The 43146-nt window shown below is 61.0% G+C and carries 41 protein-coding genes (2 of these 41 cut by a window edge); 14 read left to right on the top strand and 27 right to left on the bottom strand.

What is annotated here, in order from left to right:
* Positions 1-60, top strand: the 3' portion of a protein-coding gene (locus tag AC3Z8Y_RS00275; protein WP_490087969.1) for an SCO family protein. 573 nt of this gene lie to the left of the window's left edge; the window shows 60 of its 633 coding nt (coding positions 574-633); the start codon falls outside the window, past its left edge; the stop codon is at positions 58-60.
* 3 nt (positions 61-63) lie between these two features.
* On the opposite strand, the gene AC3Z8Y_RS00280 is transcribed toward AC3Z8Y_RS00275, so the two are convergent.
* The 3 genes from AC3Z8Y_RS00280 to AC3Z8Y_RS00290 all read right to left on the bottom strand — a co-directional run bounded on the left by AC3Z8Y_RS00280 (position 64) and on the right by AC3Z8Y_RS00290 (position 2553).
* A complete protein-coding gene (locus AC3Z8Y_RS00280) occupies positions 64-837 on the bottom strand; it encodes a MetQ/NlpA family ABC transporter substrate-binding protein (protein WP_490087970.1) in 774 nt (257 codons plus the stop codon).
* A gap of 46 nt (positions 838-883) precedes the next feature.
* Entirely contained in the window at positions 884-1483 is a 600-nt protein-coding gene (locus AC3Z8Y_RS00285) for a methionine ABC transporter permease (protein ID WP_181111293.1), read from the bottom strand.
* 62 nt (positions 1484-1545) lie between these two features.
* Positions 1546-2553, bottom strand: a complete 1008-nt coding sequence (locus AC3Z8Y_RS00290; RefSeq protein ID WP_490087971.1) for a methionine ABC transporter ATP-binding protein — start codon at positions 2551-2553, stop codon at positions 1546-1548.
* A 219-nt stretch (positions 2554-2772) separates the two neighbouring features.
* Between AC3Z8Y_RS00290 and katE the strand changes: the two genes are divergently transcribed.
* Positions 2773-4899, top strand: a complete 2127-nt coding sequence (katE, locus tag AC3Z8Y_RS00295) for a catalase HPII (protein WP_490087972.1) — start codon at positions 2773-2775, stop codon at positions 4897-4899.
* Positions 4900-4933: 34 nt separating this feature from the next.
* Here katE and AC3Z8Y_RS00300 read toward each other — a convergent pair whose 3' ends face one another.
* From AC3Z8Y_RS00300 to AC3Z8Y_RS00315, 4 genes are all read right to left on the bottom strand, one after another.
* The gene (locus tag AC3Z8Y_RS00300; RefSeq protein WP_490087973.1) at positions 4934-5641 is read right to left on the bottom strand and encodes a PA5502 family lipoprotein; all 708 of its coding nucleotides are present in this window, start codon (positions 5639-5641) and stop codon (positions 4934-4936) included.
* Positions 5642-5723: 82 nt separating this feature from the next.
* Positions 5724-6509, bottom strand: a complete 786-nt coding sequence (znuB, locus tag AC3Z8Y_RS00305; protein WP_181111241.1) for a zinc ABC transporter permease subunit ZnuB — start codon at positions 6507-6509, stop codon at positions 5724-5726.
* The gene (znuC, locus tag AC3Z8Y_RS00310; protein ID WP_490087974.1) at positions 6502-7275 is read right to left on the bottom strand and encodes a zinc ABC transporter ATP-binding protein ZnuC; all 774 of its coding nucleotides are present in this window, start codon (positions 7273-7275) and stop codon (positions 6502-6504) included. Before znuC ends, znuB begins: the two co-directional genes overlap by 8 nt.
* Positions 7275-7757, bottom strand: coding sequence for a Fur family transcriptional regulator (locus tag AC3Z8Y_RS00315; RefSeq protein WP_490087975.1), 483 nt, complete (start codon positions 7755-7757; stop codon positions 7275-7277). The genes znuC and AC3Z8Y_RS00315 overlap by 1 nt, the downstream gene beginning before the upstream one ends.
* 65 nt (positions 7758-7822) lie before the next feature.
* Here AC3Z8Y_RS00315 and AC3Z8Y_RS00320 point away from each other — a divergent pair, with 65 nt between their 5' ends.
* Positions 7823-8743, top strand: a complete 921-nt coding sequence (locus AC3Z8Y_RS00320) for a zinc ABC transporter substrate-binding protein (protein ID WP_490087976.1) — start codon at positions 7823-7825, stop codon at positions 8741-8743.
* A gap of 1 nt (position 8744) precedes the next feature.
* Here the strand turns inward: AC3Z8Y_RS00320 and AC3Z8Y_RS00325 are convergent, their stop codons facing one another.
* The gene (locus AC3Z8Y_RS00325; protein WP_490087977.1) at positions 8745-9695 is read right to left on the bottom strand and encodes a homoserine kinase; all 951 of its coding nucleotides are present in this window, start codon (positions 9693-9695) and stop codon (positions 8745-8747) included.
* 65 nt (positions 9696-9760) lie between these two features.
* Complete coding sequence (locus AC3Z8Y_RS00330; protein ID WP_181111246.1) at positions 9761-10048, bottom strand: DUF2782 domain-containing protein; 288 nt, start codon at positions 10046-10048, stop codon at positions 9761-9763.
* Between the two features lie 74 nt (positions 10049-10122).
* On the opposite strand from AC3Z8Y_RS00330, the gene polA reads away from it, so the two are divergent.
* Positions 10123-12885, top strand: coding sequence for a DNA polymerase I (polA, locus tag AC3Z8Y_RS00335; protein WP_490087978.1), 2763 nt, complete (start codon positions 10123-10125; stop codon positions 12883-12885).
* Positions 12886-13116: 231 nt separating this feature from the next.
* Here the strand turns inward: polA and yihA are convergent, their stop codons facing one another.
* Entirely contained in the window at positions 13117-13755 is a 639-nt protein-coding gene (yihA, locus tag AC3Z8Y_RS00340) for a ribosome biogenesis GTP-binding protein YihA/YsxC (protein ID WP_490087979.1), read from the bottom strand.
* Between the two features lie 174 nt (positions 13756-13929).
* On the opposite strand from yihA, the gene AC3Z8Y_RS00345 reads away from it, so the two are divergent.
* From AC3Z8Y_RS00345 to AC3Z8Y_RS00355, 3 genes are all read left to right on the top strand, one after another.
* Positions 13930-14571 carry a thiol:disulfide interchange protein DsbA/DsbL gene (locus tag AC3Z8Y_RS00345; protein ID WP_490087980.1) on the top strand — a complete coding sequence of 214 codons (642 nt, stop codon included), beginning with the start codon at positions 13930-13932 and terminating at the stop codon, positions 14569-14571.
* A gap of 90 nt (positions 14572-14661) precedes the next feature.
* Positions 14662-16755, top strand: coding sequence for a GGDEF domain-containing protein (locus tag AC3Z8Y_RS00350; RefSeq protein ID WP_490087981.1), 2094 nt, complete (start codon positions 14662-14664; stop codon positions 16753-16755).
* 74 nt (positions 16756-16829) lie between these two features.
* Positions 16830-17609 (top strand): N-acetylmuramoyl-L-alanine amidase, encoded by a 780-nt coding sequence (locus tag AC3Z8Y_RS00355; protein ID WP_490090086.1) that lies wholly within the window; start codon positions 16830-16832, stop codon positions 17607-17609.
* On the opposite strand, the gene AC3Z8Y_RS00360 is transcribed toward AC3Z8Y_RS00355, so the two are convergent.
* Together AC3Z8Y_RS00360 and algB are read right to left on the bottom strand one after the other, a co-directional pair.
* Positions 17602-19374, bottom strand: coding sequence for an ATP-binding protein (locus AC3Z8Y_RS00360; protein WP_490087982.1), 1773 nt, complete (start codon positions 19372-19374; stop codon positions 17602-17604). The two genes, AC3Z8Y_RS00355 and AC3Z8Y_RS00360, sit on opposite strands and share 8 nt — an antisense overlap.
* An 8-nt stretch (positions 19375-19382) precedes the next feature.
* Complete coding sequence (algB, locus tag AC3Z8Y_RS00365; protein WP_490087983.1) at positions 19383-20729, bottom strand: sigma-54-dependent response regulator transcription factor AlgB; 1347 nt, start codon at positions 20727-20729, stop codon at positions 19383-19385.
* Positions 20730-20889: 160 nt separating this feature from the next.
* On the opposite strand from algB, the gene AC3Z8Y_RS00370 reads away from it, so the two are divergent.
* From AC3Z8Y_RS00370 to AC3Z8Y_RS00395, 6 genes are all read left to right on the top strand, one after another.
* Positions 20890-21732: a BON domain-containing protein gene (locus AC3Z8Y_RS00370; RefSeq protein WP_490087984.1), complete on the top strand. Its 843-nt coding sequence runs from the start codon at positions 20890-20892 to the stop codon at positions 21730-21732.
* A gap of 197 nt (positions 21733-21929) precedes the next feature.
* A complete protein-coding gene (locus tag AC3Z8Y_RS00375; RefSeq protein WP_490087985.1) occupies positions 21930-22211 on the top strand; it encodes a hypothetical protein in 282 nt (93 codons plus the stop codon).
* Between the two features lie 37 nt (positions 22212-22248).
* Positions 22249-22413 carry a DUF1328 domain-containing protein gene (locus AC3Z8Y_RS00380; RefSeq protein WP_040260491.1) on the top strand — a complete coding sequence of 55 codons (165 nt, stop codon included), beginning with the start codon at positions 22249-22251 and terminating at the stop codon, positions 22411-22413.
* Position 22414: 1 nt separating this feature from the next.
* Positions 22415-22879: an inhibitor of vertebrate lysozyme family protein gene (locus AC3Z8Y_RS00385; protein ID WP_490087986.1), complete on the top strand. Its 465-nt coding sequence runs from the start codon at positions 22415-22417 to the stop codon at positions 22877-22879.
* Between the two features lie 541 nt (positions 22880-23420).
* Positions 23421-24749: a glutamate/aspartate:proton symporter GltP gene (gene gltP, locus AC3Z8Y_RS00390; protein WP_490087987.1), complete on the top strand. Its 1329-nt coding sequence runs from the start codon at positions 23421-23423 to the stop codon at positions 24747-24749.
* 90 nt (positions 24750-24839) lie between these two features.
* Positions 24840-26069, top strand: a complete 1230-nt coding sequence (locus AC3Z8Y_RS00395) for a nucleoside recognition domain-containing protein (RefSeq protein ID WP_490087988.1) — start codon at positions 24840-24842, stop codon at positions 26067-26069.
* Here the strand turns inward: AC3Z8Y_RS00395 and AC3Z8Y_RS00400 are convergent.
* The 15 genes from AC3Z8Y_RS00400 to AC3Z8Y_RS00470 all read right to left on the bottom strand — a co-directional run bounded on the left by AC3Z8Y_RS00400 (position 26051) and on the right by AC3Z8Y_RS00470 (position 42244).
* Positions 26051-27106 (bottom strand): DUF5924 family protein, encoded by a 1056-nt coding sequence (locus AC3Z8Y_RS00400; protein WP_490087989.1) that lies wholly within the window; start codon positions 27104-27106, stop codon positions 26051-26053. The two genes, AC3Z8Y_RS00395 and AC3Z8Y_RS00400, sit on opposite strands and share 19 nt — an antisense overlap.
* Before the next feature lie 55 nt (positions 27107-27161).
* Entirely contained in the window at positions 27162-28562 is a 1401-nt protein-coding gene (locus AC3Z8Y_RS00405; protein WP_490087990.1) for a M16 family metallopeptidase, read from the bottom strand.
* A gap of 73 nt (positions 28563-28635) precedes the next feature.
* Complete coding sequence (locus AC3Z8Y_RS00410; protein ID WP_490087991.1) at positions 28636-30291, bottom strand: Na/Pi cotransporter family protein; 1656 nt, start codon at positions 30289-30291, stop codon at positions 28636-28638.
* Between the two features lie 141 nt (positions 30292-30432).
* Positions 30433-31167: a TerC family protein gene (locus tag AC3Z8Y_RS00415; protein WP_490087992.1), complete on the bottom strand. Its 735-nt coding sequence runs from the start codon at positions 31165-31167 to the stop codon at positions 30433-30435.
* A gap of 58 nt (positions 31168-31225) precedes the next feature.
* Entirely contained in the window at positions 31226-32533 is a 1308-nt protein-coding gene (locus tag AC3Z8Y_RS00420; protein WP_490087993.1) for a CitMHS family transporter, read from the bottom strand.
* Between the two features lie 104 nt (positions 32534-32637).
* Entirely contained in the window at positions 32638-34599 is a 1962-nt protein-coding gene (locus AC3Z8Y_RS00425; RefSeq protein WP_490087994.1) for a DUF7844 domain-containing protein, read from the bottom strand.
* Complete coding sequence (locus AC3Z8Y_RS00430; protein ID WP_490087995.1) at positions 34596-34916, bottom strand: DUF2388 domain-containing protein; 321 nt, start codon at positions 34914-34916, stop codon at positions 34596-34598. The genes AC3Z8Y_RS00425 and AC3Z8Y_RS00430 overlap by 4 nt, the downstream gene beginning before the upstream one ends.
* A 35-nt stretch (positions 34917-34951) precedes the next feature.
* A complete protein-coding gene (locus tag AC3Z8Y_RS00435) occupies positions 34952-35245 on the bottom strand; it encodes a DUF2388 domain-containing protein (protein WP_490087996.1) in 294 nt (97 codons plus the stop codon).
* Positions 35246-35351: 106 nt separating this feature from the next.
* Entirely contained in the window at positions 35352-35678 is a 327-nt protein-coding gene (locus tag AC3Z8Y_RS00440; protein WP_490087997.1) for a DUF2388 domain-containing protein, read from the bottom strand.
* Positions 35679-35891: 213 nt separating this feature from the next.
* Complete coding sequence (locus AC3Z8Y_RS00445; protein WP_490087998.1) at positions 35892-36107, bottom strand: DUF1127 domain-containing protein; 216 nt, start codon at positions 36105-36107, stop codon at positions 35892-35894.
* A 320-nt stretch (positions 36108-36427) separates the two neighbouring features.
* Positions 36428-37921 carry a succinyl-CoA:acetate CoA-transferase ScpC gene (gene scpC / locus AC3Z8Y_RS00450; protein WP_490087999.1) on the bottom strand — a complete coding sequence of 498 codons (1494 nt, stop codon included), beginning with the start codon at positions 37919-37921 and terminating at the stop codon, positions 36428-36430.
* A 173-nt stretch (positions 37922-38094) separates the two neighbouring features.
* Positions 38095-39531, bottom strand: coding sequence for an NAD(P)(+) transhydrogenase (Re/Si-specific) subunit beta (locus AC3Z8Y_RS00455; protein WP_490088000.1), 1437 nt, complete (start codon positions 39529-39531; stop codon positions 38095-38097).
* Positions 39528-39845 carry an NAD(P) transhydrogenase subunit alpha part 2 gene (locus tag AC3Z8Y_RS00460; protein WP_181111269.1) on the bottom strand — a complete coding sequence of 106 codons (318 nt, stop codon included), beginning with the start codon at positions 39843-39845 and terminating at the stop codon, positions 39528-39530. Before AC3Z8Y_RS00460 ends, AC3Z8Y_RS00455 begins: the two co-directional genes overlap by 4 nt.
* Before the next feature lie 14 nt (positions 39846-39859).
* The gene (locus AC3Z8Y_RS00465) at positions 39860-40981 is read right to left on the bottom strand and encodes a Re/Si-specific NAD(P)(+) transhydrogenase subunit alpha (RefSeq protein ID WP_490088001.1); all 1122 of its coding nucleotides are present in this window, start codon (positions 40979-40981) and stop codon (positions 39860-39862) included.
* Positions 40982-41335: 354 nt separating this feature from the next.
* Positions 41336-42244: a LysR family transcriptional regulator gene (locus AC3Z8Y_RS00470; protein WP_490088002.1), complete on the bottom strand. Its 909-nt coding sequence runs from the start codon at positions 42242-42244 to the stop codon at positions 41336-41338.
* Between the two features lie 143 nt (positions 42245-42387).
* On the opposite strand from AC3Z8Y_RS00470, the gene AC3Z8Y_RS00475 reads away from it, so the two are divergent.
* Positions 42388-43146 carry the 5' portion of an acyl-CoA dehydrogenase gene (locus AC3Z8Y_RS00475; RefSeq protein WP_490088003.1) on the top strand. The gene runs 423 nt beyond the window's last position, so only the first 759 of its 1182 coding nucleotides appear in the window; it begins with the start codon at positions 42388-42390; its stop codon lies beyond the right edge, outside the window.

Raw genomic sequence — 43146 nt, forward strand, 5'->3', positions numbered from 1 at the left:
GCGCCGTTCGACACGGCCCTGCTGGTGAAGCGTTTGCCACAGTTGCTGGAAAGCGACTGACCTTCAGAAGGCTGGCAGCACCGCGCCTTTGTATTTATCCAGGATGAATTGCTTGAGTTCTGGGCTGTGCAGGGCCGCAGCAAGCTTCTGCATAGCTGGAGCGTCCTTGTTCTCCGGGCGAGCGACCAGAATATTCACATAGGGCGAATCGTTGCCCTCGATCACCAGCGCGTCACGAGCCGGGTCCAGTTTGGCTTCCAGGGCGTAGTTGGTATTTATCAGTGCCAGGTCTACCTGAGTGAGCACCCGTGGCAGGGTGGCGGCTTCGAGGGCGCGGATTTTAAGGTCTTTGGGGTTTTCGATGATGTCCTTCGGCGTGGCCAGGATGTCCCGCGGGTTCTGCAACTTGATCAAGCCTGCCGCTTGCAGCAACAGCAGCGCTCGGCCGCCATTGGTAGCGTCGTTGGGAATGACCACGTTGGCACCGCCCGGCAACTCGTCGAGCTTCTTGTACTTGCTCGAATACGCGCCCAGCGGTTCCAGGTGCACACCAGTCACGGCAACCAGGTTGGTGCCCTTGCCGTTATTGAATTCGTTCAGATAGGGCTGGTGCTGGAAGAAGTTGGCGTCCAGGCGGCCCTCAGCGACCTGAACATTGGGCTGTACGTAATCGGTGAATATTTTCACGTTGAGGTCCACGCCTTGTGCGGCCAGTGCTGGCTTCACGAATTCGAGGATTTCGGCATGGGGCACCGCTGTTGCGGCAACGGTAAGCGTTTCGTTGGCGTGTGCGGCCAGGCTGAGAACAGTGGCGAATGCCACCAGCAGTTTTTTCATGGTCAGTGCTCCTTCAAGCCGCCGAAGGATAAGGGCGGCTTTACTTTTATTTACGGGAATAATGAATCACCAGGCGGTCGCCGATGCTTTGCAGCACCTGCACCAGTACGATCAGCAACACCACGGTAACGATCATCACGTTGGTCTGGAACCGCTGGTAGCCGAAGCGAATGGCCAGGTCGCCTAATCCGCCCGCGCCCACCAGGCCCGCCATGGCGGTATACGAAACCAGTGTGATCGCCGTGACGGTAATGGCCGCGAAGATACCTGGCCGCGCTTCTGGCAACAGCGCGTTGAGGATGATCTGCCGGGTAGTGGCCCCCATAGACTGGGTGGCCTCGATAATGCCGCGGTCCACTTCTCGCAAGGCGGTTTCGACCAGGCGGGCAAAGAACGGCGTGGCGCCCACGACCAGCGGCGGAATCGCGCCTGCGATGCCCAGCGAGGTGCCGGTGATCAGGATGGTCAGCGGGATCATCACAATCAGCAGAATGATGAACGGGAGGGAGCGCAGTACGTTCACCACGAATGACAGCAAGGCGTACATGCCGCGTTGTTCGAACAGCTGCCGCGGGCCGCAGAGGAACAGCAGCACGCCCAGCGGCAAGCCGAGCAATACCGTGAACAGCAGCGAGCCGCCGAGCATCAGCAGGGTGTCGACTGTGGCAAGCCAGATGTCGCTCCAGTCGATGTTGGCAAAGAATTCAATCACCGCAATACCTCCATATGTACGTCCGCTTGTGCGAAGCGGGCGAACGCTGCGTCCATGTCGCCGCCCGTGATCGCCAGCGTCAGCTGCCCGTAAGGGGCATCCTTGATGCGGTCGATACGGCCAGCGAGGATGCTGTAGTCCACGCCCGTTTCCCGGGCTACGGTACCCAGCAGTGGTGCATAGGTGGCTTCGCCCTGGAAGGTCAGGCGCACGATGCGCCCTGGCACATGAGCGAAATCGTCGCGCTGCTCGCTTTCGTCGATCTGCTCGTCCTCCTGCACAAAGCGCTTGGTAGTGGGATGGGTGGGGTGCAGGAACACCTCGGCTACCGGCCCCTGTTCCACGATGCGCCCGGCATCCATCACGGCTACCTGATCACATACACGCCGGATCACGTCCATCTCGTGGGTGATCAACACGATAGTGAGGTTCAGTTCGCGGTTGATCTCGGCCAGCAGGCGCAGCACCGAGGCTGTGGTTTGAGGGTCCAGTGCGCTGGTGGCCTCGTCGCACAGCAGAATTTTCGGCTGGGTGGACAACGCGCGAGCGATGCCTACCCGTTGCTTCTGCCCGCCAGACAGTTGCGCCGGAAACTTGCGCGCATGTTCGCTCAAACCGACCCGCGCGAGCAGGCTGGCGACGCGCTTGTCGATTTCAGCAGACGGAAGTTCGCCCGCCAGGCGCAGCGGCAGCGCAACGTTGTCGGCCACGGTTTTCGACGCCAGCAGGTTGAAGTGCTGGAAGATCATGCCTACCTGCTGGCGCAGCCGGCGCAGGCGGTCTGCGCCATAGGCAGTCACGTCTTCGCCATCGACGAGGATGGTACCGCCGCTGGGCTGCTCCAGGCGGTTGATCAGGCGCAGCAAGGTGCTTTTGCCAGCGCCGGAATGGCCGATCAGGCCGAATACCTGGCCTGAAGGGATCAGTAACCGGGTGGGGTGCAAGGCGGGAATATCCCGGCCTGCCACCCGGTAGGTCTTGTGGACGTCTTGAAACTCGATCACGGGTCACCTGCGTGCCACGCACCCTGAGGTACGTATGGAGGGCGGTTGGCCAAAACCGCGCATTTTAGCCTGAGCAGGCCGCCGCATCAGTATTTCTTTCATGACGGGTTGCCGCAGCCGCTGCGATTCAACGGAACGGGCACCGCCCATGGTGAGTCACTAATCCACGAACCACCATGCGAAGCCCCGAACGGGCATAGCCAGCGAGGATACAACCACATGGCAACCGAAAGCGGAAAACCCAGCGAACTGGCAGGCACCGATGCCCCTGATCGGGCGAACACCAACGACAAGCTGGAACAACTTGAAGCGTTTCGTTCAGACGCCACCGGGCAGGCGCTGCGTACCAATCAGGGTGTGAAGATCAGCGATAACCAGAACACGCTCAGGGTTGGCCCGCGCGGCCCCTCGCTGCTTGAAGACTTCATCATGCGCGAGAAGATCACCCACTTCGACCATGAGCGTATTCCCGAGCGTATCGTGCATGCGCGGGGTTGCGCGGCCCACGGTTACTTCCAGAGCTATGGCTGCCATGCCAGCCTGACCAAAGCCGCGTTCCTGCAGGACCCGAACAAGCAAACCCCGGTGTTCGTGCGCTTTTCCACCGTGCAAGGCCCGCGCGGCTCGGGTGATACCGTGCGCGACGTGCGCGGTTTTGCGACCAAGTTCTATACCGACGAGGGCAACTTTGACCTGGTCGGTAACAACATGCCGGTATTCTTTATCCAGGACGCGGTGAAATTCCCCGACTTCGTTCATGCGGTCAAGCCCGAGCCTCATAACGAGATCCCTACCGGCGGTTCGGCGCACGATACCTTCTGGGATTTCGTGTCGCTGGTGCCGGAGTCCGCTCACATGGTCATCTGGGCGATGTCCGACCGTGCCATCCCCAAAAGCCTGCGTACCATGGAAGGCTTCGGTATTCACACCTTCCGGTTGATCAATACCGAAGGCAAGGCGAGCTTCGTGAAATTCCACTGGAAGCCCAAGCAGGGGGTGTGCTCGTTGGTGTGGGACGAGGCTCAGAAACTGGCAGGCAAGGACACCGACTACCACCGCCGGGACCTGTGGGAAGCCATCGAGATGGGCGACTACCCCGAGTGGGAGCTGGGTGTGCAGATCGTGCCGGAGGAGGACGAGCATAAATTCGAGTTCGACCTGCTCGATCCCACCAAGATCATCCCCGAAGAACTGGTACCCGTGACGCCGCTGGGCAAGCTGGTGCTGAACCGCAATCCGGATAATTTCTTCGCCGAAACCGAGCAGGTCGCGTTCTGCCCCGGCCATATCGTGCCCGGTATCGACTTCACCAACGACCCCCTGCTGCAAGGCCGGCTGTTCTCGTACACCGATACCCAGATCAGCCGCCTCGGCGGGCCGAACTTCCATGAAATTCCTATCAACCGCCCTGTTGCGCCCAACCATAACGGCCAGCGTGATGGCATGCACCGCATGACCATCGACCGCGGCCGGGCTGCGTACGAGCCGAATTCCATTGATGGTGGCTGGCCGAAGGAAACCCCGGCTGGCCCTAAAGACGGCGGGTTCGAGACGTACCAGGAGCGGGTGGAAGGCTACAAGATTCGCGAGCGCAGCGAATCGTTCGGCGATCACTTCTCTCAGGCACGGTTGTTCTTCCACAGCATGAGCGAGCCGGAAAAGGAACACATCATTGCCGCCTACAGCTTCGAGCTGGGCAAGGTCGATCGGGAGTTCATCCGCGCCCGGCAGGTGAATGAGATCCTCGCCAATATCGACCTCACCTTGGCCCAGCGCGTGGCGGCCAACCTGGGCTTGCCTGCGCCCACGGCTGGCACGGTTGACGTGAAGGAGCAGACCCTCAAGGCATCACCCGCGTTGAGCCAGCTGAACCTGCTGGTCGATAACATCAAGGGCCGCAAGATTGCGGTACTAGTGGCCAACGGGGTGGACGACCAGGCGGTAGCCAGCGTGAAAGCCGCGCTTGAAGCCGAAGGTGCCCATGCCAAGGTGCTAGGGCCTACCTCGGCGCCGGTGAAAACCGCGAGTGGCGCTCCATTGGCGGTGGACGCCTCCATGGAAGGGCTGCCCTCCATTGCGTTCGATGCGGTGTGGATTCCCGGCACCCAGCAGTCGGTACAAGCGATGAGCACTGATGGCGTGGCGCTGCACTATGTGCTGGAAGCCTATAAACACCTCAAGGCGATTGGCGTAAGCGACCAGGCCAGGGCGCTGATCGACCAGCTCAAGCTGGAAGAGGATGCAGGCTTGTTGATCGGCGACAACAAGGTCGCGGATTTCATCGCCGCGATCAAGCAGCACCGGGTATGGGCGCGGGAGCCGAAGGCCAAGGCCGTTCCAGCCTGACCGATAGCAGCCAGGCCGGGCCCTGTCGCTACGATCAGGGCTTGGCCGGGCTTAGGATGATCATCGCCGGCTGGTGCTGTTCAATGCGGTGGCCCAGCTTCCACTGCAGGCCTGGCGCACGGCGGTTAACCCGGGTACGGATCAGGGTTCCGAGCCAGGGGATATCGGCCTGGCGCGGCGCCTGCACCACCACGTCACAGTGATAATTCACGATATCAGTCGTGATGTCGTCCAGCTGCGCCCACAACTGATGCAGGTCGCGGGTGGCCAGGGTGATCGGTGTGCTGTTGGCGGCCGGGTCGATCACCCTCGCCACTGGTTTTGCTTCGGCGGCCTTGAGGGCGGCCTCGGCTTTTTCCAGCTCTGCCTTGCGGGCCTGCGCGATGGCACCGTTTACGCCACCAACCAAAGCCGGCGCCTGAGGCATCAGGGAGCGCGCCCGGGCCAGTGCGGTGGCCGCGGCATTCACATCGCCTTTCTGCAGCACGATCTGGCTACGCTTGAGGTAGGCCTCGGCCAGCTGCCGTTGAAGGTTTTCCAGTTGCGGGTCGTCGGGCGTCTTCGCTTGCAACGCCGCCAGTTGGTCCTCGGCGGTGGCCAATTCATTGCTGGCAATGCTTTGCTGCAGTATTTCGACCGCGCTGGGTGGGGCCGGCGGAGCTTCCACCGGCGCGCTCTGGCACCCGGCGAGCGCCAGGGAAAGTGCCGCGATCAGCAGACAACCAGACATGAAAGGCTTCATTGCGCCACTCTCTTTATGGGCAAAATCGAGCAAGTCTACACGCCGGACGGTCGTGCGAAAAAGCCCCCTTTGCACGAGCGTCTCAGGCGCGGCGCGGCAGCGCATAACTGAGCAGGAACAAGGCAGCCGCGCACACCACGATCGAGGGCCCGGCGGGTGTGTCCTTGAACCACGAGGCTGCCAGCCCGCCACACACGGCCACTACACCCAGCAGGCTCGCCCCAAGGGCCATTTGCTCGGGTGAGCGAGCATGTCGCTGGGCGGCTGCCGCCGGGATGATGAGCAACGATGTGATCAACAGCACGCCCACGATCTTCATGGCCACGGCGATCACGATCGCGATGAGCAGCATAAGGCCCATGCGTAACGGCGCCACCGGAAGGCCCTCTACCCGGGCCAGCTCTTCGTGAACCGTGATCGCGATAAGCGGGCGCCAGAGCACGAACAGCAGCACAAGGACCAGGGCGCTGCCGCCCAGTATCCAGCCAAGGTCGGTGGCGTTCATGGCCAGCAGATCCCCGAACAGGTACCCCATGAGGTCAATGCGCACGTCGCGCATGAAGCTGAGTGCTACCAGCCCCAACGAGAGCGTGCTTGGCGCCAGTATGCCCAGCAGCGTGTCGGACGCCAAAGGCTGGCGCTGTTGCAAGGTCACCAGCACGACCGCCAGCAGCAGGCAGCCGGCCGTGACCGCCAGTGTGGGGCTTACTTGCAAGGCCAGGCCCAGCGCCACGCCCAGCAGCGCGGCGTGGGACAAGGTGTCGCCGAAATAAGCCATTCGCCGCCATACCACAAAAGAACCCAGCGGGCCGGCCACTACCGCCAGGGCCAGGCCGGCGGCGAGCGCGTAAATCAGGAAGTCATCCATGCTTGCACTGCTCCCCGTGCTGGTGGGCGTGCCCTTCTACCACTTCGCCGTGCAGCGTGTGGGCATGATCGTGATGGTGGTGATAGATCGCCAGCCCAGGCGCGTGTTCGCCGAACAATTCGATGAACGCCGGGTCGCCGCTGACCTGTTCCGGGTGGCCAGAGCAGCACACGTGGTGGTTCAGGCACACCACTTGGTCGGTGGTGCTCATCACCAGGTGAAGATCATGAGACACCATCAGCACGCCGCAGCCATGGCGGTCGCGCAAGCGGGTGATCAGCCGGTAAAGCTCCGCCTGCCCGGCGACATCTACCCCTTGCACCGGCTCGTCGAGCACCAGCAGTTCTGGTTCGCGCAACAAGGCGCGCGCCAGCAATACCCGCTGCATTTCGCCTCCGGAGATGGTTTGTACCGGCTTGTCGATCACCTGCGCAGCGCCTACCTCATCCAATGCGGCCTGGGCCTTCGCTCGATTGACGCCTGGGAGCAACCGCAGGAAGCGGACTACCGTCAGTGGCAGGGTTTGCTCGACCTGAAGTTTTTGCGGCATGTAGCCGATGCGTAGCCGCGGCCTGCGCCACACCGAACCGCTGGTGGGCTGCAACAAGCCGAGTACCGCTCGCACCAGCGTTGTTTTGCCAGCGCCATTGGGGCCGATCAGGGTCACGATTTCTCCCGGGCGCACGCGCAGGTCGATGCGCTCCAGGGTGGGTTGGCCGGCAAAGGTGACCGACACCTGGTCCAGGCGGATGAGAGCGTCGTTCATCAGGCCGCCTTGCAGCTGGCGCAGAGGCCCACCACCTCGACCGTCTGGGCCTCGACCGCGAAGCCGATACCGGCAGCGCCGTGGTTGATTGCCTCGCTGATGGGAGCGTCTTCCAGCTCCACTGCCACATGGCATACCCGGCAGATCAGGAACTGCCCCTGGTGTGCATGTTCGGGATGGGCGCATCCCATGAAGGCATTGAGCGACGCGATGCGGTGAACCAGGCCATTCTCGAGCAGGAAATCCAGCGCGCGATACACGGTGGGCGGTGCAGCGCGGCGGCCGTCCTGCTCACTCAATACGCCCAGGATATCGTAGGCTCCCAAGGGCTTGTGGCTCTGCCATACCAGTTCCAGCACGCGGCGCCGCAGGGCAGTGAGGCGCAAGCCTTTCTGTGCGCACAGTGTGTCGGCTTCCGTGAGAGCGGAATGCACGCAGTGGGAGTGGTCGTGGGGGCGGTTGGCCAGGGGCGTGATAAACATGAGCGGGACGCATCGGTATGGAGACGTTATTATGTTACCCCTTTCTGCGTCTGAAGGTGTCTACCGTGTCTCGGCTTTTTTCATGGGTTGCAGGCTGCATGCTCGGCTTGAGTATCAGCCCCTTCGCTTGCGCGGACCTGAACGTGCTGACCAGTATCAAACCGCTGCAGCTGATTGCCGCCGCGGTGCAGGATGGCGCGGGCACACCTGACGTGCTGCTGCCTCCGGGCGCATCGCCTCATAACTACGCACTGCGGCCCTCCGAAGTTCGCAAGCTGGCTGGCGCCGACCTGGTGTACTGGATCGGCCCGGACCTCGAAGGGTTCCTGCAACGCCCCTTGTCACAGCGCACATTGCCCAGCGTGGCGGTGCAGACCTTGCCTGGCTTGCACCTGCGCCACTTCAGCAAAGACAGCCATTCTCATGAAGAGGACGCCGACGAGCACGATCACGATCATCGGCCGGGCTCGCTGGACGCGCACCTGTGGCTCGATACCGTCAACGCCCGGGTGATTGCCGAAAAAATGGCCTCGGATTTTGCCAAGGCGGACCCGGCCAACACGCAGCGGTACCAGCACAACCTCGCCGCTTTTTCGCAACGCCTGGATCAGTTGGACGCCCGCATCCGTCAGCGCCTGGCCGGTGTAGCGGATAAACCTTACTTCGTGTTTCACGAGGGCTTCGATTATTTCGAACAAGCCTACGGGCTGAAGCACGCCGGCGTGTTCACCGTGGCGGCAGAGGTACAGCCTGGAGCAGCACACGTGGCGGCCATGCGCGCCAGGCTCACCGAGGCAGGGAAGAGTTGTGTGTTCAGCGAACCCCCGGCGCGCCCGCGGCTGGCCGAAACCTTGACCGCCGGTTTGCCCGTGCGGCTGGCCGAGCTGGACGCGCTGGGTGGCTTCGAAGAAGCGAGCCCGCAAGGTTATGAGCTGCTACTGCAGCGCCTTGCGGATAACCTTGCTGGCTGCCTCGAGCAGCTTTGAGTCAGAGTGCGAACGGCAGCGCCAGCGTGACGTGCTGGCGTTGCGCGAGGCGCTGTTCAAACTCTGCAGGGTCGTGAATCAGCACGTCACGGCCAGCGAAGGATTGCGCCGCGATCAGCCGCGACAGCCAGAAGCGCACACAAGCGATGCGCAGCATGACCGGCCACAGCTGCACTTCGGCGGGCGTAAAGCGGCGCAGCCGCGCGTAGCCCGCAAGCAGCGCATTGGCCAGGGGGGGTTGCAATTGCCCGTCGGGGCCAGAGCACCAGTCGTTCAATGTAATGGCCACGTCGTACAGCATGGGGCCCGCGCTGGCGTTGTAAAAGTCGATCACCCCGGTGAGATGGGTGCCTTCGAACATGGCGTTGTCGCGGAAGAGGTCCCCATGCAGGTTGGCCGTGGGCAGCGCAAGGATGGCTTCGCGGTGCTGGGTGATCTCCTTCAGGGCATTGCCAAGCAGCGTGGCAGGCTCGGGCGCCATGCCTTGCACCAGCCGCTCGCCTTCCTTGAGCATCCAGGTCATGCCGCGGTCGGTACGCCGGTGGAGGATTCTATCGCGGGTAGCCAGGTGCAGCTGCGCCAGAAAGCCCCCTACTTCCAAACAGTGCTGGGCGTTGGGCTCGGCGATGTGTTTGCCTGCCAGCCGGGGCTGCAGCAGGGCCGGCTTGCCAGCAAGTTGCCGCAGGGCGATGCCGTCGCGCGCGGGTATTGCGAAGGGCACCGGCAGCTGGGCCTGATGCAGCACTTCCAGCAGCTCGACAAAAAATGGCAAGTCCTGCGTGGGCCCGCGCTCCACCAGGGTAAGTACGAACTCACCCTTTTCCGCGCTTACGAAGAAGTTGCTGTTTTCGGTGCCAGCGGCAATCCCCTGGAAATCCCGCAGCCGGCCCAGGTCGTAGGCTTCAAGGAAGGTTTCGAGTTGCGGGCGCGACAGCGGTGTAAACACGGACATGTGGATTCAGGGCCTGAAGAGCCACCGGTAGCCGGCGGCTGAGGGTTAAATGAACGCGGGCGAGTTTACCACTTGAAGATTTCCCATTGGGGAATGAGCATGTCGGGCTGGTCGGAGCGGATGAAGTTGGGGCTGGTGCCGTCGGCGCGCACAAGGAAATACGGCTTGCCATGTTTGGGCGTTACCTTCACGGCATACAGGAAGCCGTTCTGCCGATACTCCTGGATAGTCTTGTCGCCGTCCTGGCGAATGGTAACGTCCGGGTCCGCCGAGGGCGCGTCGTCAGCGGCCATTGCGGCCATCGGCGCGGCAAGCAGCAGGCCGGTGAGCATCAAGCGTTTCAGCGTGCACATGATAACCTTGTCCTTTTGTGGTCCATTGAACCGGTATTCTAGCGCCGGCAACGTCCTAAAGGTTGATTCTGCTCATGACCCAAGCGCCTCTCGTTCTGGTAGACGGCTCGTCCTACCTGTACCGCGCCTTCCATGCCCTGCCCCCGTTGACCACGTCCAAAGGCTTGCCTACCGGCGCGGTAAAAGGCGTGTTGAACATGCTTCGCAGCCTGCGCAAGCAATACCCCGACAGCCCCTTCGCGGTGGTTTTCGATGCCAAGGGCGGGACCTTCCGGGACGAGCTGTTCGCCGAGTACAAGGCCAACCGGCCAAGCATGCCCGACGACTTGCGCGTGCAGGTGGAACCCCTGCATGCCTCGGTGAAGGCTAGCGGTTATCCCCTGCTGTGCGTCGATGGCGTGGAAGCCGATGATGTGATCGGCACCCTTGCTCGAATAAGCGCCGCGCAAGGCCGGCCGGTGGTGATCTCCACAGGCGACAAGGATATGGCGCAACTGGTGGACGAGCACATCACGCTTGTGAACACCATGACCGGCACGGTGCTCGACATCCCGGGTGTGCGCGAGAAGTTTGGTGTGGGCCCCGAGCACATCATCGACTTCCTGGCGCTGATGGGCGACAAGGTCGACAACATTCCTGGCGTACCGGGCGTGGGCGAAAAAACAGCCCAGGGCTTGTTGCTGGGTATCGGCGGCGGCTTGGCCGAGCTGTACGAAAACCTGGACAAGGTGCCAACGCTGGCGATTCGCGGGGCCAAATCGCTGCCCGCCAAGCTGGAGGAACACCGGCAGATGGCGTTCCTCTCCTACGAGCTTGCCACGATCAAGACAGACGTCATGCTGGACGTTACCGTTGACGAGCTGATGTGCGGCGAGCCGGACCGGGAAATGCTCGCGGCGCTGTATTCGGAGCTGGAGTTCAAGAGCTGGCTCGAAGAGCTCAAGCGCGACGCGCACGCCACCAGCGCACCATTGCAGTTGGCCGACGCGCCCCCGGCCGTAGAGCCTACGTACGAAATCGTGCTCGACGAGGTGCAGTTCGAGCTGTGGCTGGAAAAGCTGCGCAACGCCGAGCTGTTTTCGTTCGATACCGAAACCACGGGGCTCGATGCCCAAGTGGCCGAACTGGTAGGGTTGTCCTTCGCGGTCCAGCCGCACGAAGCCTGTTATATCCCGCTGACGCACTCTTACATGGGCGTGCCACGCCAGCTCGATCGCGACACTGTGCTGATGGCGCTCAAGCCGCTGCTGGAAGACCCGAACACGCTCAAGGTGGCCCAGCACGCCAAATACGACATCAATATTCTGGCGAACTGCGCGATCGGTGGTGATCTGGACGAAGGCATCACCGTCCGCGGCGTGGCGTTCGACACCATGCTCGAGTCGTACGTATTGGATTCCACCGCCACGCGCCATGACATGGACAGCCTGGCGGCGAAATACCTGAACCACCAGACCATTCTGTTCACCGATGTTGCCGGCAAGGGCGCCAAGCAGGTCACATTTGACCAGGTGCCGCTGGAGCAGGCCGGGCCGTACGCTGCCGAGGATGCGGACGTTACGCTGCGGCTGCATCAAACCCTCGCGCCTCGCCTGGCGGCTGTGCCTAGCGTGGAAAGCGTATTGCACGATATTGAAATGCCGTTGGTCCCCGTGCTGGCCCGGATGGAGCGCACCGGTGCCTTGGTGGACGCGAGCCTGCTGGCCATACAAAGCGCAGAGTTGGGCGAAAAGCTGGTGGCGCTGGAGCACGAGGCCTATGCCATCGCCGGGGAGGAATTCAACCTCGGCTCTCCCAAGCAGTTGGGCGTGATCCTTTACGAAAAACTGGGTATGCCGGTTATCAGCAAAACCGCCAAGGGGCAGGCCTCCACAGCCGAAGCCGTGTTGGCCGAGCTGGCTGAGCAGGATTACCCCCTGCCGCGCGTACTGATGCAGTACCGAACGCTGAGCAAGCTCAAAAGCACCTATACCGACAAGCTGCCCGAACAGATCAACCCTCGCACCGGGCGGATTCACACCTCGTATCAGCAAGCAGTAGCCGCGACCGGGCGTCTTTCATCAAGCGATCCGAACCTGCAGAACATACCCATCCGCACCGCCGAGGGCAGGCGCATCCGCCAAGCCTTCATCCCAGCGCCAGGGTACAAACTGCTGGCTGCGGACTACTCCCAGATCGAGTTGCGGATCATGGCCCACCTGGCCCGCGATGAAGGCTTGCTACATGCCTTCCAGAACGACCTGGATGTGCACAAGGCGACCGCCGCCGAAGTATTTGGCGTGGAGCTGGACGCGGTCACCAATGATCAGCGCCGTAGCGCCAAGGCGATCAACTTTGGCTTGATCTACGGGATGAGTGCCTTTGGCCTGGCCAAGCAGATCGGCGTGGACCGCAAGCAATCCCAGGATTACATCGACCGTTATTTCACCCGCTACCCCGGGGTGCTGGCCTATATGGAGCGCACCCGCGCCCAAGCGGCAGAAAAAGGCTATGTGGAAACACTGTTCGGCCGGCGGCTGTATGTGCCGGACATCAACGCGAAAAATCCGGCCCTGCGCCGCGGTGCCGAGCGGGCCGCCATCAACGCACCGCTGCAAGGTACTGCGGCGGATATCGTAAAGCGCGCCATGGTGGCTGTAGACAACTGGCTGGCCGAATCTGGCCTGGACGCCAGGATGATTCTTCAGGTGCACGACGAACTTGTACTGGAAGTGCGTGAAGACCTTGTGCCGCTGGTGCGTGAGCAGATCCAGCCCCACATGGCAGGCGCTGCTGCGCTGGATGTGCCGTTGCTGGTGGAAGTAGGCGAGGGAAATAACTGGGATGAGGCGCACTGATCCGCTGATCAGATTATGAAACCTTGCCGTTATTGCGATTTATTAGCATCGGCAAGGAACTAAAGCTGTGAATTATTGCTCTGACGCTGTGAATGGCTGTGAAGCCCTTCATGCTCCTATGTTGTGTTAAGTGTTGGCAGATATCCGGCCCGTGCGAGCGGCCCGGAACTTGAACCCCGAACTTCTCCCTCCCCATATGAAGTTTGGGGTTTTTTTTGCCTTTTTTGCGCGTTACGCCTCTGCCGCTTCCTTGGGCAGCAGGTCCAGCCAGCCGGCCAGTACTTCATACGCCTCGTCGGTGCCGCTGCGCTTGGGGGCGGAAAACAATTGCGCGGTGACGCCGGTACCCCAGCCTTTGCGGATCTCGGTTTGCACCTTGAGCAGCGTATTTTTGGCGGCGCCGTAGGTAAGCTTGTCGGCTTTGGTCAGCAGGATATGCATCGGCATGCCGCTGGCGACCGACCAGTCGAGCATCATTTTGTCGAAGTCGGTCATGGGGTGGCGCACGTCCATCAGCAGAATGATGCCCTTGAGGCTCTCCCGGCTGCCCAGGTAGGCTTCCAAGTGTTTCTGCCAGTGCTGCTTGAGCGGGATCGGCACCTTGGCATAGCCATAACCGGGAAGGTCAACCAGGCGACGGTAGTCATCGAGCTGGAAGAAGTTAAGCAGCTGCGTGCGCCCCGGTGTTTTGGACGTTCGCGCCAGGCTGGCATGGGTAAGGGTATTGAGTGCACTGGATTTGCCAGCATTCGAGCGCCCGGCAAAGGCGACTTCAAAGCCTTGGTCGTCGGGGCACTGGTCGACTTTGGCGGCACTGAGCATGAAGGAAGCTTGCTGGCAGAGGCCAAGCACTGGGTTTTTGAACGACATTGGAATCCTGAGGGCGCAAGCGCCATGGCACATTGCGCGGCAGTATATCGTCTGAGCCGCCCTGCTGTCGTCGCCGTGCGGCAGGCCCTCGTAACAACTACGAATGCATTGTTACTTGCCATGCCAGCCGCAGCAATGTATTGAAGGCCATCCCTAAATGCCCAGGAGTTAAGCATGCGTAATCTGTTCATCGGCGCGGTAATGGCGCTGGCCAGCCTGTTCGGCGTCGCCGCCCACGCAGATGACATCCAGGCCGGCAAGCCGTACACCGTGCTTGAGAGCCCGGTACCGGTAGCCGAGCCAGGCAAGATCGAGGTTGTGGAGCTGTTCTGGTATGGCTGCCCCCATTGCTATGCCTTCGAGCCCACCATCAACCCATGGATCGAAAAACTGCCAGCCGATGTGCATTTCATTCGCATACCGGCCATGTTCGGCGGTATCTGGGATGTGCACGGCCAGATGTTCGTTACCCTCGAAATCATGGGCGTCGAGCACAAGGTTCACACCGCGGTGTTCGATGCCATCCACAAGGAACACAAGATGTTCAAGACGCCTGAAGAGATGGCGGACTTCGTAGCCACCCAGGGCGTGGATAAGGCCAAGTTCCTTGAAACCTACAATTCCTTCGCTGTGAAGGGCATGGTAGTCAAGTACAAGAAGCTGGCGGTGAATTACGGCGTAACGGGCGTGCCGACCATGATCGTGAACGGGAAATACCGTTTCGATCTCGGTTCGTCGGGCGGGCCTGAAGAAACGCTGAAAGTGGCCGATACGCTGATCGAGAAAGAGCGTGCGGCCAAGGGCGCCGGCCAATAACCCCCCCGTAATGCCTCTCTCGCACCCCTGCCCGGCAGGGGTGCGCTTATGCTCCGCTCCGTTCCTCCTGCGCGCCGGCCTCGTTTTCCCATGACAGATGAAGCCCAGCGCTGGAAAGAAAAATACCTCCAAAGCATCGAAGCCCAGGAAAAGCTCGAGCGTCGCTGGAATGCCCGGCTTGACCTGCTTCGTCAGGGGCTTGTGCGCAGCACGCTGGCCGCGGAGGGCTCGGACAAGGCGGTAGATGAGTGCATGAAGGAAATGCGCGAGGTTGTGCGCAGTGACAACATGGACGCCGGCCTCGCCAGCCTTATTCCTCGCCTTGAAAAGGCCGTGCTCGACTCCGAGCAGCGGCGTGAAACCCGGCTCGAGCAAGTCAGTACGGCGGTCAGCAAGCTGGTAGAGCAACTGCAAGCCCTTCCGTTACCGCGTGACGCCGCCAAACCCCTCAAGAAGTTCGCCGGTAGCCTGGACAAACGGCTGTCGCAGGGGCGTGAACTGCCCATTTTGCTGAGTGAGCTAAGCGCGCTTCAGGGCTATGCCCTGGCCCTGCTGGACCCGTCGTTGTCCGCCGCCAGGCCTGGCCTGCTGGAGCGCCTGTTCGGCCATCGTGAGGCGGACCCTGCCCCTCAGGCACCTTTATCGGTGGCGGAGCTGTCGCCCACGGTTGAGGCCGAGCCAATGCCTGTGCTCGCTTCGCCTCTGCTCGGGGGGCCGCTACCGTGCCCGGCCAACGATGAGCCGGAACTGGAAGACCAGCCACGGCTTCTGATCATCGAGGCGCCAAGGGAACTGCCAGCGCCAGGCCGCGATGAAATTGGCGCTGCGCAGCCGATCGCTGACGAAACGCCTCCTGACAACGGGCCTGATTCGCTGGCCCGGGAACCGGAAGCAGTGCCAGAGGCCCAGGCTGGGTTCGAGGAGCCGCCGCTCGCGCTGGAGCTTGCTGTCGCTGACAGTCCGGCGGCCGACATTGAAGCCTTCGCCCCGACCTATCCCCAGGCCCTGCAACTGGCCCCTATCAGCGTGCTGGACATCCTGCCCCTTCCCCGGGAAATGGCCGAAGCCTTTGCAAATGCCCCAGACGCCGAGCCCACCGAAGCCCAAGGCTTTGCGCTCGCGGTGAGCCACGAGCCTACCTACAGCTCGGTGGCCACTCACATCGAGGGTACCTTGTTGAAAATGCTCGATGACCTGGTGTTGCCGCAGAAGCTCCAGGAAAAAGGCGAATCCATGCGCGAGCGGCTCGAGCATGGTTTGAACTGGTACGAACTGCTGCCATTGCTGGACGATCTGGCGGTGATGATGCTGGCGATCAGTGATAACGGGCAGCAGGAACTGCAACGTTACCTGGAACAGATCAATGAACGCCTCGCCTGGTTTCACGGCCAGCTTCAGGAAGCGAGCCAAGGCCATGCTGAAAGCCAGGATGAAGCACGGCAGCTGGATACTGACTTGCGTGAGCAGGTGGGTGGGTTGCATGAAAGCGTGGCCGAAGTGGGTGATGCCGATGGCTTGAAGCGCTTGCTGGAGTCTCGATTGGACGGCTTGCTGGGTTCGGTGGACGAGCATCGGCGGCGCCGGGAGGCACGCGAGGAGGAAGTGGCCGAGCGTATGCGAGGGCTTTCCGAGCGGGTAGCGAGCATGGAACGCGAAGCGGAAGCCTACCGCGATGTGCTGGAAGAGCAACGGCAGAAGGCCCTGCTGGATCCGTTGACCGCGCTGCCCAACCGGGCAGGCCTCAATGAACGGCTGGAGCAGTTGGTGGCCCAGCGCGAAGCCCACGACACGCCTGCCCAGGTGGCGATCATGGACCTGGACCATTTCAAGTCGATCAATGACGGTTACGGGCACCTTGCCGGGGATCGGGTGCTGAAGATTGTTGCCGACCAGCTGCGCCGACAGTTGCGCGAGGGTGATTACCTGGCCCGCTTTGGCGGCGAGGAGTTCGTGGCGCTGTTCCCTGACTCCGCGCCTGAGGCCGCCCATGAGGTGCTGGAGAAGATGCGTCAAGTGATCGAGGCCTGCCCTTTCCACTTCAAGGGCATGCGCATCGTGGTGACGGTGTCGATCGGTACTGCGGCACTGCGCGCACGAGAACAGGCTGAAACTGCGCTCAAACGCGCGGATCAGGCCCTGTACCTGGCCAAGGATACGGGCCGTAACCGCATAGAAAGCGGCTGACCCTGCATCGACGCGGCAGGCATGTAAACTAACGGTTTTCTGCGGATGCCTTGTAAACCATGAACCTGCAAAACATGGCCTGGTTGGCCTTGGTAGCGCTATTGGCAGGGTGCGCCAACACGCTGCGCGTGGATACCAGCCACCCTTCCGCCAACTACGACAGCCGCGTTCAGTTCGTGGTGATGCACTACACGGCTGCGCCGCTGGACCGCTCGCTTGCGCTGCTCACTCACGGTGAAGTCAGTGCCCACTACTTGATCGGCGATGGCCCCGCCACGGTTTACCGCCTCGCGGATGAACGTTATCGCACCTGGCACGCTGGGGAGAGCGAGTGGGACGGCCGCACCTGGCTCAACTCCAGTTCGATCGGTATCGAAATCGTGAACCCCGGTTATCGCGATACGCCACAGGGGCGAGAGTGGTATCCGTACAGTGAGGCGCAGGTGCAAGCGCTTCTGGCCTTGCTCAAGGACATTCGCACCCGCTATCGCATCGACCCGGCCTACTTTGTGGGGCATAGCGACATTGCCCCTTTGCGCAAGCTCGATCCGGGGCCGCTGTTTCCCTGGCAACGCCTCGCCCAGGAAGGCTTCGGGTTATGGCCGGACGCTGGCGCGGTGAGCCGGGCACAACAGTCGTTCGCTCAGGCGCTGCCTGGCATTGCCTGGTATCAGGAACAACTGGCGAGGGTGGGTTATGCCGTGGTGCGCAGCGGCGAGCTGGACGTGACCACCCGCCACGTGCTCGCCGCGTTTCAGATGCACTATCGCCCAGCACGCTACGATGGGCTACCTGACGCCGAAACCGCAGCATTGCTCCAAGTATTGGCAGGCATGCGCGGCCAGCCTAGATAGGCAGGGCCATGTAGAACTGCGTACCCTGGCCGGGCCGCGAATATACGCCCATGCGCCCGCCGTGCAGCTGCACGATTTCCTTGCACAGCGCCAGCCCCAACCCCGCTCCGCCTTTCTTGCGCCCTACCTGCACGAAAGGCTCGAAAATCCGCCCCTGTTGGCCATAGGCAATGCCTTCGCCGTTGTCTTCGACGCTGATGATCACCCGCTCCGCATGGCGACGGGCCTGCAAACGGATATGCCCGTTGCTCGGGGTATGGCGCAGAGCGTTATCGATCAGGTTGTCCAGCACGCGGTCCAGCTGCGCTTCGTCGGCGTGCAGGCGCGGCAGGTTCTCGTGAGGCTCGATAGTGAGCTCTAGACCTTGCTCGGCCGCGGCTTCGCTGTAGCGGTCGCGGGCCCGGAGCAGCAAATCGTCGATTGAACACGGGCCTAGCGTCAGCTTTTGTAACCCACTCTGGTACCGAGAGAAGTTCAGCAGGTCGTTGATCAGCTGCACCAGCCGCTGCATTTCCTCGTTGACGGTTTTAAGCAGGTCCGCTTCCCGGGATTGGGCTTCGAAGCGCACGCGTTCCTGCAGCAGCCCGAACGCCATATGCATGCCGGTGACGGGTGTGCGCAGTTCATGGGAGGCACGCAAGACGAACTCGCTGCGCACGCGTTCGAATGCGCGCTGCTCGGTCACGTCGTGCAACACCATGACCGCGCCGAGGATGTCGCCTTGCACGTGGCTTACGGGTGTGAGGCTGTATGCCAGCAACCGCGTCTCGCCGTCCACTTCAAAGCTGAGGTCCTCGGGGGCGCGCTCCAAAGTGCCGCCGCGCAATACAGTGTGCAGCTGGGCGTCAAGGTCGGGGCGGCCCAGCGCAGCACCCAGGCTAAGCCCCTTGCGGTCGGTGTCCCAGCCGAGCTGGCGCTGGGCAACCGGGTTAAGGTGCTCAAGCAGCCCTTGGCGATCAATCATCAGCAAGCCGTCATCAATGCTGTCGAGCACAGCCTGCATGCGCTGTTGGCCTGCGATCAATTCATTCACATTGGTGGCTTGATGGTTGCGTAACGCCTCGGCCATGGACGCAAAGCGGTCGCTCAGCCGGTTCATCTCTATTGCGCCAGACTCTGGCAGCGCCACGTCATACCGGCCGTGGCTGATCTCGTCTGCGGCATTGGCCAAGGCCTCGATTGGCTCACCGAAGCGCCGCGCAATGCGGTGTGCCGTGATAAAGCCGACGCATAGCACGGCGATGCCTACCAGGCCCAGTAATGCGGATATCCATTGCGCGCGAGTGTGGGAGGCGTGCTCATTGGCGGTAATGCTTTCCAGCGAGGCTTTATACGCATCGATCAGATCGTTGCGCACGGCATTGAAGGCGGTACCGAGGGCCTTGTCCGCACGGGCATTCGCGCCTATGCGCATCACCTCGTCGAAGCGCTGCTGGAATACCTGATAGTGCTCGCCGATCTGCTCGAAATGCCTCAGTTGCTCGGGCGTACCTGTGGCTTTTGCCTGCTCCAGCGTTTGGGTGAACTGCCGCTCGGCTTGCTCGAATGCTTCAGGGTCTGGCGAGTCTGCCCATACGATAGATAACTGATCGCCCAGTAATTGGCGCAGGCGCAGGCCGCTTTCCAGGGTATGGAAGCTACCCTGCAACAGCGATTGCTGGCTGGAGGCCATTTGCATCACGCTCACCAGGCCCAGCACCAGCCCTACCAGCGCTACGGTAATGAGCGCTGAGATACTGAGGAAAAGCCGGGTCCGCAACTTCATCCACGGCATCACAGATTGTATTGCTTACGTTTGCGGTACAGCGTGGAGGCATCGATGCCGAGTGTCCTGGCTGCCTGGTCCAAGGTGTCGCTATTAGCCAGCACCGCGCCGATGTGCGCCTTTTCGAGCTCATCAAGGCTAAGCGCCGCGCCAACCCGAGGCGCGTTGTTCGTTGGCTGTTCGGCCATACCCAGGTGGCTGACTTCAACGCGTTCCTGAGGGCAGATGATGCTCGCCCGCTCGATCACGTTGCGCAGCTCCCGGATGTTGCCAGGCCAGCGGTAGTTCAACAACGCCGACCGGGCTTCCTCGCTGAACGTGCGAGCAGGGCGCGCATATTCCTTCACGAAACGGGCGAGGAAGCGATCCGCGAGGGTAAGGATGTCTTCGCTGCGCTCGCGCAAAGGCGGCAAATGCAAAGTGATGACGTTCAGGCGGTAAAGCAGGTCTTCCCGGAAACGCCCGTCCTTGACCATGTCTTCCAGGTTCAGGTTGGTGGCCGCCAGAATACGCACATCTGCCCGGCGGGTGACCGGGTCACCGACGCGCTCGTACTCCTTGTCCTGAATGAACCGTAGCAATTTAGGCTGCAGGGTGAGCGGGAAATCGCCGATTTCGTCCAGGAACAATGTGCCGCCGTCGGCCTGGTTTACTCGGCCGAGCGTGCTCTCGCTGGCGCCGGTGAACGCCCCCCGGCTATGGCCGAAGAGTTCGCTTTCCATCAGGTCTGCCGACAGTGACGGGCAGTTGATGGTGACACACGCTTTTTTAGCGCGCTTGCTCCACCCGTGGATAGCCCGGGCGAGTTCGCCTTTGCCAGTTCCCGATTCACCAAGGATCAGTATGTTCGCGTCGGTATTGGCAACCTGGCGAGCGGTTTCCAGCACCACCATCATGGCTGGGCTGTGGGAATCCAGGCCGTCCTTTGGCTTACGGATCTGGCCTTCCAGTGCTTCCAGGCGTTGCGACAGCTGACGCACTTCCAGTTGCTTGGCCGTGGCGAGGCGAAGCTGATCGGGGCTGCAGGGTTTTACCAGGTAGTCCGCCGCGCCGGCCTGGATCGCATCGACTGCCGTATCGACGGCCGAGTGTGCGGTCACAATCACTACACGCATCCAGGGGGCCAGGGTGCGCATTTGCGCAAGCACGTCCAGGCCGTTGTCCTCGCCCAAGCGAAGGTCGAGAAAACACAGGTCGAACACCTGGCGTTGCAACAACGCTTCGGCCTGGGCCGCGCTGCTCGCTGTGGCGACACTGTAGCCTTCGTCTTCTAGGCAGTAGCGGAAGGTGCGAAGAATGGCTGCTTCATCATCAACCAGCAGAATACGGCCTTGATGATCCGCACCAGATTCCATTTTCCTACGCTCCTTAAATAAAGATCTTCTCTTAGTCCGAGAATTATCGGGCAAGTTGCAATGTCAATTCTGAACGATTTCACCCCTCACAGGGTAGCGCTCACTTGCAGTGCCTTTGATCGAGGCTGGGTTACCCGTGAGGCATTACGTTGGAGGAAGCATGACGGGATATCACACGGCATTGGCGCGATACGCGTTCGCAGCCGCTTTAGGCAGCACCGTTGCACTGGGAGCGGCTACCGTGCGCGCCGATGCGCTGACCGATGCTCGAACCGAAGGCGCTACCGGCACAGCATTGGCGCTTAACCGGGAACTGGCCAATGAAAAGATAGAGGTGAGGGTGGCCGGTGCTCGTGTAGTGCTCAACGGCGTGGTGGCGAGCGAGCAGAACAAAGCCTTGGCGGCTGCGCTTGCAATAGCTGTGAGCGGAAGCGATAGCGTGGACAACAAACTTGCCGTCGACCCGTCGCTTGCGGAGCGCCCGCCGGTCAAATCCCCGCAGCAGATCGCACTGGATGACCTGACGCTGGCTTCGGCGATTCGCTCTCGCCTGGCCTGGAGTGTACCTACTACAGACGCACCGATAGAGGTGAGTGTGGATGGAGGCGTGGTAACCCTGAAGGGCCAGGCTATCACCGCGCAAGCCAAGGAATGGGCAGGTACGCTGGCGGCAAGTACGGATGGGGCCATAGTGGTCAATAACCTGATCAGCCTGCGGGCAGCGGATACGCGTACAAGTGAGGCCGAGAACCAGGCACGGCTACCGGACGAAGCGGTCAGTGATGCCTGGATCGCAAGCAAGGTGGCCCGCAGTTTTCAGTACGAGCGCTCGCTCGACGCCCTGCGCCTGGATGTGAAGGCCCGCGAAGGGATCATTACGCTTTCTGGTGAAGTGGATAGCCAGCCGCAAAAGGCGCACGCCGTCGCAATAGCGAGCCAGATCCGTGGAGTCAGAGGCGTGGACGCGGACCTGGTCAAGGTTGGGACCAGGGCGGCTTTATAGCCCGGCATAATGCCATCATGCAAAACGCCCGGAGATTCATCGGGCATCGTGCAGGTTGCGTACCGAGCGAGGCGCTTTAGCCGCCGCAAGTGCCCGTAATATAAGACTTTTCCTACAAATCGAAAGCTGGCATGCAGCCTGCAATATACCCCTCAAACGCATCGGCATGTGATGCAGCAGATTTCGGAGGGGTGAACATGAAACAGCCAGGTCAACGCAATGCTTCGGTCTCTTTCATCAATACGCATACCCTCCGCCAAGGCCTCTTCGCGTCCCTGGCGCTGATGCTGACCCTCGTGGGTGCTCAGCAGTTCCATTATTGGACTCAGCCTTCCGAGCCATTGATCCACACCCTGCATTCCTTGCAAGCACCTGCGCTTAATGCTGTGAGCGCCTCCGCTTCGCAAATTTCTCGTCTTCAGCCCGTTGAACAAAGTGATGAGTTCCAGCGTCCGAGCGTAGACCGCTGGGTGTTTTGACGGCTAAAACCTGATCACAACATAAAGGAGTATCACCATGCTGAGCTGGGCCATTACCTTCCTGATCATTGCAATCATTGCCGCTGTGCTTGGATTTGGCGGCATCGCGGGTACGGCTGCCGGGATCGCCAAGATCCTCTTCGTCATCTTCCTGGTGCTGTTCGTCGTGTCGTTCTTCTTCGGTCGCCGCGGGCGCCCGTGACGTGAAGGGCGTTATTTCGAGCCTGGTGTTCGCCGTGGCAATAGCCACGGCGATACCTGCGCTGGCGGACAACGATGGCCAGCAGCGAGCCGGTAACCTGATTGCAACAGACACTGAGTACCGTGATGCATGGCAGGGAGCCGTACGGAAGCAGGAGCGCCTTCCCGACTGGGTGTTGAACCTGTCCGGAGCCTCTTCTCCAATGAATGCCGTCACGGAAGGCGGCGACAAATACTTGGTTGGGCAGGTGTGTGAGAAAGCTGATGACTGCCTGCACAACCGCATTGTAGTTGCGTTCAGCTGGGACAAATCCAAGGCCTACGTGCTTTGGGTCAGCGTTCCGCAGGGCGTTCCGGAAGACAAGACGCCTTCCAGGCATGCGGATTACCGCTGGCTGGGCGATCCGGACGAAGGCATGCAGGCCATGTTGATGGAACAGCTGAAAAGCGACCCCAACTGGTACTGAAGCTGGTTAGCAAGCGTTGTGTTGCGCGACTGTGCAGCCTGAGGAAGGCTGTTACATGACCAAGGGGCCGGGATGCTTTGGCGGATGTAGCGCTGGAGTGACCTAGGGGTACAGGGAGTGCCTCCACCATGGGCCGGGTCAGGAAAAAAAGCCTCGTGATGCCAGGCAGTGGCCATGTAGCCCGATGCCGCCGCATTCCGGGGCTTTTTTGACGCCGCCTGTCGAGGAAGGGGTGAGCGGCCTCGCGTTATCTCACTGTTCGGCTATCCGAACGTTTTGCCGCAAGCGCGAGATCATCCCGTCGAAGCAGTGGGCGGGCCGTTCGGTATCCCGAATGTATCGAGCTGCCATCCCTAAATCCTTTTAAATCAATAGTTTATCCATGCCGATTCGGCATAGCCCAGCCCGTTCCGGCATTAGACGGCAGGTTGCCACCCCTTGATAGTTCACCGCTTTTGCTGCCAGAGGCTCTGCTTCCGGCGGTAAACCATCGGCATGCCCAGCAGGGCGTGACCTGGGTGAACCTGACCAAGGGTTAATAATGACAAAGCCAAAACTCAGCCTTGCGTGGCAAATTCTCATCGGGCTCGTGCTGGGCATTGCCCTCGGCGCGACGCTTAATCACTTCAGTGCCGAAAAAGCCTGGTGGATCAGTAATGTCCTCCAACCGGCAGGCGATATCTTCATCCGCCTGATCAAGATGATCGTTATCCCCATCGTGATCTCGTCGCTGATCGTAGGCATCGCCGGGGTGGGTGATGCGAAAAAACTGGGGCGCATCGGCGTCAAGACCATCCTTTACTTCGAAGTGGTTACCACCATTGCCATCCTGGTAGGGCTGGTGCTGGCCAACCTTGTGCATCCGGGCAGCGGCATTGATATGAGCACGCTGGGTACCGTAGATATTTCGCAGTACCAGAAAACCACGGCCGAAGTGCAACATGACCACGCGCTGGTAGCGACCCTGTTGAACCTGATCCCATCCAATATTTTCGCCGCGGTAGTGCGGGGCGAGATGCTGCCGATCATTTTCTTCTCGGTCATGTTCGGCCTTGGCCTTTCCAGCCTGGCGCCAGAAACGCGCGAACCGCTGGTGCGTACGTTCCAAGGCATCTCGGAGACCATGTTCCGGGTGACCCACATGATCATGAACTACGCGCCCATTGGTGTGTTTGCCCTGATCGCGGTAACCGTGGCCAACTTCGGGTTTGCCTCGCTGCTGCCGCTCGCCAAGCTGGTAGTGCTCGTGTACGCCGCCATTCTGTTCTTCGCGCTGGGCGTGCTGGGGCTGGTAGCCCGGCTGTTCGGCTTCTCGGTGTTCAAGCTGATCCGCATCTTCAAGGATGAGCTGATCCTGGCTTACTCCACCGCCAGCTCGGAGACCGTTTTGCCTCGGGTGATCGAGAAGATGGAGGCCTACGGCGCGCCGAAGGCCATCAGCAGCTTCGTGGTGCCGACCGGTTATTCGTTCAACCTCGACGGTTCCACGCTGTACCAGAGCATCGCGGCGTTGTTTATCGCCCAGCTGTACGGCATCGACATGCCCATCGGCCAGCAGATCCTGCTGGTGCTCACCCTGATGGTGACGTCCAAGGGCATTGCCGGGGTACCGGGTGTTTCGTTCGTGGTACTGCTCGCCACCCTGGGCAGCGTGGGCATCCCGTTGGAAGGCCTGGCCTTCATTGCAGGCGTGGACCGCATCATGGACATGGCGCGCACCGCCCTCAACGTGATCGGCAATGCGCTTGCTGTTCTGGTGATCGCTCGCTGGGAAGGCATGTATGACGACGCCAAGGGTGCTCGGTACTGGAACAGCCTGCCGCACTGGCGCAGCGGCGAGCGCTCGGCGCAAACGTCTACCTCGCGCTGATCCCTGTTCCGTGGCCGGGCGCCCTGCCCGGCCATAGCCTGCTCCCATCGGCCCGACTATCATGCCGGCATCGATTAGTGGGGGTTCACCATGCTCAACGGCCTTTGGCTCGGCTTTTTCATAGTGGCGGCAGTGTCGGCAATGGCCCAATGGCTGCTTGCCGGCAACAGCGGAATCTTCGCTGCCATGGTCGAAGCTATTTTCAATATGGCCAAATTGTCCGTCGACGTGATGGTGCTGTTGTTCGGCACCCTTACCCTTTGGCTGGGCTTTCTGAAGATCGCCGAGAAAGCCGGTATCGTGGACTGGTTCGCTCGCTTGCTCGGGCCGTTGTTTGCACGCTTGATGCCTGAAGTGCCGCGTGGGCACCCTGCGCTGGGCCTGATTACCATGAACTTCGCCGCCAATGCCTTGGGGCTGGACAACGCCGCCACGCCTATCGGGCTCAAGGCCATGCGTTCGCTGCAGGAGCTGAACCCGCGCCCTGAAGCCGCCAGCAACGCGCAGATCCTCTTTCTGGTTCTGAATGCTTCGTCGCTGACCCTGCTGCCGGTCACCATCTTCATGTACCGAGCTCAACAGGGCGCGCCTGATCCCACCATGGTGTTCCTGCCCATTCTGTTGGCCACCAGCGGGTCCACGCTTGTGGGCTTGCTGTCCGTGGCATTCATGCAGCGCCTGCGCCTGTGGGACCCGGTGGTGCTGGCTTACCTGCTGCCTGGCGCTTTACTGTTGGGCGGTTTCATGGCGTTTCTCGCCGGCTTGTCCGCCACGGCGGTAGCCAGCCTTTCCTCCCTGCTCGGCAACCTCACGCTGTTCGGGTTGATCCTTGGCTTTCTGGTGATCGGCGCGCTTCGCCGGGTACCGGTGTATGAAGCCTTCGTGGAGGGCGCCAAGGAAGGCTTCGACGTTGCCAAAGGCCTGCTGCCTTACCTCGTGGCCATGCTATGCGCGGTAGGCGTGCTGCGTGCCTCGGGCGCCCTGGACCTGGCGCTGGAGGGTATCCGCCATGGCGTCCAGTGGCTCGGCCTGGATACACGGTTTGTCGATGCGCTGCCCACGGCACTGGTCAAGCCGTTCTCCGGAAGCGCCGCCCGCGCCATGTTGATCGAAACCATGCAGAGCAAGGGGGTGGACAGTTTTCCGGCGTTGGTGGCCGCCACCGTACAGGGCAGCACCGAAACGACCTTCTATGTGCTGGCCGTGTACTTCGGCGCCGTGGGTATCCAGCGTGCCCGCCACGCGGTCGGCTGCGCACTGCTGGCCGAGCTGGCGGGTGTGATCAGCGCGATCGCCGTGTGCTACTGGTTCTTCGCTTGAGCGGAGGCGTTGCCGGTCGCCGCCGCGTCATCGGCAACCGTAAACCGCAGGGCGCCGATGATCTGACCATCTTCAGTCTCTACTCGCACTTTCCACTGGCCTGCGGGGTTACCCGGGAAGTTCTGCTTGCGCGTCCAGGCGCGGTAACCCTCTTTCCGGCCGCCATGGATGTCCAGGGCGATGCGGTCGACTTCCGTGCCGTTGAACTCCCACACATGGAAAATGCGCTCATCCAGCCCCCGCGGTGCATTGATTGCCGTATAGGCATATACCCCACTGCGTGCCTGGTTGACGGTCAAACGGCTAAAGCCATCACCGGGGGTGCGGGTCTGGTCATCCAGGCTGAGGGTAATGGCGTCTTCGGTCATCCACAGGGTGGCTGGCGGCACCCAGGTGCGTAACAGCCAGCCTGCCCCGCCGATCGCCAGTGTCATTACCACTAGGCCGAGGGCCCTGCGCCAGTGGTTGAACGGGAAACTGCTGGCCAGGCTGGGGAACGACAGCAGCATGGCCACTGCCAGCGCGATCTTGAAGGTTTCTGCTGTGGTGAGGTGAAGGATGATCGGCATCGCCGTAAGCAGCGCGGCGAACAGGGTAAAGGTGTGCAGCGCCAGGAACAGCCAGCGGCGGGGTGCTACCCAACGGTAGTACAGCGGATCGGTGATGGACACCAGGCCGGCCAGGGTCAATAGCCCGGTGAACACCAGTTGGCCGCTGTTCCAGGTGGTGGTGACGTAAAAGAACGGCAGCACGAAAAACAGGCTTTCCTGATGGATCATCTGCGTGGCATAGCGCAGCAGCGGCTGAGGGATTTCCCGCTTGAAGTAGCGGCTGAACAGCCGATTGAAGGTGTTTTCGAACATCAGCCATACCCAGCTCACCAGCAGCAGGATGGCGATGGGCGTGGCCAGAGTCGCCTGGCGGTCTACCAATACGAAGCTTCCAAGCCCGGAGCAGAAGCCAAAGGCGGCGACGATGCCTGGGTAGCGTTTGATCAGCTCGATGATTTTCAGAACAAAAGGCGGCAATGACTTCATGACGGCAACATAGGCGGAACGAAGGCCAAGGATACCGGCTTGGCGAGTTGGCCGCTCACTTGCCCGCCGAGCGTCGTCGATGGCGCGCTATGGCGATACACAGGGCCAACCCTGCCAAAGCCGCTAGCACGGATGTGACCGTGATCAGGGTGGCGAGGTCGTCATAGCCGATCAGCGATTTTTCGACGCGTATATAACCGGGGTCGGCAAACAGGCGCCTGACCGCTTCGTTCGCCTGGGCCAGCGTTACCGAGCGCAGGGCGGCTGCGGGATCGGCAAAGCGGCCGTCTTCATAATCGCTTAGCGCGCCCCAGTAATAATCCGCCAGCCCGCTGTCGCCCTGGATAGCCCAAGCCAGGCGATCGATTGCCCCTGCTTTGAGGCGCTCGAAGGTAGGCCCATCCAGGCCTTTGTCCTTGAGCTGCCGCGTAAGTGCCTGCACCGCCTCACGCGCCTTTTCGATATCGTCGCGGTCCAGGTCGGCGTTCAGGCTCATCAGCGTGCTGTCACCGAAGGGCTCGTTCAGGCTGCCCGGCCCATAGGAAAGGCCCTCCTCCAGCCGTAGTTTTTTGTACAGTGCCCAGTCCAGATAGCTTTGCAACAAGTCCCACACCCCAGGCGGCAAATCCTCCACATCGGGTTCGGGGAAGTACCAATGAAGCTTGGCCGTATCGCCCAGCCAGCCTTGAATCAGTGTGCGTTCTCGCTGGGCGGGCTGCTGCTCCAGTGTAGGTTGAGGATGGTCGCTGGGCTTGACGGAAGCGAGCTCGCCATAGGACCGCTCCAGATAGGCCGGGAGCAATTTGTCCAGCTCGCCCACAACGATCAAGGTCATGTTGTTGGGCGCGTACCACTGCTGGCGCACCTGTTTCACCTGCGCCAGGGTAAGCCCAGCCGCAGAAGCGCGGTCGGCACAGCGCAAGCCCATCTCGATCGCCAGCTGGTTACTGGCGTCCTTGCCCAGGTCCTGATGATCCAGCCAGCGCTGCAGGTGAGAGTAATGGCCACCGTCTTCGCGCTCTACGATGCGCCTGGCGGTATCAAGGCGGGCCTCGGTCAGCTCGGTGCGCGTGATGGCCTGCAGCAACAAGTCCAGTACCTTGCGCTGGTTGCGCGCGGGGGCTTCGATCACGAAGGTGGTGTCGGCTTCACTGGTAAAAGCGTTCCACTCTCCGCCGAGCGCTTGCATACGCGCCTCCAGGCCGCCTTCGCCGCTGTCGTCCAGGCCGCTGAACAGCAGGTGCTCAAGCAAGTGGGGCAATTCCTGGCTGGCGCAGTTGAAGTCACTGAACCCTACCCCGACCACCAGGCGAATGGCGACATGGCCGCGGTCGGTGCCTGGCTTGAGCAATACCTGTAGGCCGTTTGGCAGGAGGTACCCTTGCACCTGCAGCCGGTCCAGCGCGGCACTGGGTAACGACAGCAACAGCAGGCAGGCGAACAACATGCAACGCATCTACGGGCTTCCTTGCACTAACCGAAAGGGCCGCGGCCGGCCCTCTTAACTGACTGCAACGTGCCCGCGACGTTCAAGAGAGCTGGGTAGTTGCGTCATCGCCCGCCAACAGCGTGCCGGTATCACCGGTACCCAGTACCGCGTAAGCACTGCCACAGAACAGCGAATTAAGCCGCTTCATATCCGCGATCAGCTCGAGGTGCAGCGAGCTGGTCTCGATACTTTGCACCACCTTGTGTTGCAGGCGGCTGACATGTGCGTGAGTAAGGCGCCGCTCTTGAGCGCGGAAGCGCCTTTTTTCACGCAGCAGCTGGCGGGCACTTTCTTCATCACGGCTGAGAAACACGTTCAGGCCCAGGCGCAGGTTGCTCAGCAGTTGCCCGTGCAGCGTGGTGAGCTCTTCCAGGCCGATTTCGGAAAACGACCGACGCTCGGAGGTTTTTTGCTGCTGTACCTTGCGCAGCATGCGCTCGATCAGGTCGCTGGCCAGGTTCAGGTTTACCGACAGCTCGATGATCTCGGCCCAGCGGTGGCGGTCCTGATCGCTGAGTTCATCCAGCGGCATTTGCGCCAGATACAGCTTGATTGCGCTGGATAACGCCTCGGCATCATCGCCCAGGCTTCGTACTTCGGCGGTGACCGCCGTTTGAACGCCGCGCAAGGCGTTGAGCACCGCACCGAGCATGCTTTCGACGATATCGCCGATACGCAGTGTTTCACGCACGGCGTTGGCCAGCCCCAGGCTCGGGGTGCTTAGCGCGGTGGCGTCGAGGTGGCGAGGCACCGCGCGGCCTCCGGTATCGGGGCGCTCGGGTAACAATGCCGCGCACAGCCGGCCCATGGGCCCGGCGGTGGGCAGCAGCACCAGGCAGCGCAGGCTGTTATAGAGCACATGGAAGCCGATCACCATGGATTGTGGGTCGAAGCCCAGGGTGTCCATCCAGCGAACCACTGGGTCCAGCACGGGAATGATCGCTACCAGGCCAATAAGCTTGTACAGCAGGCTACCCAGTGCCACCTGGCGCCCGGGGGTGTTCTGCATGTTGGTGGACATGAACGCCAGCAAGCCGCTGCCGATGTTCGCGCCAATCACCAGGCCAACGGCGACCGGCAAGCTGATCACGCCGGTTTCAGCCAGGGTGGCGGTAAGCAGCACCGCCGCCAGGCTTGAATAGGACACCATCGCGAAGAGCGCACCCACCAGCGCGTCCAGCAGGATATCGCCGGTCAACGAGCCGAACAGCACCTGCACCCCTTTTGCCTGGGTGATGGGCGCTGCCGCTTCGACGATCAGTTGAAGCGCCAGGATGATCAGCCCCAGCCCGATGCTTACGCGGCCAAGTTGCCCGAGGCGGGTTTGCTTGCGGGAAAGGAAAAATACAACGCCGAGGAAAATCAGCAGCGGGGACAGCCATGACAGATCGAACGTGAGCACCCGAGACATGACTGCGGTACCCACATCCGCACCCAGCATGATTGCCAGTGCAGGGGTAAGGCCCATCAAGCCTTGGCCCACGAAGGACGTGGTGAGCATGGCAGTGGCGTTGCTGCTCTGAACCACGGCGGTGACGAGAATGCCCGCCAGGAACGCCAGTGGCCGGTTGGCCATGTTCTGCCCCAGCAACCTGCGCAGCGCGGTACCGTACACACGAAGGATGCCGGTGCGAACGATGTGGGTGCCCCACACCAGCAACGCGACGGCGGAAAGAAGATCCAGCAGGGTGAGCATGCGAAACGGCCTCCCTGATTAAGCCCCGTTAGGGCGAACATCCAGAACCACTGAGGCCTGTACCTGTGGCCAGCAGGGCACAGGCCTTGTTGAAACAAAACCGTAACATACGAGCGGGCCCTGATGCAGCCCGCGCGCGCCTCAGGCTTGTTTGTTGCGCTTCTTCGCTGCGCTGGTGCGCATTTTGATGTTGATGGCTTCCACCGCCAGCGAGAACGCCATGGCAAAGTAAACGTAGCCCTTGGGCACATGAACGTCGAATGCTTCGCCGATCAATACGGTACCTACCACCAGCAGGAAGGACAGCGCGAGCATCTTGAGCGATGGGTGCTGGTCGATGAAGCGACTGATGGTGCCCGAAGCAAGCATCATCACCAGTACCGCTACAATGATCGCCGCGATCATCACAGGTACATGTGACACCATCCCTACAGCGGTAATGACCGAATCCAGGGAGAACACGATGTCGATGATTGCGATTTGAATAATCGTGTAAAGGAAATTACCGCCTTTCCCCGAAGGCTCATCCCCCCCCTCCTCCTCACCTTCCACACCGTGGTAGATCTCCTGCGCGCTCTTCCACAGCAGGAACAGCCCACCGAAGAACAGGATCAGGTCACGGCCGGAAATGCCCTGTTCAAATACCACGAACAGGTCGGCGGTGAGGCGCATGACCCAGGTGATCGACAGCAGGAGCAGGATGCGCGTCACCATGGCCAGGGCCAGGCCGAACAGCCGGGTACGGGCCTGCATGGCTTTGGGCATGCGGCTTACCAGGATCGAGATCATGATGATGTTGTCGATGCCCAGTACAATTTCCAACGCGGTCAGGGTGAAAAAGGCGACCCAGAGTTCCGGGCTGGTCAACCATTCCATTATTGATTCCTTTGGTAGAGACAACGGCGCTTGCTAGCGCTGAATACACGGTAGTGGATTAGAGCCCGCCTGCCAGGGGAAAGATCCCCATGAGCAAGGCGGCGCACATTATGCACAGGCAAACCAATACTGCCCATTTAAGGGTGAAGCGCTGATGGTCGCCGAACTCGATACCTGCCAGCGCTACCAGCAGATAAGTGGAAGGGACCAACGGGCTGAGCAGGTGCACGGGTTGGCCAACGATCGAGGCGCGGGCCATTTCTACCGGCGTGATGCCGTAGTGCGAAGCGGCTTCGGCCAGCACCGGCAGCACGCCGTAATAGAACGCATCATTGGACATGAAGAAGGTGAACGGCATGCTCACCAGCGCTGTGATCACGGCCAGGTACGGCCCTAACGCTTCTGGAATCACGCCCAGCAGGCTCTTGGACATGGCGTCTACCATGCCGGTACCGGACAGGATGCCAGTGAAAATGCCCGCCGCGAAGATCAGCCCCACCACCGCGAGCACGCTGCCAGCGTGAGCGGCAATGCGGTCTTTCTGGGCCTGCAGGCAGGGGTAATTCACGATCATGGCGATACTGAACGCGATCATGAACAGCACAGGCAACGGCAGTACGCCGTTGATCAGGGCAACCATCAGCCCGGCGGTAAGCAGGCCATTGAACCAGATCAGTTTCGGCCGGCGTGCCTCCGGGAACTGGGACACCGTGATATCGCAGGAGGGTGCTTCATCACCCGGAAGGTGAAGTTCGCCCAGGCGCGCCCTTTCACGTTTGCCGTACATCCAGGCGATGGCCAGGATGCCCAGTACGCCCGCGACCATGGCGGGCACCATCGGCACGAAGATATCGGAAGGGTCTACATGCAGCGCGCTGGCGGCACGGGCCGTTGGGCCACCCCAGGGCGTCATGTTCATCACACCACCGGCCAGAATGATCAGCCCGGCCATGATTCGCGGGCTCATGCCCAGGCGGCTGTACAAAGGCAACATTGCCGCGCAGCAGATCATGTACGTGGTAGCGCCGTCGCCATCGAGCGATACCACCAGGGCGAGCACGGCGGTACCGACGGAAACCTTCAGCGGGTCACCCTTGACCAGTTTGAGGATCTTGCGCACGGCCGGGTCGAACAGCCCAGAGTCGATCATCAAGGCAAAGTACAGGATGGCGAACATCAGCATCACGCCCGTGGGCGCCAGCTTGCTGATGCCTTCGAGCATCATGGGGCCGATCTTGGCGGCGAAACCGCCGAACAGCGCAAACAGGATAGGAATGATGATCAGGGCGATCAGGGCGGACAGTCGTTTGGTCATGATCAGGAACATGAACGTCACGACCATGGCGAAGCCAAGGAAGGTCAGCATGGCGAATCTCTTGTTGTTGTCTTCGTTATGGTCCGGGCACGGCACCGGTTGCCGCCGATCCTAAGCACTGTGGCTTTCGCCTGCCTTTCAGTGCAGCAAGGTAGCTACGGCAGAATCAACCCGCCGCTGGCCTTGTGCAGGTCGCGTAGGTGCTGGCCGATGGCCTTGAGATTGGACTCGCTGGCAGCGATGGCTGCGGCGCGCTCTGGCGTCAACAAGGCACGGACTTCCTTGTCGAGGTCGACGCTCAGCTGTTGCAGCTGTCGTTGACGCTCACCCGATGCCTGCTCCAGGCGCTTCCACTCGCTTTCCTGAGGCAGGCCATAGCCCTCTGCGCCGAGCAGCTCGGCGGGGCGGCTGAGAAACCCGCTATTGGCCAGGATGGCCTGTAGGGTTTCGTTGGCATTCCCGACGCTCTGGTCGCCGGCATCCCGGGCGCCCAGATAACGCTGCTTCACCTCCTCTTGGGCCAGCAGCAGTTGCCGCCGATAGCCGGCCTGCTCCAGCAAGAGCAACGCGGCGCTGGTGCGTAAGTCGGCCTTGGTGAACCACGCCTGCCGTGCGACCGCGGGCTGTTCCAGCCACGCTTCCACCGTACCTTGGGGAATGGGCAGTTGCTGCTTCAGGATCGTGAACATCGCCTGATAGCGGTCCCGGAAGGAATCGAACAGGTACCCGCGGCGCAGGGCTTCACGCTTGTCCTTGAGCACATTCCCGTCAGCGAGCCCCCGGGCTTCCAGTACGCTCAGCAAGCCATTGGGCACGATACTGTCCATGCTCTGCAGGGCCGGGTTCTGGGTACCGGCGCGCAGCAGTTTGAGGGTTTCCACAGCGCAGTTGTTGGAGAGGAAGTAATAGTTACCGTCGTAGCTCCAGTGCATCTCGGCCGCATGGCGCACCAGGGACTGGATTTCCAGGCGGCTGAGCTTGAGCGGTACCGAGGCCAGGCTGCGCAGCTCGGTCTTGGTGTATTCGTCGATGACCTGAGACAGCGGCAGTACGAACAGCCGAGACGGATAGGCACCGTTGAGCCCGCCCCAGGTGGACAGTTGCACATCGTTGACGAAGGCACGGAACGACAGCACCAGGCTGTATTCGAGGTCCAGCCTGCAGTCCGGCCCGCGCGGCCTGCCCGGGGCGCAGATGACCAGCCGAAGCATGCTGTGGCCCCAGCGGCTTACCCAGTTCTGATTGGCCTCTGCCAGCAGGTAATCGACTTCATAGACCCGCTCGGGGTCGATGAGCCCAAGGGGCTGGCGAGCAAAATCACTGCCTGCGTTAAGGAACGGCAACGCGGTGGGACAGTTGGCCTGGCTGGCGGGTGCCCAGCCAAAATGGCCTTTAAGGTAGGCGTATAGCTCAGGCCGGCGGCAGGCATAGGCGGGGTCTAACAGGAAGTATTCCATGTTGACCGCGATGAATTCCTTGGGGCTGCTGGTTTCGTACAGGTCCGGGCTGCGCGCGATCTGCCGGTTCGCCAGTTCACGCTCGCCGCGTCGGCCCACGGCCTGGGGCCATCCGGCCAGGTCCAGCAAGCGCGGGTCGTCGCTCAGGGTGAAGCGCCGCTCCGTTTGCCCTCTGCACGCTTGCGCCAGGCCCACTTCGCCCAGTGTCGCCTGCTGTTGGCGGCACCGCGCAATAAGGGCGCGTTCGCCGGCTGGCCATAACCGCGCCCGGTCATAGAGGTGGGTGAGCTCGTGCAGAACCGTTGCCAGCATTTCCGCGCGGACAGTGCCATGAGGGCGGCCGGTTTTCTGGGTGGCGGCCGAACCGTCAACCAGGCCGGGTAACAGCCGGCGATTGAGCTCCAGCGTGGACACCAACCCGGCCTGCCCGTAGGCATCGTCGGGCATATGGGTTGTCCAGCTCACGTGAACAGTGCGGTCCAGCGCAGCAATGAATGCGGGGGGCAGTGCGGCTGTGGCCGCATCGAGCAGTGCTTGCGTGGCACTGTGCTGGGCAGGTGTAAGGCCGGGATCGTCTATCAGCAGCTCCAGCGCTGCACTCGCGGTAGCGCTGAAAAACAGAAGGCCGCCGGCGAGCAGCCAGGCGGCCAGGGCTTTCACAGGGCGAGAATGGCTTCAGCCAGTGCCTGGTCGCTCGCGCCTTGTGCTTCAGGCAGGTGGGCACGCAGGGTGGCCAATGCGGATTCCAGTTGGGCGCCCCGGATATCACCTTGGCTGGCAACGAAGCTCGCCGCGTCATCCTTGGCCTGCAGCACCACTTTCGAATCACGGATGGACGTGGTGGTGTCCGAGGTGAAGTCGATCGAGCGGCCGAAGGCGCGAACGATGATGTTGCTGGTTTGCTCCAGTGTGTGGGCTTGCGCCGCATCAGCCAGGGCGAACAGGCCCAGGGTAGCGACGATCAATGTGGTGCGCATGGTATCTCCGGAAAAACGGGGGGTGTAAAAAGTGCCTATTGGACGAGAATCGCCTGCGCCAGTTCAAGGTCGCTGGCGTTGTGGTCCGATGCGTCACGCCGCAGGGCCTGCAGGGCTGCCTCGAGCCGTACGCCCCGATCCCTGCCTTCGGTGGCCACGAACACAGCGGCATCATCGCGCGCATCGGCGATGATCTTTTTGTCGAACGGTGCCGTGGTGACCTGGCTGGTCACATAGCCGCTGATGATTACGCCTTGCGTGGTGGTATCGAAAGCCTGGGCAGTGCCAGTGCACAGCAGCCAGGTAAATAGCAGGAACAAGTAGCGCATGGTTTTCGAGGGCATTTTCAACGAAGCGGCAAGGCTAGCGCATGCGCATCGGCGGAGCTAGGCCTTGACCGGTCCGCAGCGCTGGCCTTGCGCAAGTTTCATCCGCTCAGCTGGCGACAATGGCCTTGGCCAGTTCGATATCGGTGGCCTGTAGCTCAGGCATCTGCCCACGAATCCAACCCAGGGCGCTTTCGAGGCGAACCCCTCGGATCTGCCCCTGTGAGGCTACAAAGCTGGCTGCATCATCTTTTGCCTGCTGCACGATCTTGTTGTCCCGCAGGGACGAAGAAACGTCCGAAGTGGCATTGGTGCTTGCATCCACCGCACGTACTACGGCGTCTGTAGTGACCACGAAGCTGGAAGCTTGCGCCCCGCTCGCGATCCCGAGAGCAAGCGCGGCGGCGAGCGCCAAGCCTTGTTTAGCGTTAAGCATGATGACTCTCCCTGCGTGGCCCAGCGGAGCGCTGGCCTGCGACCGATGTATTAGAACCGCGAAGGGGGAAAGATTCCATCGCTGGCGCTTATTGTGAACAGATACAGTTGGTGAATTATGAAATTCATATAGAACTGTATTCATAAAGCGGCAGGTACAAAAAAACCCACTACGCAAGCCGTAGCGGGTTTTTGATGTCACCCGAAGGTGCGCTTAGCGCCAGAACGGCTTGCTCAACTCTTCGTAACGCTGGGATTCGCTGATACCAGCGTCGGCAAGCAGGCGGGCATCCAGGCGGGCCAGTTGATGGCGGCTGGCCAAACGACGCTGCCACAGGCTGAGGCTGGCAAGAATACGCAACGGCAGCGAGGCTTGGTTACGGGTGGTGGTTTGCGTGAATTGCAGGTCGGAACTCAGGGTACGTTCCATGGTGGTCATCCTTCCGCTTGTGGCGGGATTCAAGTGGTGATCTGAAGATGAGCAAATGATGCGCTTCAGCCGCCTGAAATCATATGCACAGTTCACCAATAAGACAGGCATTCAGTTATCTGTTTTAGGCCACTGTACTACCACAACCGGTGCATTCTGTACTGGTCTGCACCGTATTGAAGCATTTTTGGGCTTGTAACCACCTGCATGCCTAAATTTGCCTAGGATTTAAGCAGTACAGTAGAACAGTTTCTGCCAGCTTCCAGGGTTAACGCCTCGCTGGCACCCAACTGTTTTGCCTCACAGACCGCCTCATATTTCTATTCAGCGAGCATGCGACCGGTTGCTTCGGCATTGATATGCCAGCTGAGGGCTTGCGCCAGGTTGTGAGGGGTGTGCCCACCTTTCAGGCATGCGGTCTCGAAGTAGTCCCGCAGCGCGCTTTTGAAGGTTGGGTGCACACAGTTTTCGATAATCGCTTGGGCGCGTTCCCGTGGAGCAAGGCCGCGCAGGTCTGCCAGCCCCTGTTCAGTCACCAGAATGTCGACATCGTGCTCGGTATGGTCCACATGGCTGGCCATCGGAACGACGCTTGAAATGGCGCCGCCCTTCGCGATGGACTTGGTAACGAATACGGCCAAGTGTGCATTGCGAGCGAAATCTCCTGAACCCCCGATCCCGTTCATCATCCGGGTGCCAGCGACGTGAGTTGAGTTCACGTTGCCGTAGATGTCGAATTCCAGCGCTGTGTTGATACCAATGATGCCGAGGCGCCGAATGACTTCCGGGTGATTGGAAATTTCTTGAGGCCGCAATACCAACCGGTCCTTGTACTGCTCCAGGTCTGAGAACACTTGCTCGTGGCGCCGCGCGGACAGCGTGATGGAGCTACCGGAGGCGAAGCTCAGCTTGCCGGCGTCGAACAGGTCAAAGGTTGAGTCCTGAAGCACTTCCGAATACATCGTCAGGTCGTGGAACGGTGAATCCAGCAAACCATGCATCACCGCATTTGCGATTGTCCCGATCCCTGCCTGCAACGGCATGAGCCGTGGCGTGAGCCGCCCAAGCGCTACTTCGTTGTTGAAGAAGGCTACCAAGTGATCCGCGATGGCTTTGGTGTCCGCGTCTGGCGCAAGCACCGTGGAGTTCGAATCCGGCTGGTTGCTGATCACGATGCCCGCGATCTTTGCCGGGTCAATCGGGATCGCCGTGCTGCCGATACGGCTATCGCAGGCGACCACCGGGATAGGTGTGCGCGTAGGCCGGTAGGTCGGGATATAAATGTCATGCAGCCCTTCCAGGGAGGCTGGCTGGGAAAGGTTGATCTCCACAATCACCTTCTTCGCCAGGATGGCGAAGCTGGCCGAGTTACCCACCGAAGTGCTTGGAACGATGTGGCCCTGCTCCGTGATTGCCACGGCCTCGATCACAGCCAGGTCCACTGGCTTGAGGTGCAGGTTGCGCAGTTGTTCTACGGTTTCGGAAAGGTGCTGGTCGATAAACATGACCTTCCCCTCGTTGATGGCCTTGCGCAGCGTGCTGTCGACCTGGAACGGCATGCGCCGTGCCAGCACCCCTGCATCGGTCAATTGCTTGTCCAGGTCATTGCCCAGGCTGGCGCCGGTCATCAAGGTAATCTGCAGCGGATGGTTGCGCGCGCGCTCCGCCAGCGCCTGGGGGACCGCCTTGGCTTCGCCGGCGCGGGTGAAGCCGCTCATGCCGACCGTCATCCCGTCTTTGATCAAGGCGGCGGCTTCGGAAGCGGGCATCACCTTGCTGAGAAGGGACGGCAGGCGAATGCGATCGGTGTACATGGACGTGTCTCTCGAGGGAAATCAGGCGACAAGTCTATTGAACCGCGGCGGTCCCTGACCATCGACCAAGGTCGAAGGAAAGGCTCTGGAGAGGGGTTTTCGGTGTAAAACAGTATTGCGGGGATGGTAACGAACAGGCCCGGCAATCAAGCCGGGCCTCTGTTATTGAAGGGTTATTCGACCGCTTTGACCATGTCCTCGATCACCTTTTTAGCGTCGCCAAACACCATCATGGTTTTGTCCAGATAGAACAGCTCGTTATCAAGCCCAGCATAACCGCTCGCCATGGAGCGTTTGTTCACGATGATGGTACGAGCCTTGAACGCTTCGAGGATGGGCATGCCCGCAATCGGAGAGTTCGGGTCGTTCTTCGCGGCCGGGTTGACCACATCGTTGGCCCCCAGCACCAGCACAACGTCTGCCTGGCCGAACTCGGAGTTGATGTCGTCCATCTCGAACACCTGGTCGTAGGGGACTTCGGCTTCGGCGAGCAGTACGTTCATGTGGCCAGGCATGCGGCCGGCAACCGGGTGGATGGCATATTTCACCGTAACTCCGTTGTGGGTCAGCTTCTCGGTAAGCTCCTTGAGGGCATGCTGCGCGCGAGCTACTGCCAGGCCATAGCCGGGCACGATGATGACGGTGTCGGCGTTGCTCAGCAGGAAGCTGGCGTCGTCCGCCGAACCGGATTTCACTGGCCGCGCTTCCTGGCTACCCGTACTGGTGCTCGCCTGAGCGTTACCGCCGAAGCCACCGAGGATCACATTGAAGAACGAACGGTTCATCGCCTTGCACATGATGTAGGAGAGGATCGCCCCGGACGAACCTACCAGCGAGCCGGCAATGATCAGCATCGAGTTGTTGAGCGAGAAGCCGATGCCCGCCGCTGCCCAGCCTGAATAGCTGTTGAGCATGGACACCACTACCGGCATGTCGGCCCCGCCGATCGGGATGATGATCAGCACGCCCATTACAAACGCGAGCAGCAGCATCAGTGTAAAGGCGGTGTGGCTGCCGCTGAGCATGAACACAAGCCCAAGGCCGACGGTAAGTACGCCCAGCAGGAGGTTGAGCTTGTGCTGGCCGGCGAACTGTACGGGCGCACCCTGGAACAGGCGGAACTTGTATTTGCCCGAGAGCTTGCCGAAGGCGATCACGGAGCCGGAGAAGGTAATGGCCCCGATGGCCGCGCCAAGGAACAGCTCAAGGCGGTTGCCCGCAGGGATCGGGTCGCCCAGCTGCGCGACGATGCCCAACGACTGTGGCTCTACTACGGCCGCAATGGCAATGAACACCGCTGCCAGGCCGATCATGCTGTGCATGAAGGCTACCAGCTCCGGCATCTTGGTCATTTCTACTCGGCGCGCCATGATCGACCCCGCCGTGCCGCCGATCAGTAGCCCAAGCAGTACATAGCCAATCCCTACTCCCGCCAGCTCCGAACCCAGCTTGAAGATCAGTACCACGGTGGTCAGTACGGCCAGTGCCATGCCTGCCATCCCATACAGGTTGCCGCGGCGGGAGGTAGTCGGATGTGAGAGCCCCTTGAGTGCCTGGATAAAGCAGATGGAGGCGACCAGGTAGAGAAGGGTAATCAGGTTCATGCTCATTGCGCGTCGGCTCCGGGCTTGGCTTTCTTCTTGAACATTTCCAGCATGCGACGCGTAACGAGGAATCCACCGAACACATTCACTGCCGCCAACGCCACGGCTGCGGTGCCCATGAACTTGCCGAGCGGCGTTACGGTGAGCGCAGCTGCGAGCATCGCGCCGACGATCACGATGGCAGAGATGGCATTGGTAACCGCCATCAGCGGGGTGTGCAGGGCGGGTGTAACGTTCCACACCACGTGGTAGCCCACGTAAATGGCAAGCACGAAGATGATCAGGTTGTAGATGCCGTGTGAGATCAGCATGTCATCCATTGCGATATTCCTTTTCAGGGCTGCTTGCGCAGAAGTTGGCCGTCCCGGCACATGAGGCAGGCCGCGACGATGTCGTCTTCGAGGTTGATGTCCAGTGCCCCGTCCTTGCCCAAAATGAGCTTGAGGAAGTCCAGCACGTTGCGCGCATAGAGCGCGGAGGCGTCCGCGGGCACCTGGGTGGCAAGGTTGGCCGGGCCTACGATCGTCACGCCATGGGCGTTGACCACTTGATCCACGACCGTGAGCGGGCAGTTGCCACCTTGGGAGGCCGCCAGGTCTACCACCACGGCGCCGGGTTTCATCTGCGCGACGGTTTCTGCGCTGAGCAGCGTGGGCGCCTTGCGGCCTGGGATCAGGGCGGTGGTGATGACGATATCCGCCTGCTTCGCCCGCTCATGCACGGCCTGAGCCTGGCGCTGCATCCAACTGGCTGGCATGGGCCGGGCATAACCTCCCACACCTTGGGCGCATTCGCGCTCTTCGTCCGTTTCGTAGGGCACGTCGATGAATTTCGCGCCCAGCGACTCGATCTGCTCCTTCACTGCAGGGCGAACGTCGGACGCTTCGATGACCGCGCCTAGCCGCTTGGCGGTTGCGATGGCCTGCAGCCCCGCTACACCTGCGCCGAGTACCAGAACCCGAGCGGCTTTCACGGTGCCGGCGGCGGTCATCAGCATCGGCATGAACCGCGGATAATGCTGGGTGGCCAACAGCACAGCCTTGTAGCCGGCGATATTGGCCTGGGAAGACAACACGTCCAGGCTTTGGGCGCGGGATGTACGGGGCGCAGCCTCCAGCGCGAAGGCGGTAATGCCCTGCTCTGCCATGCGCGCCAGGCCTTCGGCGTTGAATGGGTTGAGCATGCCTACCACGACCGTACCGGCAGCCAGCGCACCCAACTCTTCAGCATTCGGCGCAGCGACCTTCAATACCAGCTGCGCACCGAGGGCCTGGGCGGCATTTCCAATGCTGGCGCCCGCTGCTTCATAGGCGGCATCCGGGATGCTCGCGGCCACACCTGCGCCGGCTTCGACCACCACGCTGTGGCCCTGGCCGATCAGCTTCTTGATTGTTTCGGGAGTGGCCGCCACCCGGGTTTCCCCCGGGTGGGTTTCTAGTGGAACGCCTATGCGCACGATCTTTCTCCTCGCTGAAACTTTGTTGGAGCTTGCACTTTTAAAAGAGGCAGGCCGCCCTGCAATAAGCAGCAGACTGAAGTGGTTAAAGGAAATGCCTGGCTGCATTCTGCATAGGCATTCAGCCGCTATCAACTATTAATGCTTCGCAGGTGTATTTGTTCGTTTGCGGGTGTTGCGCAAGTGGCTGTAATCATTGCAGTTAAAGCCGCTCGCAGGCCCTGTTTTTAGGTCGCAAAGGCCCGCAGGCCGGGCGGTCTGGGCTAGACCGGCTGGTCTCTAAGTGGTGGGTGCGTCAATCGCTTACAACAAAGTTAGTTATAGCAGCTATTCTTTACGCGCATGGATTGGAAGTTATGGCTGATAGTCTTCAAAGGAATAGTTGCGCGCTGCACCGATCAGCCAGTCCCTGAAAGCTTTCAGCGAAGCGGATTCAACTTTCCTTTCCGGAATCATCAGATGATAAGCACGCGCGTCGGAGAAGGCATGTTGATGCGCTATCACCAGCTCTTTTCTGAGTAATTCCTGCTCAATTAAAAAGGGTGGAATGAGCGCGACGCCCATTTGATGGATAGCGGCCTGGGCCAGCATCGAGAACAGCTCATAGCGGGGGCCGGTAAGGTCCCGCGCCACTTGCAGCCCGGCGGAGTTGAACCATTGCCGCCATGCATACGGCCTGGTCGTTTGCTGGAGCAACGGCAGCTCGGCAAGTGCTGCAGGGTCTTGCAAGGTGCCCCCGGGCAGCAGCGCCGGGCTGCATACGGGAACCGACCGTTCACCCATCAAGGGAAAAGCCTGTGCGCCCGGCCATTCACCGTCACCGAAATAGATTGCGGCATCAAACGGCGTATCGGCGAACAGGAACGGCCGCGTTCTGTTGGTGAGGTTTACCGTCACGTGAGGATGCAGCCGCTGGAAATCTTTCAGCCGTGGCAATAGCCACCGTGTGCCGAAAGTTGGCACCACTGCCAGTTCGATAGCCACCGCCCCCTGCTGGCCCATGACCGACAAGGTGTCGCGCTCGACCGCATCCAGCTGAGCGGCGACCTGCCGGCTATATGAGAGCCCCGCTTCGGTCAGTTTTACCCCGCGGCGTGAGCGCCGAAACAGCTCCACATTGAGAAAGCTCTCGAGCGCAGCGATTTGGCGGCATACGGCGCCCTGAGTCAGCGATAGCTCTTGCGCTGCCTTGGTGAAGCTCTCGTGGCGGGCTGCAGCTTCGAAGCTGACAAGGGCCGCGGTGCTTGGGATCTTTCTGCGCATGGCTCATGACCTCGGCTGACATTTGCGCCTTTGTGCAGCTTTCGGAGTGAGAAATCAACACAACAGGGTGCAGAAAGCTCGTTTGAGTACTGCCGTCGCGGCATCTAGGCTTAATGCACTGTTACTTCTTCGAGGACCGCACCATGGCCACAAAAGCGAGCTTTAACTGGATTGACCCGTTGCTGCTGGATCAACAGCTCACAGAAGAAGAGCGCATGGTGCGGGACAGTGCGGCTCAATTCGCGAACACCAGCCTGGCGCCCAGGGTGCTGGAAGCCTTCAGGCACGAGCTGACCGACCCTGCCATTTTTCGCGAGATGGGCGATATCGGGCTGCTTGGCGCAACCATCCCTGAGCAATACGGCGGCAGCGGGCTGAATTACGTGTGCTACGGGCTGATCGCCCGTGAGGTGGAGCGAATCGACTCAGGCTACCGCTCCATGATGAGCGTGCAGTCTTCGCTGGTAATGGTGCCGATCAATGAATTCGGCACCGAAGCCCAGAAGCAGAAGTACTTGCCCAAGCTTGCCAGCGGCCATTCGATCGGTTGCTTCGGTTTGACTGAGCCCAATCATGGCTCGGACCCAGGAGCAATGATTACCCGCGCCAGGAAGGTCGATGGCGGTTATCGCCTGACCGGCAACAAGATGTGGATCACCAACAGCCCGATCGCCGATGTGTTCGTGGTATGGGCCAAGGATGACGAAGGCGATATCCGCGGCTTCATTCTGGAGAAAGGTTGGGATGGCCTTACCGCGCCCGCCATTCACGGCAAGGTTGGGTTGCGTGCTTCTATTACCGGCGAAATCGTGATGGATAACGTATTCGTGCCCGAAGAAAACGCCTTCCCGGATGTGCGAGGGCTTAAAGGCCCCTTCACCTGCCTGAACTCGGCGCGGTAC

This window comes from Pseudomonas sp. 3MAES_34.3B (assembly GCF_058145875.1).

What these genes read in the sequence shown, in the direction of transcription:
- AC3Z8Y_RS00435 (WP_490087996.1), bottom strand. Translation starts at nt 35,245, where the DNA reads ATGCGCTACTTGTTCCTGCTATTTACCTGGCTGCTGTGCACTGGCACT.
- AC3Z8Y_RS00360 (WP_490087982.1), bottom strand. Translation starts at nt 19,374, where the DNA reads ATGAAGTTGCGGACCCGGCTTTTCCTCAGTATCTCAGCGCTCATTACC.
- AC3Z8Y_RS00400 (WP_490087989.1), bottom strand. Translation starts at nt 27,106, where the DNA reads ATGAAGTCATTGCCGCCTTTTGTTCTGAAAATCATCGAGCTGATCAAA.
- algB (WP_490087983.1), bottom strand. Translation starts at nt 20,729, where the DNA reads ATGGAATCTGGTGCGGATCATCAAGGCCGTATTCTGCTGGTTGATGAT.
- AC3Z8Y_RS00345 (WP_490087980.1), top strand. Translation starts at nt 13,930, where the DNA reads ATGCGTAATCTGTTCATCGGCGCGGTAATGGCGCTGGCCAGCCTGTTC.
- AC3Z8Y_RS00370 (WP_490087984.1), top strand. Translation starts at nt 20,890, where the DNA reads ATGACGGGATATCACACGGCATTGGCGCGATACGCGTTCGCAGCCGCT.
- AC3Z8Y_RS00460 (WP_181111269.1), bottom strand. Translation starts at nt 39,845, where the DNA reads ATGGATGACATGCTGATCTCACACGGCATCTACAACCTGATCATCTTC.
- AC3Z8Y_RS00280 (WP_490087970.1), bottom strand. Translation starts at nt 837, where the DNA reads ATGAAAAAACTGCTGGTGGCATTCGCCACTGTTCTCAGCCTGGCCGCA.
- AC3Z8Y_RS00395 (WP_490087988.1), top strand. Translation starts at nt 24,840, where the DNA reads ATGCTCAACGGCCTTTGGCTCGGCTTTTTCATAGTGGCGGCAGTGTCG.
- znuC (WP_490087974.1), bottom strand. Translation starts at nt 7,275, where the DNA reads ATGAACGACGCTCTCATCCGCCTGGACCAGGTGTCGGTCACCTTTGCC.
- AC3Z8Y_RS00300 (WP_490087973.1), bottom strand. Translation starts at nt 5,641, where the DNA reads ATGAAGCCTTTCATGTCTGGTTGTCTGCTGATCGCGGCACTTTCCCTG.
- AC3Z8Y_RS00470 (WP_490088002.1), bottom strand. Translation starts at nt 42,244, where the DNA reads ATGCGCAGAAAGATCCCAAGCACCGCGGCCCTTGTCAGCTTCGAAGCT.
- polA (WP_490087978.1), top strand. Translation starts at nt 10,123, where the DNA reads ATGACCCAAGCGCCTCTCGTTCTGGTAGACGGCTCGTCCTACCTGTAC.
- AC3Z8Y_RS00410 (WP_490087991.1), bottom strand. Translation starts at nt 30,291, where the DNA reads ATGCTCACCCTGCTGGATCTTCTTTCCGCCGTCGCGTTGCTGGTGTGG.
- AC3Z8Y_RS00445 (WP_490087998.1), bottom strand. Translation starts at nt 36,107, where the DNA reads ATGGAACGTACCCTGAGTTCCGACCTGCAATTCACGCAAACCACCACC.
- AC3Z8Y_RS00315 (WP_490087975.1), bottom strand. Translation starts at nt 7,757, where the DNA reads ATGTTTATCACGCCCCTGGCCAACCGCCCCCACGACCACTCCCACTGC.
- AC3Z8Y_RS00325 (WP_490087977.1), bottom strand. Translation starts at nt 9,695, where the DNA reads ATGTCCGTGTTTACACCGCTGTCGCGCCCGCAACTCGAAACCTTCCTT.
- AC3Z8Y_RS00350 (WP_490087981.1), top strand. Translation starts at nt 14,662, where the DNA reads ATGACAGATGAAGCCCAGCGCTGGAAAGAAAAATACCTCCAAAGCATC.
- AC3Z8Y_RS00405 (WP_490087990.1), bottom strand. Translation starts at nt 28,562, where the DNA reads ATGCGTTGCATGTTGTTCGCCTGCCTGCTGTTGCTGTCGTTACCCAGT.
- znuB (WP_181111241.1), bottom strand. Translation starts at nt 6,509, where the DNA reads ATGGATGACTTCCTGATTTACGCGCTCGCCGCCGGCCTGGCCCTGGCG.
- AC3Z8Y_RS00430 (WP_490087995.1), bottom strand. Translation starts at nt 34,916, where the DNA reads ATGCGCACCACATTGATCGTCGCTACCCTGGGCCTGTTCGCCCTGGCT.
- katE (WP_490087972.1), top strand. Translation starts at nt 2,773, where the DNA reads ATGGCAACCGAAAGCGGAAAACCCAGCGAACTGGCAGGCACCGATGCC.
- AC3Z8Y_RS00415 (WP_490087992.1), bottom strand. Translation starts at nt 31,167, where the DNA reads ATGGAATGGTTGACCAGCCCGGAACTCTGGGTCGCCTTTTTCACCCTG.
- AC3Z8Y_RS00455 (WP_490088000.1), bottom strand. Translation starts at nt 39,531, where the DNA reads ATGAGCATGAACCTGATTACCCTTCTCTACCTGGTCGCCTCCATCTGC.
- AC3Z8Y_RS00355 (WP_490090086.1), top strand. Translation starts at nt 16,830, where the DNA reads ATGGCCTGGTTGGCCTTGGTAGCGCTATTGGCAGGGTGCGCCAACACG.
- scpC (WP_490087999.1), bottom strand. Translation starts at nt 37,921, where the DNA reads ATGTACACCGATCGCATTCGCCTGCCGTCCCTTCTCAGCAAGGTGATG.
- AC3Z8Y_RS00420 (WP_490087993.1), bottom strand. Translation starts at nt 32,533, where the DNA reads ATGCTGACCTTCCTTGGCTTCGCCATGGTCGTGACGTTCATGTTCCTG.
- gltP (WP_490087987.1), top strand. Translation starts at nt 23,421, where the DNA reads ATGACAAAGCCAAAACTCAGCCTTGCGTGGCAAATTCTCATCGGGCTC.
- AC3Z8Y_RS00330 (WP_181111246.1), bottom strand. Translation starts at nt 10,048, where the DNA reads ATGTGCACGCTGAAACGCTTGATGCTCACCGGCCTGCTGCTTGCCGCG.
- AC3Z8Y_RS00440 (WP_490087997.1), bottom strand. Translation starts at nt 35,678, where the DNA reads ATGCTTAACGCTAAACAAGGCTTGGCGCTCGCCGCCGCGCTTGCTCTC.
- yihA (WP_490087979.1), bottom strand. Translation starts at nt 13,755, where the DNA reads ATGTCGTTCAAAAACCCAGTGCTTGGCCTCTGCCAGCAAGCTTCCTTC.
- AC3Z8Y_RS00380 (WP_040260491.1), top strand. Translation starts at nt 22,249, where the DNA reads ATGCTGAGCTGGGCCATTACCTTCCTGATCATTGCAATCATTGCCGCT.
- AC3Z8Y_RS00285 (WP_181111293.1), bottom strand. Translation starts at nt 1,483, where the DNA reads ATGCTCGGCGGCTCGCTGCTGTTCACGGTATTGCTCGGCTTGCCGCTG.
- AC3Z8Y_RS00375 (WP_490087985.1), top strand. Translation starts at nt 21,930, where the DNA reads ATGAAACAGCCAGGTCAACGCAATGCTTCGGTCTCTTTCATCAATACG.